Below are 57476 nucleotides of genomic sequence, written 5' to 3'. Positions count from 1 at the left end.
GCTACGAACTCGTTGCGCAGGCGCGCACGATAGTTCCAGTAGCGTTGGATGTTCACCTGAGCCGGAGAGACCCCAGGCAGGAGCAGCTCGGGAGGAATTGTGCTTTGATATGTGAAGCGCGGCTGGACGTATCCGCCAGACGCAGGCGTATCTGCCGCTACGACGCCGGACAGGAGCAGACCGACCGCTAGAGGCAAGGATACGATCAAGAAAATACGAACCTTCACAAAAATTCTCGATGCGAAGCGGATAGTACCATGCGCCAGCAGGGGGAGATCGCACATGGCGGCGCAATTCTATTTTAAGCAGAGATTAAAGTTATGGTATTTTCGATGTCTGTCAGCAGTTTTCCCCGCCGCTGCCGCGAAATATTGATCGGCGAGCCGTGCGGCGCTCGTTAGTTTCCCGACTAAGACTTCAATGCTTAGCCGGGATTCAATGCAAGTTCAGCGGATTCCCTTGAATTGCTGTGCCCGATTTTTCTTGATCGCAAACCGGAGATACTCCGGAAACCTGCTACACCGCTGCGTCTTGCCCTGGCCGCCAACGCCTTGTTTTCGCTCGCTTCCGCTGCCCTGATGCTTTTGCAGCCGGCTTTGCCGGGCGCCTGGCTTGGCATTCAGGCGACGTTGATTTACCGAGTAGTAGGCGCCGGCCCTGCGCTCTTTTCTGTGGAATTGTTCTTTCAGGCTTTGCGTCCGCGAGTTTCTACCTGGCGGGCATTGCTTGCCAGTATTGCGGATTTCCTGTGGGTCGGCGGATCTCTGGCGCTGCTCGTGGCTGTTCCTGAGCTATTTTCAAATCAGGGAAACATCCTCGTTCTGGCGACGGCTGGCGTCGTGCAACTATTTGGTCTCTGGCAACTCTGGGCGGCGGGCCGCGCACATCGCAGCGCTCGTAATGGCGAGTATCGTCATTGCATCGTCGTTGAAACAAATGCGCCAGCAGACCGTATGTGGCGGATCGTTGGCGATTTGGGAAAGATTGAGAACTACATGCCTTCGCTTAAATATTCGACCTTACTCGAAGACAGGGATCCCGGCGTCGGCGCGGTGCGCGCTTGTGAGAATCAGGCCGGGCAACAATGGCAGGAGGAATGCATTGAGTATATTCCTGGCCGCAGTTTTTCAGTGCGTTTCCTGGCGGAAGCCCCGGGCTTTCCCTTTCCGGTAAAATCGATGCGCGGAGGATGGGAAGTGAATCCGACGGACGGCGGATCCCAGGTCATGATCTGGTGGGAGCTCAAGCCAATCGTCTGTTAAAGCGAAAGAAGCTTGCCGGCAACCTTGAGCCTGCCTGCCATCGTTCGAGGTTCGCCACGAAAATCCTGAGCATGCATTCGCCGATTGGATGGCTGGATTCGAGCCGCGCGCGGCTAGCACAAGAGGGCGGTAGTATGCGAATCGATGGGCAGTTGCGGGCTGACGGCGCAACTGCACAGACGCAAGATCGAATGCTCCGATCGCGCCGTTTCCTGGCTTCTCTTCAGGTCTGGCTGGATGGAGAGCCCATAGGCGATGACTTAGCTTTGCTTAAAATCAGCGCGGCGAAAAAGCAAAGTAGCGATAGCAGCAAAAGTCCGTCGGCAAGCAGATGAAAAAACAAGATCGAAATGCTTAGCGCAATCGAAGCGAAGATAGTCGCTGCCCACAATGCCTTCGCGTCGCTGGCGATTGCATTTGCCAGAATGAAACTTTGAGCGCCCAGTGTGAACATCAAGAACCCCATCATAATGCTGAATCCAGTGTGGAATTGAAGCAGATTGTGCTCGCCAAGCAATTGGATACGAAAAGCCCTCATCTCAGCCAGCAGCTGCAAGAGCGCCGCGTCGTCCGGGCGAAGGGCTTCCGCCATTAGGTGCAGCACGCCAAGCAATAAGTAGGCAACTGAAGCCGCCTGAATCAATCGTTTTGCTTTCATCGTTCAGAATCTCCCTGTGACTGCGCAGTCAGTCGCTACGCTTACTCCATTCTCAAATGCGTCTGTGCAGCTGGTTTGATTGGCCTTTGCTGTTCCTGGTCTGGGAGTCGTGCGGCGCAGTCGTCGTCGGTTCCGGCGAATTGTCAGGCGCCACAGACAGATCGCCGCGCGCCAGAGCATACTCAAACCAGGCGCGGCGCCAGGCGAGAGGCGCCAGGGCCAGTTTTTCTTCTTGAGTACGCAGCAATTCTTCCGCTTCAAGCAGCGTCGACAGCGAGGATCGGCCGCTGCGATAGCGCTCCAATTCAATAAGAACGGTTTGCCGTGCGTTGCTTACCGACCGGCGACGACCGGCCACTTCACGTTCCTGTTCGCTTAAGGAAGCGCAGGCCAGCTCCAGCTGAATGCGAACTGCGCGTTCAGCGTCAGCCTGCAGCGCCCGCAATCCGCGCAGTTCGCTTTCCACCGCGCTTCGACGGGATGAGCGCGTAGCGGACTCAAAGATAGGCAGCCGCAGCCCAAGATACAGGGAAAACCAGTTGTTGGTTGTCAACTGTCCGCTATCTTGATAAACCCATTGACCTCGAGCAAAAATCGAGGGCAAGAAGGGAAGCTGCAGAGCCTCGAGCTCGCGTTCGCGAGCGCGAATTTGAAGAGCCAGGGCTTGTAGATCGTAGCGCCGTTCTCGACTTGCGACGATCTCGCCTTCCAGCGGAACACTGGCGCGTTCGGGCAATTCGGCATCAAGGCCTGCCGCGTTCGCTGGCATTTCCAACCCGACGCTGCGACCCAATGCCAGTAACGCAACCGGGCGCTTTTGTTCAAGCGTTTGCAATGCGCGATTTGCTTCATCGACGGCAATCTTCAGGCGCAACAAATCGGACTGCGAAACCATGCCTAGCTCGTAGAGTCGTCTTACCTCGCTGCGTCGTCGATTCAGATTCTCCACAAAACGTTGCAGCGAGCTCCGATGAACGTCAAGCTCCAGCACATCAAGGTAGGCAGTTGCGGCGGAAGCTACAGCTTCCTGGCGTGCACGCTCGGCGCGAAGCGCCGCGGCTTTCGCCTGATATTCGACGGCGTATACCCGGTAGTCCATATTCTCAGGATCGTAGAGCGGCTGAGTAATTTCAATGCCGGCCTGCGGAACGACGCGACGCTGTCCTCCTGAGTCTCCGGTCAAGGGCAGCAAGGGCGTGCGGACTGTCAGGCGACGATCGCGCATTTCTGTTCCGGCCACTACGCCGACCTGTGGCAGATAGATACTGCGACGGAAACTTTGGGCATCGTATTCTCGAGCTTTCGCTTCCGCGGCGGCCTGTACAGCCGCCGGCGCCTGCGCCGCCAGCCGCAGGGTCTCTTCGAGGCCGAGCAATCGGACGGGCGGCTGCGCAGCAAGGGCAAGCGGCGCGGCCAGGGCGGCCATAGTGATCCACGCAAAGAGTCGGCCGCGCAGCCTGCTGCGTAGATACGAAGTTACTGGCGTCGATGGCAGAGTCGTGTCGCCGGACCGATCCGGAAACAGTAGCGAGTAAAGCGCCGGAATTACGACCAGAGTAAGCCCGGTGGACAGCGCCAGTCCGGACATCAATGACCAGGCAAAAGGCGGCCAAAGCGTGGCTGATGTAAAGGCCAGCGGCAGCAGTCCGGCAATGGTCGTGGCCGTGGTCAAAAGAATTGGTCGCATGCGTCGCTGTATTGCGGCAACCATGGCCTTCCGGAGATCCATGCCATCGTCGCGGCGAAAGCGATCAAGAGCATCGAGCAACAATATAGCATTATTAACTACAATTCCAGTCAGTGCCAGCATCCCCAACAAGGCAGTGAAACCAAAAGGCTGCCTGCTGAGCAGCAGCCCGGGGGTTACGCCAACCATGGCCAGCGGAATCGTTGCCAGAATGATCAACAGCTTCTTGATTGAGCGGAATTCAAAAAGCAGCGAAACAAAGAAAAGCGAAAGACCGGCGGGCAGCGCCCTCAGTATCGCCGTGTTAGCCTCGGCGCTGCGCTCCGCCTCGCCGCCGTAGCTGATGCGAGCGCCAGTTGGAAGGGCTTGTGCCTGCAAACGGGCGCGAAATTGCGACAGGGCCTCGGCCGCCGTGGCGCCTGGTCGCAGCTCAGCGAGCACGCTGACCGTTGGCTGGCGATTGCGACGACTCAGTACAGCTGGTTCAAGTTCAACGACAGGCGTCGCCAGATCAGAAAGTCGCAGGTTGGCGTCGCCAGTGCGTGCTATGAACGATTCCTTCAAACGTATTGCCGAAAGGTTTTCGCCTTCCACCGAACCGATTTCTATGGGAATAGATTCATCGTCGCCGCGGAAGTCTCCTGCCGGCAAACCCCGCGTACGTCCAAGAACAGCAGCGGCGATTGCATCGCGACTGAGACCGCGTTGCAGTGCATTAGCGTCGCCTATCTGGAAGCGGAGGCTTAACGAGCCCGGACCCATATCGTGCCGCGCCGCGGTTGCCGCTGGCGTCTGGCGCAGAACGCCAAGAACCAGGTCTACGGCATCGGCCAGATCGCGCCGGCTTTCTCCGGTCAGTCGAATCTCAACTGGCGCCGGCGAGGGCGGGCCCTGTTCCAGAAGGCGAGCGACAACCAGCGCTTCCGGCGCCAGTCGGCGGCCAAGAGTTTGCGCCAGCGCAGCGATGCGCGGCGCATCTTCGGCGCGGCGCAGGCTAACGAGAATTTGAGCGACGTGGGGACTCTGCGGGCTGCGTATCAGATTGTAGTAAAACTGCGGCAGACTGCGCCCGGCAATTCGCGTCGTTGCCGTGACCGCTGTATCGCGGCGCAATTCTCGGTCGATGCGGTCAGCGATATTCATGGCAGCGTCAATGTGCGCTCCCTCAGTCAGGTTGATGGCGACGACCAGTTGATCGCGATCGGCGCCTGGGAAAAAGCGCTTCTTTACCGCTGAGAAACCGACAACCGCAAGCAAGACAACTCCAAATGCAACGACCAGAGTGCGCCAGGGTCGAGAATAGGAAAGCGATCCCAGGCGCAGTCCGACTGGCCCGGTCCAGGCCCACGATCGGGCGCCGCCGGCGCGCAGCGTTCTGGCGGCCAGCGGCGGCGTCGTCACAATCGATATACAATAACTTACTATCAGAGTCAACATGGCGATCAGCGGGATGGCGCGCGTAAAATCGGCCGTCCCTCCGGTGGCGCCCAGCATGGGCAAGAATGCGGCCACCGTTGTGCCTGTGGAGGCGGCCAGCGGCAGAGCGAAACGCTGCACGGCTTCGGCCGCCGACTCCAGCGGCGCCAGTCCGCGATCAAGACCCTCCTGCACCGCCTCCGTAACTACAATGACGCTATCAATCAGGATGCCAAGGGATAGAACAAAAGCGGCTACTGCGATCTGGTGCATCACGCCTCCGCTGCTGGCGTAGAGAAACAATGCAACGAGGGCGATGCCTGGCACCATTGCCGCTGCCAGAGCGCCGGCGCGAAATCCCATACCGACGATGACGACGGCCGCCACGATCAACATGCTCAACCCCAGATTGCCGAGCAATTCGCTAAGCCGGCGGCGTACATAGTCAGGTTGCGCTGCAATTTCCTCGACTGCCAGCCCGCGGTATTCGGGCTGCCGTTTCATTTCCTCGCGAAAGACCGCCAGCTCCTGACGCAATGCGCGGCCCATTGCAATCAAATCGATATTGTTTCGGGCCACGACGCCGACCAGAATGGCGCTATGGTCATTGTATGCGGCGATCGTGCTCGATGGCTTTCGTTCGCCCAAGGCAACATGGGCGAAATTTCCCAGCAATCGCACCTCGCCGTTCGCCAGCGGCACTGGCAACCGAACCAGCTCTTCGGGGCTGGCAAAAGAACTATTGGTGCTCACGCCCACACGCAGATCGCGGATGTGCAGCGCACCTGCGGGCAATGCACGGTTCGAGCCTGAAATTGCGCGCGCCAGCTGGTTGTAGTTTAGGCCCTGAGCAGCCAGTTGACGGTCATCGACGTCCACTCGCAGCAGGCGCTCTGGGTGACCAAAAAAGCGGACATTGGAAATCAGCGGATTGCGCAGCAAACGACGTTGCAATTCGCGGGCGAAGCGATACAGTAGCAATCGGTCTTCACTGCCGCTCAACGAGAGTACTACCGAATCCAGATCCAGCACCGAGCGATTGAGCTCTGGCGCCTGCGCGCCGGAAGGGAAATCGACGCGGGCCTTTTCCAGTGCAGTCTGCACGTCCCGCCACGCCTCATTGATCTCCGACTCCTCGGTTAGCGCATCGCGCAACTCGATTGTGAAGATGGCAGCTTCGCGTCGAATCGTCACGCTCAGATTCTTGATGTCGCTGATGTCGGCAAACTGCTCTTCTACAGGCAGCACGATCAGGCGTTCAATCTCTGCGGGCGAGCCGCCGGGATAGATGACGATCAGGTAGCCGTTGCGTTCCTTGAGCCGAGGATCTTCCTCTTTGGGCATGTTCCGCCAGGCAAGCAGCCCGGACAGCGAAAGGGCGACCGTCAGCGTCAGAAATAGCATGCGCTGATCAACAATCCAGCGTGCGGCGCTCATCGGCGCTCCTCGGCGCGGTCGCCATCAAGCAGCGCATCGATTCGCTCCACGGCAACTTTCTCTCCAGCACGTACGTCGCCAACCAGGAGTACGCGACCGGTCTGAAGCTCCTCGCCAACAGCTTCGACGCCAATGCGGCGCAGTTTACCTTCACGCAATACGAAAATCCACGCGCGCCGACCATCTGGAGCGTAAATGGACTCAATAGGCGCCGCGACGCCCGCTACGCTCAAATGCGGAAAGCTGATCCTGAGCGTCAGGTACTCGATCAGGCGCGCCGGAAACTGGAGGCGAAGCACGGCCTGGCTGCCGGTCGCTGTAAGGACCTGCGCTGGAATACGAGGCCGGCTGAGCAGCGGCGCTGTGGCCGTGGCGCTTTCGCCAGGGCGGATGACGCCGGCCAGCGCCGGCGGCAATGCAAGATGCAGATGGTAGTTTCGCAATCCGTCGCCGGCCGGCGATCCAGGTTCGGCAACTGCCGCAAGGGCGGGAGCGACAGTGACCGCGGCCAGAGTCGCGAAGCGCAATCTCCAGACATCTGTTTCAGCCTTCGCGGCGCTGCCGCCGCAAGAGGCAAACATTGCCAGCAGGGCAGGCGCCCAGACGGGGCGCAGGAAGGCCCAGATTGACCGGCTGCGGTCCAGGGCGCCGCAACCGGCGCGAACGACGTTCTGCATATAAACATAACATATAAAATGAACACCGTTCAGACAGCAACAAAAAACTCAGCGCCTCGATCGGGCGCGGCGGGCCGGCTGCGGCTGGCGGGCGCGCAGCAGCGCTTCGGCCATGTCCAGCGTAAGCTCCACGCTACGACGCAACACGCGCTGACGTTCCTTTTCCGGAAACATTCCCAGCCGATCGCGCAGCGCCAGAGACACTGCTCCGTGCACTTGCGACCAGAAAAACATTGCCCCCACGTTTTCATCGGAAAAGGGCAAGAGCTCTGCGTCGATACACTCGCGAACCGTGGCGCGCAGGAATTCAAAAGAGTTCTCGCCCTGCATCCAACTCTCAGCGGCGCGCATCGGAGCTCGAATGATAAACATCAAATCATAGTGTTCAGGATGCTTGAGAGCAAACTCAAAGTAAGCGTGCGCCAGCTTGCGCAGTCGTTTGAGCGGGTTTTTTTCGGCGCCTGCGACTCGCTGCATAGTTTCAAAGAAGAGGGTAAAGCCCTGATCTTGAATGGCGTACAGAATGTCGTCCTTGTCTTTGAAGTATAAGTAGATGGTTCCGGGGCTGTACTCAATAGCGGCGGCGATGTTGCGAATCGAAACAGATTCGTAGCCCTTTTCCAGAAAGAGCCTGGTGGCCGCGGCGATAATGCTCTGGCGCATTTCCGCCTTCTCGCGCTCCTTTCGCTCCTGGACGCCCATGACCTTCAGTGCTGAACGCAATTCAAACGCTAAACACTGAGCAGGGGTCAAGCTGCTTTTGGGCGCACCCGGGGATCAGGGAAGCAGCCATTTGTAGTACTGGGTTGAGCCGCCCGCTTCAGTCATCCCCGATGCTTTTCCTCTTGCCGCCCTTGCAGCCCGGCCCCAGCTGCAAAGCTTGAAAGAGCCCTTTCAAGTTCAGCTGCCTCGAGGCGCGATTCACGGCGTCACGCTCCATCCGCTGGAATCCCCGGTCGACGATCCCGTGTTGCTGTTTCTCCATGATGCGCTGGGCAGCGTCGAACAGTGGAAGGCCTTTCCGGAGCGGATTTCCACGGCGCTTGGACTGCGCGCGGTGGTTTACGATCGACTTGGTCACGGCAAGTCGGACGCCATGCCCGCAAAACGTGGCATCGATTACCTGCACCTTGAGGCGCGTGTCGTATTGCGCCAGTTAATCCAGAAGCTGGAACTACACAAGGTGATTCTGATTGGCCACAGCGACGGCGCCAGCATTGCTCTGTTATATGCTTCCATGTTCGACGACGTCTGCGCCGTGGCCGCGATGGCGCCGCACGTAATGGTCGAGGAATTGACGCGCGAGGGAATTCGCAATTTCAAGCGCGTCTACGATGAAAAGGGCCTGGCAACCGGCTTGCAGCGCTTTCACGGCGCCAAAACAGCCGCTCTGTTTGATGCGTGGCACGATACCTGGCTTTCGCCGGAATTTGCATCCTGGAATATCGTGCCAGAGATGTCGAGAATCCGGCAAGCGTTGCTGTTGATTCAAGGTCAGTCCGACGAATACGGGAGCGCGGCTCAGATCGAATCAATTGCCCGGAATGTGCAGCAATCGCCGGCTCAGCTGCTGCTTCCCAACTGTGCGCATTTTCCGCATGTGACTGCACGCAGGATCGTAGAAGAAGCGATCTGTCGCTTTGTGAGCGGTCTTTTGTGAGCAGGAACGAAGTCAGCGCTCCAGGATGCGATAGCCCATTTCCGGGCTGAGCTTCATCTTACTTTTCATGAATTTTCCCTGGCCCTGCGCAATCGCTTCGCCAGCGGCGTTGTAGAGGACCGCTTCGGCAGTAAAGATGGAACGCGCTTGCGATACGACCTTGCCCTGGGCGACGACTTCGCCGGACGAAACCGGCTTCATGATACGCACGTCAAAGGTCGCCGTCAAAACAAAGACGTCCTCCACCAGAGAATTGACCGCAAAAAAGGCGGCATTGTCCAGAGCCAGAAAGTAAAGCGAACCATGCATGGCCCCCGCCGCGTGGAATAGCTCTTCACGCACCGCAAGAGTCATTCTGGATTCGCCGCTGGCGATTGAAGCGCGCAGCCCGGTGAGCTTGATCACCGGCGCCGAATGCATCATGTTTTCCAATTTTCGAAAGTGCTCATCGCTCACAGTTCTGCTCCGTCGATCGGCCAATTCAGCGCAACATTCGTTTGAAGCGCAAGGCGCCCAGACCGTAAAATAGAAAGGCAAGTCCGGCAAGGGCGACCAGATTCCATTTGATCTCGGCAAAACCTGCGCCTTTCAGGAAGATCATGCGTTGCGCGGCCATGCAATAACGCATCGGATTGACAATCGTCAGCCAGCGAATGGGCTCCGGCATGTTGGCCAGCGGAAAAAAGAAGTCGGATAGAATCGTTGCCGGCAGCAAAAAAGCGAATACCGTTAGCATGGCCTGCTGTTGCGAAGCGCTGACCGAGGAAATCAAGAGCCCCAGCCCAAGCATCACTACCACGTAGAGCGCATCCAGAGCGCTGAGCGTGGCAAGCGAGCCAACAAAGGGCTGACCGAACAGGAAGACGCTGGCCGCTGTTACCAGTGCGGCTTCAAGCAGACCGATGACGGCAAAGGGCGCGGTCTTGCCCAGCAGCAATTGCCAGGGGCGAATGGGCGAGACGACCAGCTGATCAAAGGAGCCGGTTTCGCGCTCGCGGGTGATGCCCATTGCCGTCAGCAGCATAATCACAGTGGTCAGCACCATTGTGCCAATACCGGGCAACAGGTAGTAGCGCGACTCGCCGCCGGGATTGTACCAGAGTCGATCGCGCAGTTCGACGCCGCCGCGCGAACTCAGGGCAATCGGCGACAGCGAACGCGGGCGAAGCGTCGCAGCGGACTGCACAGCAACAATGCGCTGCATGTATCCCAGGGCGATGCCGGCAGAATTGGAATCGCTGCCGTCCACCAGGGCCTGCACCGTGGCAACTTCGCCGCGATCAAGACGCCGCGCGTAGTCCGGCGGAAAATAGACTGCAATGCGCGCCGCATTGTTGCGCAGCAGCTCCTCGCCGCGCGAAACATCAGGGCCCAGGTAGACGAATCGAAAGTGATCGTTGGCGCGCAAGGCATCGATCAATTCCCTGCTCTGTAGCGTGCGGCTGGAATCGATCACGGCAATGGGCACATTGCGCACTTCATTGGACACTGCAACGCCAAAGATCGTCGTCTGAATCAACGGTATCAGGAAAATGATTACCAGCATGCGTCGGTCGCGCAGCGTCTGTAAGAATTCTTTTTGGATCAATGCCAGCAGCGGACGAAACATAAGCTCAGGCCACCCTCTTCTTCAAACGCCGCGAGGCCATCAACAGCACGGCGCAGGCCAGCAGCGCCAGCATCAGCAGTTCCGCCCAGATCGTGTCAATACCCTCGCCCTTCAGAAAAATGGTTCGAAACACCAGGATCAAATGCCGGGCAGGGACAATGTAGCTGAGGGCGCGCGGCGGCGCCGGCATCGATTCAATGGGAAATACAAAGCCAGAAAGAAAAAGCGCCGGCAATAGCGACGACATCAGCGCCGCCTGCATCGCTGGCAGCTGAGCGCGCAGCGCCGCTGAAAGCATCACGCCAATACCCAGCGTGACAATGGCAAAGGCCGTCGCCGCTACCAGTAGACTCAGCAGGCTGCCGCGAAAAGGAACGTCGAAAAGCCAGGTTGCCAGAGCTGTGGCGGCCAGCGTCTGGACGACGGCGATGACGGCGTAGGGAACGATCTTGCCCAGTACGATCTCATGCGGTCGCACCGGCGTGGCAATCAACTGCTCCATCGATCCGCGCTCCCATTCGCGAGCGATCGTCAGCGAGGAAAGCAGCGCAGCAATGACCGCGAGGGCAATCACAATCAGTCCAGGCAGGGCGAAGTGTCGACTGCGCAGGTCCGGATTGTAAAGGATGCGCGGCGTCAGCTGGATGCCGCCCTGCAGGCGCACGCCAAAGCGATCAAGTCGCTGCAGCGTGACGCGTCGCGAGTAGTCCAGCACAAATAGCTGCAGATAGTTGACGCCGATGGCGGCGGCATTGTTGTCCGATCCGTCGACAAAGGCCCCGATGGCCTGATCCTCGCCTCGTTCCAGACGGCGAGCAAAGCCGGCCGGTATCAGCAGGGCGATCTTGATCTGTCCGTGTTCGATCGCATCGCTGAGTTCCGCCTGGCTCAAATAGTTGTGCGGCAAAAACCAGTCGCCGGCGCCCAATCGCATGGTCAATGCACGGCTGGCCTGCGTGCCATCGAGGTCCAGCACGCCCAGGGCGATGCGGTCTACGTCAAAATTGACAGCATAGCCAAACAGCAGCACCAGCACGGACGGCATGATCAGCGCAATGTAGAGCGTGCGTGCATCGCGGCGGATATGCAGCCACTCCTTCCAGGCCATGGCCAGCAGACGCAACAATGAGGCCTTCAAGACGCGGCTTCTCCGATCGTTTGGTTCTCTCCAATAATATAAACAAATACATCTTCCAGACTGGGGCGGATTGGCTGCGCCACAGTGCGGCCAGCGCCGGCTGCCTCTGCCGCGGCCTGAATGCGGCGACAGAGTCGCGCCGTTTCCGCCGCCTGTCGGGTGCGTGCAATGGCATGCAGATCGCGGCCAAAGGGATCGATGCGCAAGAGCTCGGGAAAGCCCTGCAAGGCCTGGCGGGCGCGCAGCGGGTTCTGGCTCTGGATGGAAAGGGTCGCGCCGATTATGCTGTTGTCCTTCAACTCGGAGGGCGAGCCCAGCGCGGCTATGCGCCCGCGATGCAAGAGGGCGATGCGATCGCACTGCTCGACTTCGTCCATGTAGTGGCTGGTAACAAATACCGTGGCGCCTTCGTCGCGCAGTCGGAAGATAATGTCCCAGAAGGTGCGGCGCGCCTGTGGATCGACGCCGGCGGTCGGCTCATCCAGAAAGATGGCCCGCGGTCGATGCAGGATGGCGCAGCCCAGCGCCAGTCGCTGCTTCCAGCCGCCGGATAGTTCGCGCACCGGCCGCCGCGATTGCTCGCGTAAATCGGCCATTTCCAGAATCTGCTCTTCGCGTCGTCGCAGTTCGCGGCCGCCCAAACGGTAGACGCCGCCGTAGAATCGTATATTTTCAACAACTGAGAGGTCGCTGTAGAGGGAGAATTTCTGCGACATGTAGCCGATGATCGACTTGATCTGGTGCATGTCGCGGCCTACGCGCAGCCCCTCCAGTTCGGCCTCGCCGGAGGTCGGCGGCAATATGCCGCAAAGCATGCGAATGGTGGTGGACTTGCCTGCGCCGTTGGCCCCCAGAAATCCAAAAATGGCGCCGCGCTGCACTTCAAAGCTGATCGAGTCGACAGCAACAAAGTCGCCAAAGGTCTTGCGCAGCAGATGCGCCTTCACTGCCAGCGCGCTCATGTTGCGCCGCCGGACTGCAGATGCATGAAGAGGTCCTCGAAGGATGGCGCGACTGTATCGCGCCGTACGCCGCGCGGCAGCGCGCTGCGCAGGGTTGTAGAATGTCGGCGCTGATCGATGATGAGGTGTGCGCTCTGCCCGGCAATGTAGGCCGCCGTGACCGGCGGGCCCAGCGCTTGCAGTTTCTGCACCAGTTCCGGGAGGCCTGTCCTGTCGTCAGGCTGACAGCGAAAGATGCGGCCTTCCAGTTCTCCAAGCAAATCCGCGGGCCGTCCCTCGCGCAGCAGCTGGCCTTTCCATAGCAGTCCGGTGCGATCACAGCGCTCGGCCTCATCCATGTAGGGCGTGCTGACCAGCGTGGCCACGCCGCGTGTGGAGAGTTCAAAAATCAGCGCCCACAATTCGCGCCGCGACACCGGATCGACGCCGTTGGTAGGCTCATCCAGGATCAACACGGAAGGTTCGTGGATCAGCGCACAGGCGATGGCCAGTTTCTTGTACATGCCGCCAGAAAGAGCGGCGGCGGGGCGATTGCTGAACTCTTCCAGTCGAACAAATTGCAAGAGCTCGGCGGCCCGTTTTTCGCGCAGGGCGCGGGGGATGCCCTGCAACTGTCCGAGGAATCGAATATTTTCGGCAACGCTCAAATCGCCGTAAAGTCCAAAGGCCTGCGGCATGTAGCCAATCCGCGCCCGCGCGCGATCCGCATGGCGACGAAGGTCTTCGCCGCCGACGCGCACATCGCCCTGGTCGGCTTCCAGCGCGCCCACCAGCAGACGCAGCATGGTGGTCTTGCCGGCGCCATCCGGTCCTATCAGGCCGTAGATTTCGCCAGGCGCCACCGTAAAGGAAACGCCATCCACTGCCCGCTGTGCGCCAAAGCTGCGCACGGCATTTTGAACTTCAATGAGCGCTGTCATCTCCAGCCTCCGGCGCGGCTGCGGCGATAAGCACCTGACCATCGGCTGGCATGCCTGGCTTCAGCGCCTCGTCGTTGTTTTCGATGGCCAGGGTGACAGCAAAGACCAGTCGCGCCCGCGCCTCAGCGGTCTGCACGTTGCGCGGCGTGAATTCGGCTTCATTGCCAATGATCGAAACATGTGCGGCGCGCGGTTTGGACAGGCCATCGACGGCGACCAGCGCTGGCTGCTGCGGCCTGATACGCGCCAGATCGCGCTCCGATACAAAAATGCGCAGTCGAGCCGACTTCAGATCGCCAACCACGGCTACCGCCGCTCCTGGCAGGACCACTTCGCCGGGCAGAAAGTTGCGACGCAAGACGCGCCCGTCGACCGGCGCATAGAGATGCGTTTCGCGCAGTCGCGACTCGGCGCGCGATCGCGTGGCGCCGCTCTGCCTGCTTTGCGCCGCCGCGGCATCGCGCTGCGTACGCGCCACATCGCGGCGCAAGCGCGCGCGATCCAGATCCTGCTGGGCAATCACTCCGCTCTGGAAGAGCGTCTGGGCGCGGCTCAATTCTTCGCTGGCATTGGCAAGGTTGGCCTCGGCCTGGGCTACATTTTGTTGCGCGGCGGCCTGCGCGGCGCGCGTGGCGCCTACGTCGGCGGAAGCCTCATCGGCAACCAGCGTTGCAATCAATTGACCGCGACGGACCAGTTGTCCCTCTTCTACGTGAATGGTTTCTACGCGCGCCCCCAGCAGCGAGGCCACCTGGTATTCGTCGATTTCAATGACCCCGGAACCGGCGATGGATTCTTTGCTGCCCTGGCAGGCAAGAACGAATAATAGAGTAACTACAATGGATTGATATTTCCAAAAGTTTCCATTCATGGTTGTGAAGACTCCTGCGCCGACGCCGGCGAAGGCGGCGCGCTCGATTCAAAGATTCCCGATTGCAAAGCGGTGAGCTGTTCCCATTGCGCCATGGCAATCAGCCACTCGCTGATGGCGCGCAACTGGTCGGTGCGCGTTGCAAGCAGGGCCAGTTCGGCATCGGAAAGATCGCGCTCCGAAGCAGCGCCGCTGCGGCGCGCTACATCTGTCGCATCGCGCACGGCCTGAGCCCGTTCTACATTCTGGCGGCGCGCTGGCAGCGAAGCCTGCAGGCTGGCAATGGCGTCAACGGTTCGCGTCCGCAGATTGTCCAGCTCCCGTTCAGCATTTTGCAGCTGCAGTCGGGCATTCTCGGCCTCAACCTCGGCGCGCGAGATTTCGTTCTGAATGCGACCGTGTTCAAAGAGCGGCATGGTTAGCTGCATGGAGACGGAGTAGCCTGTATCATAGCGACTCTGTCCCAGATGCGGTCGATGCAGATCGGCGCCGGCTGCGGCGCTGATCGTCGGCAGCATCTGTCCGCGCGTTGCTGTGACGTTGGCTTCGGCCATCTGCACTTGCAATTGCGCCGCGCGGAGGCGTTCCGAATGTCCCGATTGATCGCGCAAGTACTGCAGATCCGCGGGGCGATCGGCGTAGGATACAAGGTCGCCGCTCAGCGCGGGACCGGACTCTTCGGGCCAATCAAGGGCCAGACGCAGAGCGGCGCGCGCGGCGCGCGTGCGATCACTGCGTTCATTGCGGGCCACGCTGGCGTCGGCCGCTTCGGCGCTGAGTCTCAGCAATTCCAGGCGCGGAATAACGCCGGCGGCCAGTCGTTTCTCGGCATCCAACCGTCGCTGCTCGGCGCGCGCGGCATTCTGCTCGGCCAACGACTCAATGCCTTCAAGGAGCAAAGTCTGGAGGAACAGGGTGCGAACCTGCAGCCGTGTGGCCCCGGCGGCGTCGGCCTGCAGGCGATGGCTGAGTTCTTCGCCAAGACGCGCAATTTCCTGCGCCGCCTCGATGCGGCCGCCGGCATAGAGCGTTTGCCTCAACTGGACGCCGTAGGACGCGACCTCATGGCCGCTGGTCAGATCGAGTTCGACGCCCGGCAGGAGTTCGCGCTTTGCGCCAGGCGGCGGTTGCATCCAGGAATATTGTAGAACGGCGCCAAGCTTTGGCCAGGCGGCGGCGTCGGCAATGCTGCGATTGAGTTCGGCGATTCGCGTCTGGTTTTCCTGAATATGCAGCGCCGTGTTGCGTGATAGCGCGTAGCGTTCGGCTTCGGCCAGACTGAGTGCAACGCCTTGTTCCTGCGCCAGCAGCGAGACGCCGGCGCAAAAAAGCGCGATCGGCAGTTGCAGATAGAACGAATGACGGCGTATCATGGCTTTGCCCTTTTTCGTTTGCGGCCGCCAGCGGCGGCTTTGCGATTCGCGTTTGTGCGCCGTGGCTGTCGTCGGATAGCGGCCAGTCCGCCGCTGAGAATGGAAACGATCGTCTCTCGATAGAGCAGCGGGTCGAGTTCCACAAACTGCTTCCAGCCCAGGGTCTCCTGGAACATGAAGTAGCCCATAAAAGCCCCCTGAATGACGCGAAACAGGGCGTAAGCGTCGATTTCGCGCCGGCGATCGGCGGGCAGCAGCGAATGCAAGCGCTGTGCGGCGGGGTTCCAGGCGTTACGGTGCAGCGCCTCGACGACTCTGCGCTGTTGTTCCAGCGGCAGCTGCGAGGAGCTGAGCAGCAGCGCACGAAACATCTCGCCGCTTTCCGGTCTGGCAAAGATGCGCGCCAGAGACTCAAAGAAAACCTGCAGCGTGGCGTCCAGTTTGCCGCTGCGAGGGGTCTCAATCGACAGCGGCGACAGAATCTGCGGACTGATCTCCTGTATTTTCTGAATCAACGCTGCCGTCACCAGCTCAACCTTGTTGGGGTAGTAGTGATAGAGCAGCGCTTCGGACACGCGCGCCGCCCTGGCGATGTCGCGGATGGAGGCGCCGTGGTAGCCCTTCTGGCAGAGGACGGCAAAGGCCGCCTCGCCAATGGCAAGGCCGGTTTCTTCGGCGCGAGCCTCGGCGCGCGAGGGCCCGGGAACGGCAGGGTCTTCTGGAGTATTCATTTGGTCTCTGATCAATCGATCGTTAAGTGACTGACCGATCGTTCAGTAGCTAAGGCGCCGGCCCTGGCTGCGTCCAGCAAAAAAATTTGACGATCTGTCCGCTAGGGTTCCGTGCGCAGCGTAACCCCAATCGTCAGATAGCTATTGTAAACGCTGCGACTGTTGAATTGATCGGCTTTTAGAGCGCTGAACTGGTAGGAAGTCTCCAGATTGAGAGCAATGTTCCGATGCAAGTAGAAGTTCAGTCCGAGGCCGCCGCCGTAGGAAAAACCGCGTCCGTTCTGAAGCGTGTCGTTTGCCCGCGTCAGATCCGGAGAGTAGCCAGCATGCGCTTTTCCGGAGGCGAAGGCGGGACCGCCGCGCAGGATAAGGTAAGGATCAAACTTCTGCTCAGGAAATGGATGAAGCGAGAATAAGAACTGTAGCGATGCGACCGAAAGGAGGCTCGTATAGGTAGGGACCGGCTCCAGTATCTGGCGAGTAATACTCAATCCGCGAACCACATCCTGGCGGCGCACAAAAATATTAGAGACCGAAATTGTGAGACCCGCGCCTATATGAGAATTCAATCCAAGTTCAAGCTCCGCTGCAAAGAGGCCGCCACTTTCGTAATTGGAATTGAAAACGATTGCGGGGAGGCTGGGAATTGCCGATTCCACCTGACCCAGTTGCCCGCCAAGCCGCAGCGTCCGGTCGTACAATTTTTCATGGCGAACAAATGATCCTCCGGGAGCGGCCAGCGCGGGACCAGAGTATAGCCGCAGCGCCGCCTGATTGGCGGCGAAACCAGGCGGGGCCTGACGCGGCGCTTCCGGTGGCAGCACAGCGGATTCAGCGGGTGACGCAGCCGCTGGTGCAGCTGGCGACGACGATTCAGCGGCGCTCTGATCTGCGCCCTCAGCCTGCAGCGATTGAAGGCCCAGCGCCCAGATCAGGAAGAAAAGGGCCAGGCGGATCGTTCGATCCGTTGGAGCTATTTGCATTTGCATAAATTCTGAGGAAATACTGCGAAATCAATCAATTTAGTTTCGCCCCTGCTCCGTCAGGCTCTGGCCACTTTTTTGATTGCCTTCCGCAATAGAGCAACATGCGCTCCGTTCCCATGACCCGGAACCGACTGGAAGCCTTCAGCGACGGCGTGCTGGCCATAATCATTACGATTCTGGTGCTGGAAATGAAAACGCCGCACGGCGAAAGCTTTGAGGCCTTGCGGCCGCTGATTCCCGTTTTTCTGGCATACGTGCTTAGCTTTTTGTATCTGGGCATTTACTGGAACAACCACCACCACATGTTGCATACGGTGCGCAACGTATCCGGCAGCATCCTCTGGGCCAATCTGCATCTGCTGTTCTGGCTCTCGCTGCTGCCCTTCTTTACCGGTTGGATGGGCGAGAATCATTTTGCGGCGGCGCCTACGGCGCTTTATGGAGTTGCGCTGCTGATGGCTGGCTTTGCCTATTTGCTCCTGCAGCAGCGCATCATTGCCAGCCAGGGCGAGGATTCGCCGCTGAAGCGCGCCGTGGGCAATGATTGGAAGGGAAAGGTTTCACTGGTTGGCTATTTGTTGGCCATCCCAGCTGCATTTCTCTGGCCGCAGGTTTCACAGTCGCTCTAGTTGCTGATTGCACTCTTCTGGCTGATTCCTGATCGGCGCATCGAGCGTGTTCTTAGCAGCGAAACAAAGTAGATTGACCAGTGTAAATATTGCCGTTCGCGCCAGAGATAGTTCAGCGCAGCAGGATGCGCAGCCGCTTGCATTCGCCAGGATCCAGGATGCCATTGTTGTTGGCGTCGATTGCCGCCGCCAGGTACAGCGTGCGTCCGCCAAGAGCGGCAATGGGCGATCCTTCGCCTTGACCTTGCAGAACGACGCTGGCAATCTCCCAGCGCAGAAGCAGTCGGTCGCCTTGCTGTCTAACCAGCGTAGCGCGGCAGTCGCCGCCGGGCGAGGTCTGACAGAAGATATAGTGCATTGCATTCTGGTCGAGGTAGAGCTGCGTGTAGCCGCCGCGCTCTGCAGCCAGTCCGCTGCCTGCAGCAAAGAAGGGGATATCATCGTAGCGAGCGCCATTGCGAATCTGATCAAAAATGCTGGATGTCTCCCAGGCGACAAGACGCAGCGCGTTCCACTGCGACGCTCTGGCGCCGTAAGGCTTCAGCACAAATACCAGCCGCAGCGGCCGCGCGGAAAATTCGTACTCCGCCAGGTCCGGCGCGCTCGATAGATCGACTACGCCGTCTGTCGAAGCTTGTCTTGAATAACGGTAGACCGGTTGCGCGGAGAGCATGCCCGGCAGGAGCAGCAGAAGCAGACCCGCTTGCAGCAATGACCTTCGGCAGCGCGCTTGAGGCCAATTCCAGAACTGGAGGCAGCGGCCGGCAAGGTTGCTCAGCGTTGCCAGGCTCTTGGCTCCCATAGTTCGACCTTGTTGCCCTCAGGATCCTGAATCCACATGAAGCGGCCGTTCTCATGATCCTCCGGACCCTGCACAATAACGACCCCTGCCGACTGCAACTGCTGGCGCATTTCTTCCATATTGTCCACGCGATAGTTGATCATAAAGGAAGACGAGCCAGGCTCGAACCACTTTGTGGACTGTTCGGCGACGTGCCAGACGGTCAGGCCGCCGTCGCTGGCGCGGTCGTCGGACCAGCGCAGAATGGCGCCGCCAAAGTCGGCCAGTTGCAGGCCCAGATGATCGCGATACCAGGCGGCAAGGGCCTGCGGGTCCTTCGCCTTGAAAAATACGCCGCCGACTCCAGTAATCCGGGCCATGAGCCCATCCAGCGCCGGCCCTCGGAGTTCTGTCAAGCCAGGCTGCGGCATCCCGGCGGACTTGCGCCGCGCTTGACAGCGACCAGGGCCTTCGGCCGATTCAGACCATGCAAACAGCAGTAATTGGCTCCGGCGCCTGGGGAACCACCCTCGCCAAGATCCTGGCCGAAAACGGCCACAGCGTAGACCTCTGGTGTCACGACCAGGCCCTCGCCGACGACATAAATCAGAAACATGAAAATGTTCAACTATTTGCAGGAGTAAAGCTTCCTGAAAACATTCGCGCCGTTACCTCCTTTACCGAAGCAGGCGCCGGCAAGCAATTGATCGTCGTGGTCACGGCGTCGAAATTCATTGGTTCTACCGTAAAGGCGCTGGCGCCGGTGCTGCCGCCGGACGCTGTTATTGCGTCGGCCACCAAGGGACTCAATCCCGGCGACAACAAGCGACCCTCCGAACTGCTGCGCGAAAATCTGCCGCCGGAGCGCTGGCGCTACATTGCCGTACTTTCCGGACCGAACATCGCCCGCGAGATTGCGGCGCGCAAGCCGGCGGCTACGGTCTGCAGCGCGGAGAATCTGGAGACGGCGCAATTTGTCCAGAAGGCATTCAGCTCGCCCTATTTCCGCGTCTACACCAACGATGATACGGCCGCGGCGGAGTTTGGCGGCACCTTGAAAAACGTCATCGCTATTGCGGCGGGGATTGTGGACGGCCTGGAACTTGGCGACAATGCCAAATCAGCGCTGATGGTGCGCGGCATGGTGGAAATCATTCGCTTTGGAACGCACTTTGGCGCTCGCCCGGAGAGCTTTTACGGACTGGCTGGCATGGGCGACCTGATCACCACCTGCAGTTCGAAGATGAGCCGCAACCACTACGTAGGCGAAAACCTGGCCGCCGGCAAGACCCTGGATGAAATTCTGAAAGGAATGACCGCCGTGGCTGAAGGCGTGGAAGCGGCGCGCTTGATTTTCGACATCGCCAAACGCGAAAAGATCAGCATGCCGGTAACCGAGCAGGTGCATGCCATACTCTTTGAGAACAAGCCGGTCGATCGCGCCATCCTGGAACTGATGACTCGCGATCTGAAAGGCGAATCGGTGAGCGGCGCATGACAGAAATCATTTGCTATTGCGCAGGCGCCTGTCGCCGTAGCGCAGCTGGAGGGCGTCGATGAGCTTCCTGGATCGAGTGGTGGGCGCTGCCAACGAGCTGCTTAAAAAAGGCGAGGGCCAGCCCGGACTGGCCGAAGGCCTGGTTGGGCTGCTGAAAGAAAAAGGCGTCAGCGGCATCGTTGCCGACTTCAAGAACAAGGGTCTGGGCGAGATTGCCTCCAGCTGGGTGGGCGGCGGTCCGAATTCTATGATCTCCGCCGAGCAAATCAAGGCGGCGCTCGGCAGCGAGCGCGTCCTGGAGCTGGCGCGTCGCGCTGGCGTCTCCGAAACCGTGGCGGTCAGTTTTCTGCGCGACACCTTGCCCGGATTGATCGATCGGCTTACCCCGGAAGGTAAGACGCCGCCCGACGATCCAGGCGCCGGCGCCGGTCCGACCAGCAACGCCAGTTGAAGGCCGCTCAGACGGCGCTCAACTCCTTGGGCGCCGGAATGTGCGCTGTATAGTCCAGCATCGTTGTAAAGTCTACAGGATTACGTTCATAGCCCAGGACGTCGCTCAAAGTACGGAACCGATTCTGGCCGCTACTGATCTCGATATCCTCGCCTTTGAATTGTAGCGGATGTTCATAGCCGCAGGCATGAGCCACGCTGAGTAATTCCTTGCGCAAACCCTTGATGAAGTTGGCGGTGCGCTCCGCCTTGAGCGACACATTGAGGCCCGATTCCAGCCAGCGATTCTGCGTGGCGACGCCCGCCGGACAATGGCCAGTGTGGCAACGCTGCGCCTGGATGCAGCCAATCGACATCATGGCCTCGCGCGCTACATTGATCATGTCGCAGCCCATGGCGAAGGCGACAATGGCCCGATCGGGAAAACCCAGCTTGCCGCTGCCAATCCAGACCACGCGATCGGCGACGCCAGCGCGCTGGAATTCCATGTAGACGCGAGCAAAGCCGACTTTGAAGGGCAGCGAAACGTGATCGGTGAAAGTCAGCGGCGCGGCGCCGGTGCCGCCTTCGCCGCCGTCAATAGTGATGAAATCCGGTCCGCGGCCGCTGTCGCGCATCATGGCCGCCAGTTCTTCCCAGAAGGCATGCTCGCCGACGGCGCTCTTGATGCCCACTGGCAGTCCGCTGGCATCGGCCAGACGCTCGATAAAGTCTATCAGGCCGCGGGTGTCGCGAAACTCGGAATGTGCGTTGGGTGAAATGCAGTCCTTACCCTGTGGAATGCCGCGAATTGCGGCCACTTCCGCCGTGACCTTGGCGCCGGGCAGGATCCCGCCCTTGCCAGGCTTGGCGCCCTGGGAAAGCTTGATCTCGATGGCGCAGACATTTGGATTTTGCTGCAGGCGTTGCAACGCGCGATCCAGCGAAAAGCGTCCCTGTTCGTCGCGAGCGCCAAAGTAGCCGGTGCCAAGTTGCCAGACCACGTCGGCGCCAAACTGGTGGAAGGGCGACAGGCCGCCCTCGCCGGTGTTGTGGTAGCAGCGCGCCATGCGCGCTCCCTGATTCAAAGCGGACACGGCGCGCTTGCCAAGCGAGCCATAGGACATGGCCGAGATGTTCACGATCGATCCTGGACGAAAAGGGCGACGACGATTGCGCCACTCGCCCATCACCTTCAAGCTTGGGACCATCGTTGGATCGCCTTCTACGTATCGCGCCTCGCGCTCTGGAAAGGGGAAGGCGGCGTGCTTGATGATCGGATAGCCCGCATCGTAGAGCAGCTCGGTGGTGCCAAAGCCAAAGTTGTTGTCCTGCTTTTTGGAGGTAGCGTAGACCCAGCGGCGCTCGGCGCGGCTGAAGGGCATTTCCTCCTTGTCGTTGGCCACCCAGTACTGCCGCAATTCTGGGCCGATCGTTTCCAGGAAGTAGCGCAGGTTGCCAACAATCGGAAAGTTATGACGGATTACATGACTGCGCTGCAGAATATCGCGCAGTCCGATTATAAGCAAAAAGATTCCCGCGGCAATTGCGGAGCTGAGCCAGGGATGATGGCGGATCCAGCTCAAATAGGGCAGCAGTTCGTCCAGCGACATGTCCAGACCGAAATGCGCGCCCCGCAAGCTTCAATCAGAAAATGTACGCAGAAAGCGCTCCGATTCCGTCAGGAGCGCATGACATAGGCGCCCTTGTGCGCCATGACCATTTCATGCACCTGAGCAGAGCGGCTTTCGTCGGCTGCCGGTCGCCGCACCATGGCCAGCGCCAGCTTTTGTTGCGCCTCGCTGAGCGAGGACTTCTGGTAGAGGGTTACGGCGTGTTTGCTGAAATCGCGCACCTGGAAATCAAAGATCTCGTCAACCAGGGCCGACGCAGCGCCCTGCAGCGCCGCCTGCTCGAGAACCAGGCCGCCGTAGGCAATGAGCGTAAACAGCTCGCCCACGGTCAGCATCAGATCAAGGTCCTTGCTTTGCTCGGCATTGGGACCCTCGCTGGAAAGAAAGGAACAAAATACTTCGGCCTGCTCCATAAAGCGAGCGACGTTGGCTTCGCTGCGACCGGCAAAGCGCTGCCGCCAATCGCCAAAGCCAACTTTGTCCAGGCCCTTGGTGGTGGCGCCTTGCTGGAACAGGAAGTTCTCCTCGGCGGCAGCGTTGGAGGAGGGCGGGGCCTTGAGCGAACTGCTATCAAACAGATAGCTGCGCATGAATTTGATCACCAGCACCATGTTGACATGGGCGGTGCCTTCCAGTTTAGGCAGCATGCGGATATCGCGTGTGGCGGATTCAAAGTACATATCCTTTTCAAAGCCGCGTGCAGCAATCACGTCCCACAGTAGATCGATTACCTCTTCGCCCTGCATGGTAACCTTCATCTTGACCATCGGATTGTACAATAGATAGCGGCGATCCTCGGCCGAGGCGGCGCGCATGTAGTCTTTGGCGCGGTAGGCAAAAAGTCGCATGGCGCAAAGACGCGCATAGGCCTCGCCCAGTAATTGCTTCACGTGCGGAAAATCGCTAACAAAGGTTCCGTAGAGCTTGCGATTGCCAGCATGATTGATTGCCTCATAGAATGCGTGCGTGCAGATGCCCGTAGCAGCCAGTCCAAGATTGAACTTGGCGTAGGCTACGGTGGCCAGACTCGCATCCCAGGAGGGGCGTCCGCGCAACAGAATATCGTCCTCAGCGATCGGGTAGTCGTGCAGTTCGAATTCGGCCACGTACTTCTGCCCGTGCACCACATTCTTTTTGCATTCATAGCTCTTGTGATCGGGCGCTACTGAAACAAAGGCATACTCCTTGCCATTTTCCATGCGCGCGAATACCGAAAGCAGCGCCGCGCAGTTCCCATTTCCTATGTAATACTTATCTCCCCGGGCGACATACTTGCCTTCGCCCTGGGGGATGAGCAGCATGTCGGTGCCAATCAGATCAGCGCCGTGTTCTTTTTCGGAAAGGCCAAAGCCAAATACGCCGCCGGATTTGAGCGCGGCGGCAGCGCGCTTCTTGGCGGTTTCATTGGGACTCATCCAGAAGGGTCCAAGGCCCAGGATGGATACCTGCCAGGGATACCAGTGCGATAGCGAATAGAAGCCAAGAATCTCGCTGAACTGCGTGTTACGCGCCGAATCGAAGCGACAGCCTGTTTCGCCATAGGCCGAGGGAGTCAGGAACTTGTAGAAGACCTGCTTCTGGGCTAAAAACTCCAGGAAGTCCGCCACCCAGACCGCCTCATGGTCCTCGCGCTTCATGGCAGCATTCCCTTTCTTTTCGAAAAATTCGATGGTCGCCTGAAAGATGGAACGCGTCTCGGCGTCGAAGTCCTTGAAATCGGCTTTTCCGGGGTGCAGCAGCATTCGCGCAGGCTCGGCAGCCATAGTCCACCGTCACCTGTTTTTGCAGTCAGGCGGCTGCGGGCGCAATTGAACTGTAAAAAATCATTTGTGATTTTGCGCCGCCTTTGCAGGCCTATGTCAAATGTATCAACAAACCGACGGAATACTGCGGTCCTCCAAGGACGATTTTGAACTGGCCTACCACCGATGGCTCCCGCAGCAAACCCGGCGAGTGATGGTCGTTCAGCACGGCTTTGGCGAGCACAGCGGCCGTTACGGCCACCTGCGCGAGGCCCTCGACGGAACCGGAACGGCCTTCTACGCGCTGGATTCTCGCGGCCATGGAAAAACCGGCGGCAAGCGCGGCCATGTGGACCAATTTCAGCTTTATGTCGACGACCTGGCGGACCTCGTCCAGCTGGCGCGCAAGGAAAACGGCGAGAACAAGGTCTATCTTCTGGGACATTCGCTGGGCGGCGTAATGGCGCTGCAGTACGCCCTTGAGGGCACCAACCAGCGAAACCTGCACGCCTTGATTGTCAGCGCTCCGGGCTTGATTGTGCAGCTTGATTTTGCCAAGCGCATCAAGAAGTTCCTGGCCCAGGTCTTTGCTCGCGTGGCCCCGGCCACCACCCTCGATGCCAATCTGGACCTGACTTATCTTTCTCACGACCAATCAGAAATTGACGCCTACAAGGCCGACCCTCTTGTTCATGGCAAAGTTTCCTTTCAGATGGCCAGCAACCTTTTCAGTCTGGGCAAGGCGATCTTCAAAAAAGCCAGCCATCTGACCGTACCGGCTTATGTGTTCCAGGGCACTGCCGATGGGATCGTCTCTCCGGAAAGCTCGCGTCGCCTGTACGAGCTCCTGACCACCAAAGACAAGACCTTAAAGATGTACGAAGGATTGTTTCACGAAACGATGAACGAGCTGCCGGCCGATCGCGCGCGCGTGCTGGGCGATTTGAAGGCCTGGCTCGAAAGCCATTGACGCCGGCGCCGGGCGGCGGGGCGCCAGCCGCCTGGATACAGCTTATGACAAACGCTACGTGCGTTTTGATTTCGAACGCGAGGGTCTCTTCCAGTTGCTGGCCCGCAGCTTTCCGATCAGGCGCGCGTTGTATCCGGGCAGTTCGGTTCACCTGACGCCCTCCTTTCACATTCCCTGCGTGGACTACGTTGATCTCAAGCAGGACGCGGCGCGCTTCTTTGAGGACCGCCCGGTCGTTCTGAATTTGATTGAATCGCGCAAGAGTTATCGCCCGGCGTCGGACTTTCATTTTGTACTTCAAGACTACATTGCCGGACCGAGCTTGCCGGGATCCGACTACGACTTGCTGCTGTCGCTCTACGCTCCCAAAGTGGTCGACTCCTGTCTGCCCTGCCTGCGTTCCGGCGGTTTGCTGCTGACCTGTAACCATTTTGGCGATGTAGCAGCGGCGCGAATGATGCCGGAGCTGGAGGCGCTTGCGATATTGAAATGCAGGGAAGGTCGCTACCAATACCGCGAGGCGGAGTCTGCTGAACTTGAGCCGATCATTCGCGCTGGGCGCCGTAACTACAGTACGCGCGTCATCGGCGAGGGCTTCAGTTTTCGCGATGAGGAAAACTACGTGCTCTTTCGTAAGTTTTAATGCTGCCGACGCCCATGCACGATCTTCGACTCTACGCACACCGCGGCGCCAGCCGATTGCTGCCAGAAAACACCATCGCCGCCTTTCAGCAGGCGCTGCAAGACGGGGCCACGCACCTTGAGCTTGATGTGCATCTCAGCCGCGACGGCAAAGTGGTAGTGGCCCACGATCGCGATGGCTTGCGCATGGCCGGTCAAGCCGCACTGATCTGTGAAAGCGCGGCAACCGAGATTGTGCGCTGGAACATGGGCGCCCGCTTTCAGCCGCATGCTCAAGCCAGCGATCGAACGCGCTTTGATCCTGGCCGGAAGTATCCTCCGCCGCTGCTTGACGAAGTCCTCGCGAACTTTCCAGAAGCGCCGCTCAATGTCGACATCAAGCAACATGACGGGGCGGCGACGCGCGCAGTGCTCGAGCTGCTGGAACGCAGCAACGCCGCCGCACGTACTCACTTGACCAGCTTCAGCGGCGAGGTCTTGCAAAGGGTGCGCGCCGCGGGCTTTCAAGGCGGGAGCGGCGTGCGCAATCCTGATCTATTGCGTTTGCTATTTCTGCCGCGCTGGTGGCCGGCCGACTATCGCGGTCGCGGCGACGCTGTGCAACTGCCCCGCCGTCGCGGTCGCTGGGTCTTCGACCGCGCGCGTTTTATCGAGCGCGTCCACCGCGCTGGCCTGCGCATCGACTACTGGGTGGTCAATGAGCCGCAGGAAGCGGAACTCCTATTTGGCCGCGGCGCGGATGGCGTGATGAGCGACGACCCGGCCCGGATGGGTTCAGTCTTTCAAGCGGCGCGGCTGACGCGTAACGCTTCCGGCGCTTCGTCCGCTTGAGTCGACGAAAATCGCTTTGCAAGCGCACTATGGCAACCTGCTCTCGTTTGCGCGGGCAGCGCAAGCGGAGCGATGGATGGCCACCAACAAGCATAGCATTGAAGAACTGGTGCAGCAAATTCAGGATTCTGGCGCGGAGAAGATCAAGGCAGCCATCGTCGACATCGATGGCGTGTTGCGCGGCAAGTACATCCACATCGACAAATTCAAATCTGCAATGCAGAAGGGCTTTGGCTTTTGCAACGTGGTCTTCGGCTGGGACGCGGCGGATGTCTGCTACGACAATGTTGAATATACCGGCTGGCACACTGGCTATCCGGATGCCGAAGTGCGCCTGGATCCTGGCACCTTTCGTCGTATTCCCTGGGATAGCAATACTCCTTTCCTGCTGGGCGACTTTGTCGATGCGCAGGGGCAGCCGTTGCCGATCTGTCCGCGCCAGTTGCTGAAGTGCGTTATCGCCAGGGCGCGCTCGCGCAATTATGAGCCAATGATCGGCGTGGAGTTTGAGTTCTTCAATTTCCGGGAAACGCCGGAGAGTCTGGCCGAAAAGGGATTTCGCAATCTGGCGCCGATTACGCCGGGCATGTTTGGCTATTCCTTGCTGCGCAGTTCCTATGGACAACCTTACTTTTCTACATTGATGGATGAAATGGGGCGCTTTGAGGTGCCGCTGGAGGGACTGCATACCGAGACCGGACCCGGCGTATACGAAGCGGCCATCGGCATCGCCGACGCTCTGGAAGCCGGCGACCGCGCCGTTTTGTTCAAGACCTCCGCCAAGGAAATCGCCTACCGCTTTGGCGTATTGCCAACCTTCATGGCGCGCTGGAATCTCAATCTGCCTGGCTCCAGCGGACACGTGCACCAGAGTCTCTGGGACGTCGCCGGCGAGCGCAACCTCTTCTACGACGAGCAGGACTCTCAAAAAATGAGCCCGCTGTTCAAAAGTTATCTGGCCGGCTTGCTGCACTGCCTGCCGGATATCTTACCGATGTTTGCTCCGACGGTCAACAGCTACAAGCGGTTGGTCGAAGGCTTCTGGGCGCCCACGCGCGTCAGCTGGGGCCTGGACAATCGCACTGCTGCGATGCGCGTCATTCTGGGGCCCAGTTCAAAATCGACGCGCGTTGAGGGGCGTGTCAGCGGCGCGGACATCAACCCATATCTGGCGCTGGCCGCGTACATTGCCGCCGGCCTCTACGGTATCGAGAAAAATCTGCCGCTGAGCGCGCCGCCAGTGGGCGGCAATGCTTACCAGTCGGATGCGCCGCGCCTGCCATCAACGCTCTTCGATGCGGCTACTAAGATGCGCGAATCGAAGGTTGCACGCGAACTTTTTGGCGACGCCTTTGTCGATCACTTCACCGCCACGCGGCTCTGGGAGTGGCGCCAGGCGCAGCTTGCCGTCACCGATTGGGAATTGCAGCGCTACCTCGAAATCATCTGAGCGTAGCGCTGCGGCAACTGCCTCACGGATAGGAAAATTCGATTCAGGTTCCAGATTTGCGAAACAGGCGCGCGCCAAGATAGGCCATTGGTATGTAAGCGCCAATCAAATCAAGCAGCGCAAACCACAAGGGCGATGGGATTGTGACAATCATATAGATTCCGCCCAAGAGAAAGATGGCGCCAACCAGCAGCGCAAGCACCAGCTTTTGTTTTGCTGCGATGCGAGCGGCAAGGAACGCGCCGGCCAGGCTGCCCAGGGCGTGCGCCAGAAAAGGAAAGATAAAGTGGCGCGGCTCGAACAGGCTCATCGCCGCCGCCAATCCCGCTTCCGTGGACAGATCCGCGCCAGGCGGCGGCGCGATGAGGTGCGGGCCAATCATGATCAAGCCCATGTTGACAACGCTGCCCAGGACCAATCCGCCAACTACAGCGAGGATATTGCGCAGAATGACCATATTTACGTAAACCCTCGGGCGGATGCTACCTGCAAGCAAAAGCGCGCAGGCCGGCCGGCGGCCAGTCTTCAAGGCGGCGGCAGGAACATCCGGCGAAGCTCAATCTGGTCCGCGCTTTGCTGCATTCTTTGCCGAAGAAACGCCGGCAATCCGTCGCTTTCGATCAGATTTTCGCTGGAAAGAATGGCGATGACTGTACGGCCGAAGCGACCGGCTACCGCGAATCCGTGCGGCCGACTGGCGTCTTCGTTTTCATCTATGATTACGAAGCTTTCATCGCCGATAGGAAGCAAGGAATCCCGTCGTACCGGTTTCCCGTGGGCTGCGCTCATTCCCAGTGCGATGCCGTCCGGCAAATTCGACATCATTGCTGCTGCGCCGTCGGCATCAATGTCCGCGTCAATCTGACTGAAAAAGCGCGGGCCTATCTGCGGGCGATAGCTGTACTTCAGTTCGGTGATGCCGCCCGGAAGTTCAGTCTTAGTCCAGATCTCATTGTTCTTTGCTTCCACGGCAACTGGAAAACCATAGGGGACAAGCTCGTCAGCCCGGATCAGCAGTTGTCGCTCTTCGGCGCTCAGCGCGACTCGCTGACAGGCTGTTGCCAGCGAAAGAAGCGCGATCAGGCAGGACGCCGTACGATTCAGAAATGTCCTGCCTGATTCAGATTTCAAGTTTGCTTACTGCTCAGCCAGATATTCGCGAATCGCCTGGGCCTGCAACGGTCCAAAGTGACCGGGATAGATCATGTTGATCTGGTCATTCATGATCTTGCCCAGCTGTTCGCGGGCTTGCTGGCGATTCTCATGATAGAAGTGCTCGGTTGGGGTCTCGTTGGCAAAGATGCCGCCGCGAATCAGGTCGCCGGCAAAAAGCGCGTCGCCTGTGCGCACCACAACGGAACCGGGCGTATGACCCGGCAGCGGAATGATATTCCCTTCCAGACCGTAGGGATGAAGGTCCACAACGTCTTTGATGACCACGTCCGGTTGAAAGCCAGGGTAGTCGCCATCAGACATTGGTCGCAGGATGCGAGCCATCAGGCCAATGCTGACAGCTTTGCCAAGATCAGTGTGGCCGCTGGTGAATTTGTCGAGGTCGCCAACTCCGCCAGCCACAGGGACGCCCAGATCATGAAAGTAGCGGCCGCTGCCGGCATGGTCGCCGTGGCCGTGAGTCACAATGACCAGGGCCAGAGATGCAGGTTCCACGCCGGATTGGCGCAGTCCATCGAGTACGACTTCCAGTTTGTCGGGCACGCTGGTATCTATCAGAATCGGGCGCTCCCCGCGCACCAGATAAACATTGGCGACGCCGGTGTTGATGCGTACTACGGCTGGCGGCGTACTGCGTTCCAGCGGCGATACGCTGCTGCACTGCAGCGCTCCCAGCAAGCTTGCTGCGGCAAGCAGCGGTCCAAATAACTTCAATTTCATTGCAACCTTCCCAATGCCGGAATGCCGGCGCCTCAATAGAACAGACTAGCACTTTCTTGCCGCCGATACATCGGCCAGTCGGCCCTGCGGACGGCGTTCTACGTGGGAAAGGAGGCACGATCGCGGAGGGCGCTGCCGTAGATCTGGCCCCATTCCTCCGAGAAGAAATTGCGCGCCGCGGACGGGATGGGAAATCCGGTCGCTTGAATTTCTCGCCGCTCCCTGAAGTGAGGCGGGGTATTGGAATTGGTCCTTAGCGCAATCGTGCCGGAATTCCATCAACAAGGAAGCACTTCTTCGCAAAGAGTCCGCCCGGCCCGACTGCCACTCTGAATCTGGCGTCGGAAAGTCCGCGAGTCCCTTGGGGCGCTGATTGCAGCGCGTTTTCGATCGCCAGCATGAAGTTCGCCTCGCTCCAGCCGCGTCCAAAGATTAAACGTTGACAACTTTCGCCATGCACTGGCGTCGGGCTCAACCTTTCCAATCTGCGATCGGGCAGCCGCGAACTTGCTAGAAAGTCGCCGGCTAGAAAAGTTACTGTGCAATTCGCCAAGAAAATCACCGGGACCAATAGGGCTGTAAACCTTACAAGCTTCATCGTGTGACCTCGCCAAAAAGATCGATGCAGATCTGACTGGTGATTGAGAAATTGCGAAATCCAAGGGCCTCCGGCTGCGCGAGTTCCGCTTTCTCCAGCAGTGGATCAATGAGCCCCCGTCGTTGAATACTTCGAATTTCTGGATCCTGGATTGGATTGGCAGTGACCCCAGTTTGAATGGCATTGAGCGTCTCCGATACGCTGTGACAATATTCGACAACATGCGGAGCATCTTCCATTTGCAAGTTTGCATTGCTTCCAATTTCAACGTATCTGGCCGAGGAAATGTAGAAGGCTTCTGTCGTCTGACAGGCGCCCCCTGAAAGTGTAAAGGATGCCACAAATCCTAGAGACAATAAAAGGGATGTTTTCATAACCATATCTGTCCCTGCCTCGAGATTTTGGATAGCGGTTTTCCTTGAATATTGAACAATATACATTCTGTTAGATGACTGATTCGTTTTTGAGTTGGATGGAGTTATGGACTGACGGATCGGGAGCCATAGGACCGCTGCACTGCCCGCTTGCGGACTTAAAGCACTATACAAGTATTGGGTTAGGAATTGCATGGTCGCCGCGAGTTGCTTGAGGTAATGCAAAGGGCAACCAGAAGAAGCTGACGGAGGGACAGTTCTTGTGCTACGGATTGAGCGAAACCGGATATCTGTGGCAATACTGACAACTATCGACGATCAGACCGTTCAATTCGCTTGAGCGGTCTCAGCCTAGATCAAAATGGCGCCGCAGCGCTGCCAATGCAGGAGCGGCGAAAGGCAAGGAGCTTCAGCCGGTAGCTTCCATCCCATCCAGCGGCCGGATTCAGACCTGCACAAAGTCGCGCGCCAGCGAGCGAATGCTCCGCTTGCCAAAGGCCTCGAGCACCCTGGTCTCGGCCTGTTCGTAAAGCGAAGAGAGGGCCTCGTCCACGCCACGGCCCACCGGACAGTTTGGATTGGGCGTTGGATGCCGGCCGAAAAGCGGCCCTTCGGCGACAGCGCGATAGACCTCAGCGACGCTGATCTGTGCTGCGCTCTTCAGCAAGCGGTAGCCGCCATGGGGGCCGCGGTCGGCGGCCAGAATGCCCGCCGCTACCAGCGAAGGCATCAGACGGCGGACCACGACCGGATTGGTATTCACACTGGCGGCAATCTCTTCCGAGGTAGCGTGCGTCTTTCCGCGGGCGGCGCAGCCTTCCATCAAAAGCAGGGCGTGGACGGCGATGGAAAGTCGACTGTTGCCGCTCATTTCTAATTAGGATTGGACGGCAGAAAGCGGGCGGCAAGCCGGAAAAAAGCGCAGCCAGGCAGCTTTTCGGCGGCAAAAGGCCGGTCGCAGAGTCGAATTTACGATTTGTCTTGCCCCTCAGGGCTGCGCCAGGGCGCGCTGAACCCAGAAACTCACACACCGGAGCAAACCATGAAAGCAGCGGTCCTGGCCCGCTATGGCGATCAACACCTGCAATTGCGCGACGATTTTCCTGAACCGGTCCCGGGTCCCGGCGATCTGTTGGTGCGCATGCGCGCCGCCAGCCTGAACCCAATCGACTGGAAGCTGATGAGCGGACGGGCCAAGGCTCTTTTGCCCTACAAAACGCCTTTTGTGCTGGGCAATGATGGCAGCGGCGTGGTCGAGGCCGTCGGTCCTGGCGTGAACGGCTTTGGCGTCGGCGACGAAATCTTTTTCCGACCAGGAAAATCGCGTATCGGAACTCTGGCCGAGCTGGCGCTGATCCGGGAAGTCGACGCGGCGCGCAAACCAAAGAATTTAAGTTTCAACGAATCGGCCAGTTTACCGCTGACAGCGCTAACCGCCTGGCAGGCCTTCTTCGACATGGCGCAGCTGCAGGCCGGTCAGGATGTATTGATCCATGCTGGCTCTGGCGGCGTTGGCGTCGCCGCCATTCAGATCGCAAAGCATTTTGGCGCTCGCGTGACGACCACCTGCGGTCCGACTGGCGTGGAACTGGTGTGCAGCCTGGGCGCCGATCAAGTTGTCAACTATCGCGAACAGGACTTCTCTAAACTCAATCAGCGATTCGACATCGTGTTTGATACGATTGGCGGCGAAACGCTCAAGCAGTGTTTTCAGGTCTTGAAGCCAGGCGGCACAGTTGTGTCCATCAGCGCGGCAATGCCCACGCCCGACATTGCCAGACGCTATGGGAAGGGATGGCCGCTGCAATTCATCTTGCATCTGGCCAATGGCTCGTTGCGCTCCCTGGCAAAACGCGCCGGCGGCAGCTATCGCTATCTACTGATGGAGGGCAACGGCGAACAGCTGGCCAGGATAGCCAGCCTGGTTGAGCAGGGCAAGTTGCGGCCGGTAATCGACTCGACCTTCCCGCTGACGCAGGTCAACGAGGCCCTGGACCTGCAGCGAGCCGGCCGCGCCAAGGGCAAGATCGTTGTCGAAATCAGCCGCTGATTGCCAGCAGTCGATCTTCAGGCGTCGGCGCGTTTGCGGCGCCGCCAGGCGTCGGCCAGGCGCAGCGCCAGCGCAGCCAGAAGAACGATTTCCGGGCCCGACTTCCATGGCGCCTTGAGGATCGCCTTGGGTCCGTAAGAAACTAGAAAGATTAGAAAAATCAAGTATATGCCGATGCTGTGCAGGATTTTCCAGTTCCGCGAGCCAAGGCTGCGGTAAGCGGCGTTGTTGGAGGTCAGCGCCAGAAGCAAAATGAAAAGATAGGTCAGACCGCCGCCAATGTAGGTGACAAGGGTGTTGGCCTTTAACAGATCCCAGTCGTAGATGCTTGCGGTAATCAGAAGTATGGTACAAAGATGAATGCCGTGCGATACTGCAAAGGAAAGGCCCAGATAGCGTCTCTCTTTTAGCAGCCAGCCATTGAGCGAGTTGGCCTGCCGCCGGCGCCAGGGCCCGGCGATGAAAACCGGCAAGAAAAGCAGCAGCGATATGCGGGCGGTTCCGCGCAGCGCCTGACGCAAGGTCAGCTCGTTCCACTCCGAAAGATAGAGCCACAGCAACAGCGCTCCGCCCTCCAGTACAAGCACAGTGAGCGGAATGACTGCGCCGCTAAACCAGTTTCGATTTTTCATGGCTCCATCCTGTCAGTTTGCCGGGCATTGCGCATCGGCCGGTTGGCCTAAGGCAAGTGGAAAAGCGGCCTCAGACGGCGGGCGGCTGGCGCCGCGCCGGTCGCGGGCAAAGCATTTGACAGCGGACCGGGCGCCAGCCATAGCCAGGCATGTACTCCACGCTACTCTACGATGTGCAGGAGCGCATCGCCAGCATTCGTCTGAACCGTCCCGATCGTCTGAATGCCATCAATGACGAGATGCCGGGCGAGATCGCCGCGGCTGTAGCCGCGGCCAATGCCGATGACCGCGTACACGTCATCGTACTCTCCGGCGAGGGCCGTTCCTTTTGCAGCGGCTATGATCTGCAGCTATACGCTGAGACGCCGAGACCGACTACCGGCAGTCAATCGATGCCCTGGGATCCGATGATCGACTTCCAGATGATGTATCGCAACACCAATCATTTCATGAGCCTCTGGCGCAGCGCCAAACCAACGGTCTGCAAGGTGCACGGCTTTGCCGTGGCTGGCGGCAGCGACATTGCCCTGTGCTGTGATTTCGTGATCATGGGCCGCCACGCGCGAATTGGCTATCCGCCGGCGCGGGTCTGGGGCGTGCCCACCACAGCGATGTGGGTCTATCGCCTGGGGCCGGAACTGGCCAAGCGCATGTTGCTGACTGGCGACGTGATTGGCGGCGAGCAGGCGGCGCGCATCGGGCTGGTCAGCGAGGCGGTCAGCGAGCGCGATCTGGACGCGCATGTGCAAGCTTTTGCCGAGAAGGTGGCGCGCATTCCCAGCAATCAACTGATGATGAACAAATTGTTGGTCAATCAGGCCTACGCCAACATGGGCCAGGAGGGCACGCAGATTCTGGCGACGCTCTTTGACGGCATCGCTCGCCACAGTCCGGAGGGCGTGCGCTTTAAGGACATTGCCGAAAAAAGCGGATTCAAAGCGGCAGTGCAGCACCGCGACGAACTTTAGGCGTCGCGGAAGCGTCCTGCTAAAATGGGTCGTCGTCAAACCCGATTGTAATCCGTCCGCGGGGGCCGTCAAAAGTCAGGCGATTGATGTAACAGGCGCGCAGCGGCAGAGTCTTGCCGCGAATATTCAACTCCTCTTCACGGCTGACTTCAACGCGATCCTGAATCGGTTCGATGGTACTGCGCGAGGCCAGCACAGTTCCTGGCAAGGCCGCATGCTCGAGGCGCGCCGCCACATTGACCGCATCGCCAATGAAAGTGAGTTCGCGAAACTGATCGCTGCCCAGAGTGGCCAGAAGGCAGGCGCCGCTGTGCACGCCGATGCGCAGATTGATCTCATGCTGGCCCTGCTGCACGCGGAATAAGTTAAGGATATTAAACTGTTTTTGGATTTCGATGGCCGCCACCAGGGCGTCCTGGCTGTTGGAAAAGACGGCGAAGATCGAATCGCCCATGATCTTATCGACAAAACCGCCGCTGTGGACGATGGTTGCAGTGGTAGCGCCGATGCTCAGATTGAGCAGATCGACTACTTCCGCTGGACTGCTGCGCTCGGCAATCGAGGTGTAGGATACCAGGTCGGCAAACAGGAAGGTGAAATCGCGCTGTTCATCCGGTATGGCGTCGAGTCCAGCGCGCGCCGCGCTCGTCGCCCGGGTGCGCAGATGACGTGAAATATAGGGCTGCAAGATTCGATTGGCGCGAACGCTTGCTTCGTACTCGCCCACGTCTACCTTCAAACCGGAAGGCAGCGGAATTTCCTGGATCAGCATACGAAAGCGCGGCTCTTCGCGCGCTGATAGTCCGCTGACCTGACAGAGAACGCGTTCGCCGCCGGCGCCGCGCAAAAAGGCGCGATAGTTCTTGAACGGACGTCGCCACAGTGCGCGTCGAACAAAGAGGTCCTGGAAAGCCTCGATCGAAAAAACGCGCGCCGGGCTCTGGTTGCGCACCTGCTCCGGCGCGAGGCCCAGGCGACGTAATAGTTTGGCCGGGATCATGCGCAGGCGCAGATCGGAGCTGACCTGCACCGGGTAGCTGTCCAGAGCGTTGAGCAAGCGCAGCAGCGCGCCGTTATCCATGGCAGTTTCAGGGAAGGTCCAGCAAGCCTGGCCGACCTCAAGCAATTTCTACTGGGAAATCTACTTAAAGAGAGACCGGATTAGCTCAGGGCGGATCCATTTGGACGCGCGGCTGCCCGTTTTGATACGCTTCTATTCTGCCGACGGGTTCGCAGTGAGCATCCAGTCCTTGCTCGCGAAGCAGCGCCTGCATCGACTCCGACGCAGAGGGCTCGATGGCAATCAGCAGGCCGCCAGAAGTTTGCGGGTCAAAGTAGAGTTCCAGGTTCGGGCTTTCCAGCGGCGCCACGCGCTCGGCAAAGCTTTGCTGATTTCGTTTGCAACCGCCAGGAATGGCGCCGGCGGCAAGATACTCAAGGGCGCCAGGCAGCGTGCGCGGCAGCCCGCTGAAGATGGCCGCGGAAACCCCGCTGGCCTCGCAGAGTTGGCAGAGGTGTCCAAACAATCCAAAGCCGGTGACGTCGGTCATCGCATGTACCCAGGGCAGTGCGCCCAGTCGCTCGCCGAAACTGTTCAGTTGCAGCATCACATCGCGCGCCGTATGCTGATGCTCGGGACGCAGCAGCCCCTTTTTTTCGGCAGTGGTCAAAATGCCGATGCCCAGCGGCTTGGTGAGAAAAAGCAGGTCGCCTGCTTTGGCGCCGTCGTTTCCCTTGATATGGCTCAGCGGCGCCAGTCCATTGACGGCCAAACCAAAAATCGGTTCCGGACTGTCGATGCTGTGGCCGCCGGCCAGAACGGCGCCAGCGCTATCGCAAACGGCGCGGGCGCCGCGCAGTACCTCGCCGGCAATCTGTGGCGGCAGTTTGTCGATGGGCCATCCCAGTATGGCCAGCGCCAGCGTTGGCCGACCGCCCATGGCGTAGACATCGCTGATGGCATTGGCCGCGGCAATGCGGCCAAAATCAAAGGGATCGTCAACGATGGGCATGAAAAAGTCAGTAGTACTGATCAATGCCTGTCCGTGACCCAGATCGTAAACTGCAGCGTCGTCGCGGCCGCTGTTGCCCACCAGCAGACGTGCGTTCTCTGATCCGGCGCGTTGCCCGGCCAGGATCGAATCGAGCACGGCCGGAGCGATTTTACAGCCGCAGCCGGCGCCGTGGCTGTAGGCGGTGAGTCGAATGGCCGGCGACGTTGAGGCGCTCATGGTTCCTGCTCCTTGCCGGCAGCTTCGCTTACCGCCGCTCCCGCCCAGGATTCAACCTGCGGCAGCATCTCTGCCAAATTCGAGGACAGACGCAGAGTCGTCCAGTATTGCCTGGCGCGCTGCTGCAGCGAGTAGTCGTAGCTTCGATCGTAGTACTGCAGCGCCACGCGACAGGCGCCCGTCAGATCGCCTGCTTCCAGGCTTTGCAGCGCTTGTTTCAGGGCGAGGCCCCCCAGGCGCTTGCCGATGCGCTGCATGGCCTCGGACAGCTGCGATCGATCAAAAGCGCCGTACTCGGCAAGCAATCGCTCTACGCGTCGTTCCGGATTGCATTCCAGAAGCAGCATTGGCGCCGCACTGATCGCCTGCTGTAGCGAGGCAGGCAGCGCCACGCGTCCAATGGTGCGCCCCTCGTCCTCCACGAATATGGCGCCAGCGCCGCGCTGGCGATCCAGCGCGCGCAAGCGCATGGCCAGCAAATTCTCAAAGGACTCCTGTGACGGCTGCGCCGGCTGGCCCAGTGCGCCAAAGGCCGAGCCGCGATGATTGGCCAGCGCCTCGAGATCGAGACTGGGGCGACCGCGAGCGGCAAGCAAGCCAAGCATCTCGGTCTTTCCGACGCCAGTTGCGCCGCCAATCGCCAGGTAGGGGCGCGGGCGCGGCAGCAGTTCCTCCAGCACATAGCGACGAAAGCTCTTGTAGCCGCCCTCCAGCGTCTGCACCTCCATCTCGCTGAAACGCAACAGCCATGCGACCGCCGCACTGCGCATTCCGCCGCGCCAGCAGTGCAGCAGTGCGCGATGATCCGGACAGAGCGCGCGCGCGGCGGCGACGATTTCGCCCATGCGCGGGCCGACCAGCTGCAGGCCGCGGTCGATGGCCGGCAGTCGACCGGCCTGCTTGTAAAGCGTTCCTATTTCGGCGCGTTCGGCATTGCTGAATAAGGGCAGGTTGTGTGCGCCGGGGATGTGTCCTTGCTGGTATTCCGCCGGAGTGCGCACATCCAGCAGCGGAATCCGATCGGCTTGCTCCAGGAATTGCTCAATGGACAGGTTCGTCACACCGGCCTCGGCGCTCATCGCCGCAGCGGAAAGGGACGGCCCGTCGCTGGCAAGGGAATCCTTTTTTTTGAGCGACAGCCGCCCTGGCTCGCCGCTGCAATCCAGCCATGCAGCGTACCAGGATTCGAATTCTATTGGGCGAGTCGCCGCAGGGGCAAAAGGTGCGTCTGGCCGGCTGGCTGCGCACGCGCCGCGATGCCAGAGACTTTTCGTTTCTGGAAATCAACGACGGCTCTACAATCAAGAACATCCAGGTAATTGCCAGCGCCGAGTTGTCCAACTACGAATCGACGCTGCGCCATCTGGGCGTCGGGGCCAGTCTGGCTGTGGAAGGAGAGCTGGCCGCAAGCGCCGGCAAAGGCCAGAGCAGCGAGGTGCGCGCTTCCAGAGTCGAAGTGCTGGGCGGCGCCGACAGCGAGTTCCCGATCCAGAAGAAGCGTCACAGCTTTGAGTTTTTGCGCGAGATCGCGCACCTGCGTCCGCGCACCAACACGCTCTCGGCGGTGCTGCGGCTGCGCTCGCGCCTCAGCTTTGCCATCCACGATTTTTTTCAGCAGCGCGATTTCCACTACATCCATACGCCAATCATCACCGGCAATGACTGCGAGGGCGCAGGCCAGATGTTTCGCGTGACGGCCTTCGACCCGGATCAGGCGCCGCGCCGTGACGGAAAGATCGACTACGCCCAGGATTTCTTTGGCCTGCCAGTGCATCTCACAGTCTCCGGGCAGCTGGCAGGCGAGGCCTGCGCTCTGGCTCTGGGCGATATCTACACCTTTGGGCCCACCTTTCGCGCCGAGAATTCTAACACCTCGCGGCACCTCGCAGAATTCTGGATGGTAGAACCAGAGATGGCATTTGCCACGCTGGAGGACGATGCGGCTCTCGCCGAGGATTTCTTGCGTCACCTGTTCCGCTTTGCTCTGGAGCAATGCCGCGATGATATGGAGTTCTTCAATAAGTGGATCGATCCCGGCGCCATCCAACGCCTGGAAAGCCTGGCCGCAAGTTCCTTTGCTCGTTTGACTTATACGGAAGCAATTGCGGCGCTGAAGAAGTCAGGTCGCAGCTTCGAATTCCCCGTAGAGTGGGGTCGCGATTTGCAAAGCGAGCATGAGCGCTATCTCACCGAAGAGTATGCCAGACAACCGCTAATCGTCGTCGACTATCCGCGAGAAATCAAGGCTTTCTATATGAAGTTGAATGACGATGGCAAGACCGTTCGCGCCATGGATGTCCTGGCCCCCGGCATTGGCGAGATCATCGGCGGCAGCGAGCGCGAGGATCGAGTCGATGTTTTGACCGATCGAATGCACGAGTTTCAACTCAACACGGCGGAGTACCGCTGGTATCTGGAGCTGCGTCGCTGGGGCTCCACGCCGCACGCTGGATTTGGACTGGGCCTTGAACGTCTGGTTCAATTCATCAGCGGCATGGAAAATATCCGCGATGTAATCCCCTTTCCAAGAACGCCCGGGCACGCTCGCTATTGAGGCCTGGCGGGGTAGGCGGCGCTTCCGGCCTGCGACTCGTTGGCCGTGGGTGACGCGCCATCCCATTGCACGCTGAGCACTGTAATATCGTCGCTTTGACGACCGCCGCGTTGCTGTAAGCAGCGTCGCGCAATTGCCTGACTGACATCCTTTCGATCCTCTGCGTCGAGGGCGGCCGCAACGCGGGCCAGTTCAGTTTGCGGCTCGTCCTGCACTGACTCTGCGTCCTCATAGAGGCCGTCTGTATAGAGAAACAGAATATCTCCGGACTGCAATTGCAGACGCAGATCTCCGTAGTGCGTATCGGCGCTAAGCCCCAGCACAAGCGCGTCCATTCCGTGAAAGGTAATCCGACCGTTTGGTCGCAACAAAAGCGGCGCCGGATGTCCGGCGCAGCTCAGCGAGACGATGCCGGTTTTCGGATCGAACAGTATATAGACGGCGCTAATGAAGCGATACTCAATGTGTGGAGTGAGGATTCGATTCATCCGCGACAGCAGCTCGCCGGGCGAGGCACAGTCTCGATAGCTGGTGCGAAATGCCAATCGAACGCTGGAAGCGTCCAGCGCCGCCGCCAGTCCGTGGCCGGTCACATCGGCCAGCAGTATGCCGACGCGGCCATCGTCGAGCGTCGCCACGTCATAGAAGTCGCCGCCAAGCTGGCTCTGGGGCTGATAATGTACGCCGAGCCGCGGGATTTTCGGCAGCTGACTGCTCTGCGGCAGCAGGCCCTGGTGAATTTCGCAGGCCTGCCACAGGTCCTGTTCGAGGCTGGAGGCGCGCGCATTCGTTGCCGCCTGATCGCGAGCAAGCAATCGCAGTTCGCGTCCAACCTGCAGCGCCAGCACACAGAATCCCAGGAATACGGCGATTTCCAACCGCAGCTCGCGATCGCCGGGGTCAAAGCTGCCGCCAAACCAGTTGTCGAGGACGCCTCCCAGAATGGGTAGCGCCCAGCCAATAGCAAAATAGCGCGCATGGATGGAACGCCGCGCCAGCGGTAAAGCCACAACCAGCGCCGCCGGTCCAGCGATGATCGCAGTGCTATCGGATGCTAGCCTGCAGAGTTCGCGCGAAACAGGCGCCAGCGCGATGGGAATCAGCGTCCCATATTGAACCCAGGTAAGGTAGCGGTCAGCTGCTGGCCACTCCTTCGCCAGGTCCATCACGCTGCGGGCGAATCGAAGACCGCTGCAGAATACCAGGGCAGCGAGGCAATAGTAGCCCTGGTTGGCAAGAAACGGAGGCAGACGGCCGACAATCAGTTCGGGAAAGCCATTGCCAAAGAAAAAGTAAATATTTACAATCAACAAGAAAAAGACGTAGTGTGCGATCCGCGCTGAGGGAAAATGAAAGGCGGCCGCCGCAAATAGGAAGGCCAGCAGCAGTCCGGGTCCAAAGAGCGCCGATTGTAGCAACATCTGGCGGGCGGCAAATTGTTCGAATCTGTCGCGGCGGTATAGGACGCTGGCGGCGGCCAGGTCGACGGCATTCTGTAAGCGAATGACGATGGCCAGCTGCTGCCGGGCCGGGGCCTCAAATTCAAGCAACGGCCGCAACTCTTCGCTATCTTCGGATGCGCTATCGCCGCCTCTGGACTGCGCCCGCAGGCGGCCTTCCTCGTCGAAAACATAGAAATCGACATGATCGATGCGCGCAGTGGGCTGCACCAGGGACAGCGGAAGCTCGCCGGCGCCGTTGTAGAACAAACGGACGCGCAGCCAGACTTCTTTTCGGTCCAGGCCGAACCAGAAGTGCGATGGCGGCGCCGCCCCCTCCGGCATGTGCAGAGCCTGCTCGGGCCGGCTTTCGCCCGCGTTGGTTATTGCGTAATCGGCGGCAGTCGCCAGATCCAGCATTTCAAAGTCATCGGACAGCTCGATGGGTGCAGCGGAAAGCGGCGTAACAGCGATTGCCGCCAGCAGTGCGATAGCGCGCGTCCAGCGCGGCGGCAAGGCGCTCATGCAGCTGCTCCAGAGCCGGCATCGCCGGCCGCCGTTCCGCGGTAAAGTATGGCGGCAATTGTAATGTCGTCGACCGCCGGTCGCTGGTGCAGCTGCTCCAGAGCGACGCTCAAGGCTTGCGATTGCATTAAATCCAGGTCAGCGGCCAGCTGTCGAACCAGCGTGTGGACCCGTTCTTCCGCCTGGTCGACGCTCATTCCTTCCAGCGAGCCAAAAATTCCATCGGAGTACAGCGTCAGCGTATCGCCCGGCGTCAGTTGCAGTTCCTGGTCGTAGTAGGCCGGATCATCCTCAATACCGATCATCGTGGTGCTGGCGTCGATGCGCGACAGCTGCGCTTCCTTTCGCTGAAAATGTAGCGCCGGAGGATGACCGGCCGAAGCAATTCGTGTCAGGCCATCGCTGAGGCGTACGATCGCATAGATGGCGCTGATAAAGCGATAGTCGATCATTGGACACAGATCGCGATTGATGGCCAGTAAGGTTTGCGCCGGCGAGGTCTTGCCGGGGGCGTTCATTCGAAAAGCCAGGCGAACGCTGCTGGCATCGAGCGCCGCAGGCAAACCATGGCCGGTAACGTCGGCCACAAAGACTCCCAGATAACCGGCTTCCGGTTGCAGGATATCATAATAGTCCCCGCCCAGTTCGCGCTGCGACTGATAGTGAATTTGCACGCGCGCCTGGGGCAGTTGATGTACTGACGGCGCCAGTAACTGACCGTGGATGCGTCGCGCAAGACTCAGCTCCTTTTCCATTATTACCAGGCGTTCAGCAGTGCGCGCGCGGCTGGAGACGATGTTGCGCAGTCGAGACCCGATGACCAACGAGAAAATACAAAATTCAAGCAATAGGGCCGGCTGCAAGAGAGCATTGGTTGCAAAGGCGCTGGCCGGCAAGACGCCGTTGCTGCGCAGGTTTTCGGTCATCGCCGCCAGTAGCGGCGGCGACCAGGCCAATACAAACCAGCGCACATTTTCATTTTTGCGCCAGTTAGACAAGGCGTAGATCAATGTCAGCGGTCCAATCGCCAGCGCCAGAACGTTGATCCACTGGATGGAAAGAGGGCGGTAAAATACAGTGAGCAGGGCGGGCGCCACAATCGACCACTGGGCAACGCGAAAGGTCAGGCTGGCGCGTGGATTGAGCTTGTCGAGTTCCAGAAATCGTCGTACAAATCCTAGCGCTGTTGCATACGTTGCACAGATGGCCAGGGCTGTAAGATGATTGGCCAGGACATCGCGCAACTGCGGTGCAGCGAGCGCCGGCCAGCCGCTTTGAAGGTTGAAGTATACGAAGTAAGCCGTCAGGTACAACAAGTAGCTGCGAATCATGCTGTAGCGCAGCGCCAGAAAGAGACTCCCATAGACTACTATTAACATCAGCAGAATTCCGATCTGCAGCCCTGCCAGGATCCAGTAGCGGCCGATTTGCCGCCGAAATTCCCTGGCGCTTTCCAGCGCAAAGGCCGAGCTCAGCCAGACTGGATTTTCGACGCGCACCAGCGCCAGGCGTCCCTGGCCGGCGGGCTGCTCCCATTCCAGCGCCGCCGCCGGATGCCAGCGACCGGCAGGCGACGGAGCCGCAGCATCGCCGGCCGGCAGACTGGCATAGAGCGCCTGACCCATTTCATCAAAGAGATAGAAATCGATGTGGTCCGGCCAGTAGTCCAGTGCGCGCCAGCTCAGCTGACGATCTGCTGCTTCTACTGGCGCAACTGGCATCTTCAGCCAGAGGATCTGACAATGTATGCTGCTACGGCGGAGCTGACCGTCGGCTGGCTGCCAGACTGATGGAGGAAGTCGAAGTACGCGCTCCACCTCTGAAGAATGGCCTGCGGGTTCGCAGTAGAAAACCGTGAGCGCTGACGCTGCCTGCAGGCTTGCATCGCCGCTCGCTTCTCTGTCGGTCGCCCGGCAGGCGCTGGAGCTCAGGATTGCCAGCGCCAGCAGCGATCTGGCAGCATGAGTGCGCATACAAACATTGGGACGAAGAAATACAATAGCAGAGCTTGTCATGACGTATCAAATTGTAAAATTCGATGGCTGGCCGCCTGCTCCATGCCTAATTTCATCGGAATGATTCATCTGGCCAAAAACAGGCGGCTTGCCGGACTGCTGACGCTTGGCGCGGCCATCCTGTTCGCGGGCTGTTCCTTCTCCCTCAGTCGAGGCGATGCCCGCGCCGCTCTGGCCCCGGAGGTCGAGCCGCAGTTTCTGTCCAGCCTGAGCGATGGCCTGGAGCTTCACTATGTTTCCGCCGGACGTCAGGACCTTCCGCCGCTGGTTTTTTTGCATGGTTCGCCGGGTAGCTGGAGCGGCTACCTGGACTATTTGAAAGACCGCCGCCTGCTGGAGCGTTTTCATCTGATAGCAATCGATCGGCCAGGATTTGGCGAATCCACGCCAGGTCATGCTGAACCATCGTTGCAGCGCCAGGCGGCGGCCATTGCTCCAATTCTGCAACGATGGGTGTCGGCTGGCCGCAGCATTGTGCTTGGCCACTCCTTTGGCGGTCCGGTAGCGGTGCGCCTTGCAATGGATCATCCGCAGCTGGTGCGGGCGCTTGTGCTGGTAGCTGGTTCCATCGACCCCGATCAGGAGGAACGGCGCTGGTTCAACATTGCCGCTCGCTATCCTCCGCTGCGCCTTGTGCTGCCGGGAGATTGGGTGGTAAGCAACGATGAAATTTGGCCGCTCAAAGAGGAGCTGCAAAAGATGCTGCCGCTCTGGCCGCGCCTGCAGGTCCCGGTGACGGTCATTCAGGGCGGCGCCGACGATCTGGTTCCTCCGGCCAACGCCGATTTTGCGGCGCGCATGCTTCCGGCTCAACAACTGCATCTGGTACGTCCGGCCGAGGCAACCCATTTTGTGCTCTGGGAAGATCGCGAGCTGGTGGTGCGGCAGATACTTGCGCTGGCGCACTGAACAGCAAGGACTGTTTGCAAGCAAGACTTCACTTCAGGTTGGAACAAACATGAACCAGGTCGCTCCAAGCAGTAACAGGAAGGCCACGCCATGGTTCCAGTGTAATCCTTCGCCCAGATATAAAATCGAGAACACTGCAAAAACAGACAGGCTGATCAATTCCTGGATTGTCTTCAATTGTACCGCGCTGAAGCGTTCATAGCCGAAGCGGTTTGCCGGAACCTGCAGGCAGTATTCGAAAAAGGCCAATCCCCAGCTTCCCAGCACCGCCAGCCAGAGCGGACTGTCACGGTAGCGCAGGTGCCCGTACCAGGCAAAGGTCATGAAGATATTTGATAGAACCAGAAGGACTATGGTCAGCATCAGCCGCCCTCGCCGGGCGGCCCTGCAAACTCAAATGAAAAATAGAAAGGTCAGCAGTAGAAAGGTTGGAATCAGGATGCCGCCCGAGTACAGTAAATAGCCTGCAAAACTTGGCATTTTGACCTTGGCCTCTTCAGCCACCGACTTTACCATAAAATTGGGCGCGTTGCCAATGTAAGTGTTGGCGCCCATGAAGACTGCGCCCACCGAAATCGCTTTCAGCAGAGCCTCAGCTTGTGGATTGGCAAGGATCTCCTGCACGCTGCCAAGGCCGGTATAACCCTGGGCCAGACTGAGAAAGGTCAGATAGGTGGGCGCATTGTCCAGGACCGAGCTGAAGGCGCCCGTCGCCCAGAAAAACTGCCACGGTTCCGTGATGCCCAGTTCCTTGCCGTGGCTTTCCAGCAATACCAGCGCCGGGATCATGCAGATGAAGATTCCGATAAACAGAAAGGCCACTTCCTCAATGGGATGCAGCGTGAATTTGTTTTCCTCGCGCAGCTTTTTGTGCGTGGTAAAGCGTGAAAGTACCACCATGCTGATCAGCGTCAATTCGCGCAGGAATCCAAGGGCGGGAATATCCTTGATTGCCGGGATGAAATTTTGATTCAAGAAGGCGACCGCCAGAACTACGCCCAGCAGCCAGATGAAATTGACCTGGCCCGCCAGCGAGATCGGCTTGATTTGCGTTTCGTCGCGTTTGATGTCGCGCTTGGTTTCCTGACGATGGGCCAGCACATCCCAGATGAAATAGACGGTCAGCAAAATTGCCGCCGCCGCCAGCATATCCGGAAACAAGCTGAAGGTCCAGGTGAAGGGCACTCCGCGCAAGTAGCCAAGAAAGAGCGGCGGATCGCCCAGCGGCGTCAGCGACCCGCCAATATTGGAAACAAGAAAGATGAAGAAGACAACCGTGTGCACCACGTGTTTGCGTTCGCTGTTGGTCTTGAGCAGCGGCCGAATGAGCAGCATCGAAGCGCCAGTTGTTCCAATGAACGAGGCAAGAGCCGCCCCGATGATCAAAAAGAGCAAGTTGTTGACCGGAGTGGCCTCAATATCGCCGCGCAGTACGATGCCGCCGGAGATGTAATAGAGAGATCCCAGCAAAATGATAAACGGAACGTACTCGAAGACCAGAGTGTGGTAAATGTTATGCCAGTAGCCGTAGGCAATGAGAACGGCAAAGGCCACTGCGCCCAGGCTTAGCGCCAGAATCAGCTTGTTCCGATTGGATTCCCACCAGTGGGCGGTGGTTCGCGAGGCGATTGGCAGCACAGCAATGGCCAGCAAGATCAGAACGAAAGGCGTAACCGACCAGTAAGGCAACTCTGCGCCATGATGGCCATGGCCCTCCGTTTCGCCGTAGAGGGCCCCCGAAGCGAGCAGCGCCAGAGTGCTGACAAAGATTGGTTTGATTCTACGCTTCATAAGAGCGCCCTTTTTGGCCGAATTCGCGCCCAGCAAGCAACCATTTTTCGGCGCCGTCTTTTGCATATCTGCGTCGTATAGGAGCTTAGCCGTTGACGAATTTCGCGTGACCCTCGACGCCACGGCTACGATTTGCTTTGTTCTATGCGCAAGATCCTGGCAGCAGGCAAGTTCTGGCGCGCGGCGGCGCTGCTTGCGCCCCTTTTGGTCTCCCTTTCCGCCTGTGGCCGGTCCACAGGTTCGGAATTGCTCAATTTCAGCACGCTTCCCTGGAGCGCCGCCGAGGGCTTATTTGCTGAGAAGTCAGTCTGCCCGCGGCCTGGCGAGGACGGTCGCTGGCTGCTGGTGCAGGCGCCGCCCATCAATCTCTGGTCCGTTTTTCACAAAGAACCGGGCGACGAAATCTACTACTATACGCTTTGCACGCGCGCCATGCTGAGCGCCGAACAGCTGCAGAGTATTGAGTCTCCATCGCTCTTCTTGCCGGGCATTGGCGATAACTGGCGCTTTTACATCAATGGCCGGCTGGTGCGCGATGAGTTTGATCTGGATGCCGCGGGCAAATCCATTGAACGGCACCGCACGCAGATGGGCGCTGTGGTGTCGCCGCCGCGCGATGCCTTTCGGATTGGCGAAAACATTCTGCGTTTCGAATTTGCCGCAGAGGCGCCGCGAGTGTCGTGGGCCAGCGGCGGCACTCCTGGATTTTTTTATGGCAGCGGCTATGTGCTGGCTGAACCAGCGGCCGTTCAATTTCTGCGCTCGGAAGACATCTGGCTGGGCGGGGCCTTCGTTTACTTCGCTTTCGGTATCTACCACATCGCGCTCTTTCTGGGCCGACGCCGTGAACGATATCTGTTGTTCTTTGGCCTCAGCGGCATATCGATCTTTATCTATCTGGCCTCCAGATCCTACTTCGCCTATCAGCTGACGCCGGAAGCCGGCTGGTTGACGCGCATTGAAATTGTAAGCCTGAGCCTGACTGGCCCGCTGTTGATGAGCTTCCTCAGCTGCTACATGTACGGCAGCGAATCTTCGCAGCGTTCGATCCTGGCCTACTACCTTGCCATGGCGCCGCTGGCTGTTGCGGCCTTGCTTGTTCCGCACAATGCACTGGCGATGGTTGTGCAGATCTTTCTGGTCTTTCAGCTGCCGTGGGTTGCGCTCTACGTTCCATACTACCTGCTTCGGGCCACGTTGCAGCGTCGCGTCGATGCCGCGCGTATCGCCATTGCCATGGCCGTCTTTCTGGCGACGGCGCTCTGGGATATCGTCAACGCGCTTTTCAAATGGTTCAGTATCAATCCGCTGTTTCAGTACGGCTTCTTTGCGCTCATTGGCTACCTGACTTTGCTGCAGGTACTGCGGCTGCACCGCGTGCAGCGGGAAATGGATCATCTCAACCAGGAGCTGGACCAGAAGAATACGGCCTTGCTGGCTCTGGATCGATTGAAGGATGAGTTTCTGGCCAATACATCGCACGAGCTGCGCACGCCCTTGCATGGCATCACCGGCATTGCTGATTCTCTGATCGAAGGCGCGGCCGGTCCGCTGACGCCTAGAGTGCAGGACAATCTGCGATTGATTTCTTCCAGCGCCCGACGGCTTGGCAGTTTGATCAATGACATCCTGGACATGTCGCGCTTGCGCGACGGTCGTCTGGAGCTTGAACTCCGTTCGGTGAACCTCGCCTCGGCGCTTCAGTCGACGGTCGATCTTTTGGGTCCGCTGGCGCGCGATTCCGGGCTATACCTGGAAACGCGACTGGAAGCAAACCTGCCGCACGTTCTGGCCGACGAGGATCGACTGCAGCAGGTGCTGAACAACCTGATTGGCAACTCGATCAAGTTCACGACGACCGGCGGCGTACGGCTGACAGCGCAACGACAGGACGAACAGGTTCTTGTCGCAGTTGAGGACAGCGGTCCGGGCATCGAGCCGGGAGAGGCGGCGCGCATCTTCGAACCCTTCTATCAGACTTCGGGCGGGGCGCGCCAGCGGCAAGGCGCCGGTCTGGGCCTGGCGATTGTGCGACAGCTGCTTGAATTGCACCACTCTCAGATTTCGTTGCACAGCAGTCCGGCCGGCGGCGCTCGATTTGAATTTCGCTTACAGGCCATCCAGCCGCTTGCTGCGGAAGGCGACGCGCCTCCGGCAGCGGGCATTTCCGCTTCGAGTGCGGCCTCGGCGACTCGTTTGATGGCTGCTGCTGGCAGCGGCGGCCCGGAGATCCTGATTGCCGATGATGAGCCGGTCAACCTCCAGATTCTTTCTAACATACTTAGCGCAGCGGGCTATCGTTTGCGCGCTGTGTCCGATGGCCAATCGGCCCTCGAACAGCTGCTCGGTGCGACGCCGCCGGATGCCGCCATCCTCGACGTAATGATGCCCGGTCTTTCAGGCTACGACGTACTGCGCCGCCTACGCGAGCTTCGCTCCCAGGTTGAGCTGCCGGTGCTGATCGTTACAGCGCGCGGCGGCGATGAAGCGCCGGAGGCCTTTGACATTGGGGCCAACGACTATCTCAGCAAGCCTTTCCAGAACAAAGAGCTGCTGGCGCGTCTCGGCGCGGCCCTGGCTCTGCGGCAGGCGGCGGAGGAACGCGGCCGACTGCGGGCGCTGACCGAAGACCTGCGCTTGGCGCGTAAAATTCAGAGTTCGATTTTGCCGACTTCCGCTCCTGGAGTGCGCGGCGGCGAGCTTGGAATTTTTTATCGGCCGATGCATGCCGTGGGCGGCGATTTCTACGACTTCCACCAGCTGGATGACCTGCGTCTTGGCGTACTCTCGGCGGATATTTCCGGTCACGGGGCCTCGGCCGCGATGATTGCGGCGATGCTCAAGGTCTCCTTTAGTGCCGAATTAGAATACGCCGAAGAGCCGGCCCGCTTGCTGTCACGTTTGAATCGCAGCATGTACGGAAAGTGCGACAATGGCTTCATTACCGCTTCCTACTGCTTCTTTGACTTCGGCCGTCATCAATTGCGTTTTGCACGCGCCGGTCATACGCCGCTGGCCGTGCTGGCGCCGGCCGCCTCGGCCGCCCTGCCTGTTGGCGGCAGCGGCGCGGCGCTCGGCTGGCGGCCGCGCATTGAATGCCAGACGATTGAGGCGACCATACAAAGCGGAGAACGATACTACCTTTATACCGATGGCTTCAGCGAAGCGCGCAGTCCAGAAGGAGAACCCTTTGGCGAAGAGCGACTCTACGAACTCTTTGGCTATGCCGGGGCCCTGCCGCTGCGGGATAGTTTAAGCTTCATTGAAAATGCGCTGGAGCGCTGGTCCGGTTCTCGCGGTTTTGAGGATGACCTGTCGCTGGTTTGCGTTCAAATCCTTTGAAGTTTGAGGCTCGTTGGAGGCGGCGCGCATGGCGCCGCTCAGCTGCGGCGACGGCCAAAGCGCTTGATCAGCAAGACGCTGTTGCCCTTCTCATTGTAGCGGACGCCATCGAAATGTGATAGCGTCAGAAAAAGTCCGCGACCATGGGCGATGCCTTCGCGGTTTACCTCGTCCGGCGAGCGGCGCAGCATCAGACGATGATTGAATCCCCGTCCCTGGTCCGTAATGCGGAAGGCCGCTCTTCGCGGGCTCATGCGATAGTCGACGGTAATGGTTCGGCCGGCATATTCCGTTCGACGCTGTCGCTCCTGAACGAACTCAATGTAGCGACCCTCTTGCTGCGCCTCCGTTTTCTCGTTGTAGCTGATCTCCAGATTGCCATGTTCAATGGCATTGACGATCATCTCGCGCAGTGACAGTTTGACTCCAAAGGCCTCGTCGGCGTCGCAATAGCGCGCCACGCCGCCGGCCAATCGGTTGCTGATTGTTTCGGCAAGCCTCAGGTAATTGCCAAATACATAGCGTTGAGCTTCCGCCAGACAGAGTCGCGCCAGCTCATCGCCCTCCACGGAACTGAGGCGTGCGGATATGACCGGTCCCGGCGCATCGCCTTCAATGGATTCGAAGCGGAGCTCCATTTCGTGCGGCTCCAGCAGGCGCGTTCGGAAAATCGTTCGAAACTGAACGCTTCCGCCCCTGCTTCGCACGCGTTCAAATTCATCGCGAACCACGCGCTGGCTCAGATGTTCCAGACTGGCGTCGGTCGATTCATAAATCAGCTCAAAGAAATCGTGGCCAATGAGCGACTGGCTCAGGTAACCCAGTCGATCGCGTATACAGGGATTGACGCTCTGGATGCGGCCGGCGGAGTCCAGGCTGAAAATGGGATCGCTGGAGCTATCGATCAGCGTGCGATAGCGCCGTTCTGATACCTCCAGTTCGCGATTGGCGCGGTCCAGGGCGTCGGCGCGGGCGTGCAGTTCTGCGGTGGCCCCTTCCAGCTGACGGTTCACCTGACGAAAGCGCAGAGCAACGGCCGTTTGCATGGTGACCACGAATACCAGAAATGCCTCGTCCAGCACGCGCGGCGTCTGCGTGACATTCATGTACGAGGTCATCTCGTTGATCGCCGCCAGACCAAAGACCAGGAATCCGGCGCTCAAGATGCGTGCGCCGGTGAGACGCATGCGCATAGCGCGAACGGTGAGAAACGCGGAGTAGACCAGCGATGCCAGTACCACGGCCAGCACAGTCGATACCCCGTAGCGGGCGTAGATATCGTACAGCGGGTCTGGAATAAACAGAGTGAGAACAAAGAGCGAACAGGTTCCGACTAAAAGCGCCATCAATAGATATTCGAAAAGGCGAATGCGCGTATCGAAAAAGCGGCGAAAGAAGAGCGTCAGAAAATAGGGAAAAAACAGAATCCCGCCATTGAGCAGAATCAGGTTGAAGTAGAAGCTATCGACCAGCCAGTAGCCAATCGACTGCTGGCCAGCGTGCAGGGCCGCAGCGGTCAGCGAGAAGAATCCGAAATGCAGGTAGTGGCGATCATGGCGGCGCAGGGACCCGGTCAGAATGTGCGACAGGCCGACGAAGACAAAAAGCACGGCCAGCGCCGCGTGCCAGGCGCTCAAGCGCTGGTGGTGGTCCACTCCCGCGTCCGCAGCGGACAGGAAGAAATTTTGAGTGAGCGCTCCGCCCAGAAAGTGAAAGCTGCGAACTCGCAGGGCAAGCACATTGTCGCCATCGGCCTGTACCAGACTGGCTGGAATGTAGAGCAAACGGGCGCGGACATCCGGGCGCTCTAGCTGGCCTTGCGGACCGATGCGTCCCTGAGCGCTGATGCGAACGCCATTGAAGTAAACCTCATTGGCGGCATAGAAGTAGGGAATGGCCAGAGCCAGATCCTGCTGCCTGAGCTGCGCAGAAATCCTGACGTGCAGCCGCATCCAGGCGACGCCGTCATAGTCGTAGCCCTGGCGCAACCACAACGCCCCGCCGCGCATCAAAGGCCATTGCGAATCGTCGAGCGTTGCCAGAGCAAAGTGCGCTTGATCGGCCATCTGAAAGCGCCAGCTGCGATCAAGGGAGTAGATGGATTGCGGATTTTCTATCTGCAGCAGGGCGTCATCCGATTCTGCAGCCAGCGCCGTCGCAGTGAGCAGCGCGAAAACCAACAGCACCGTCCGAATTCGCATCTCTACCGATTCAGGGCGAAGGCATAGTTTTCGTGCAAGCAAAACTCATGTATCCGCCATGTAGTTCTTCCAGACAAGGCGCTGTAGACGCTTGCCTGGCTTCTAGAAAGAAAATCAATTTGGAAAGATTACAACTCCTTGCTCAAAGCGTTCGCGGATCAATTGTACGGCGGAAGCGCTGGCCTCTGAAAAGCGACGTACGTCGGCAAAGGCAGCCTCCGCCAGATCGCGATCGGCGCTCAGGTCTGCCAGTCGAAAGCCGGGCAGACCATGCTGCTTCAGTCCCAGCAGCTCGCCGGGTCCGCGCAGACGCATATCAATTTCTGCCAGAGCAAAGCCATCGTTTGAATCCACCAACGCCTGCATGCGTTCGAGGGACTCCGGGGAGTCCGCCTGCGATACAAGAATGCAAAAGCTCTCTTCGCTGCCGCGACCCACGCGGCCGCGCAACTGATGCAGCTGAGAAATGCCAAAACGCTCGGCATGCTCGATGACCATGACGGTCGCGTTGGCGACATCAACGCCGACCTCGATCACACTGGTAGTTGCCAGAATCTGCACGCGACCGGCGCGAAACTCCTGCATGACCCGTTCGCGATCGGCGGATTTCATGCGGCCGTGCAGCAGCTCGACTTTCAGATCCGGAAAAATGCTCTTGGAAAGCTCTTCAAAGCCAACGGTAGCGGCGCGCAGGTCGGACTTCTCGCTCTCGGCAATCACCGGAAAAACTATGTAACACTGACGACCCTGTTCCACGCGGCGACGGATTGATTTGTACAGGCCGGCGCGTTTGTCCTCGCCAAGCAGCATGGTTTGCACCGGTTTGCGACCGGCTGGCTTCTGGCGCAACGCGACCAGTTCCAGATCGGCGAATTCGGTCAGGCACAGCGTGCGCGGAATGGGCGTGGCGGTCATGGCGATGGCATCCGGATTGAGGCCTCGATTGCGAATTGTTTCGCGCTGGTGGACGCCAAAACGATGCTGTTCGTCAATCACCACCAGACCAAGACTCTGAAACTGCACGCTTTCTTCGATCAGGCTGTGCGTGCCAATCACCAGTCTTGCTATGCCGCTGGCCACGCGCTCCAGCTTCAGTTCGCGGTCCTTCTTGCGGTCGGCGCCGAGCAGCAATTCCAGATCGGCAGCGCGTCCAAGTCCAAGCATGTCCGCCAGGCTGTTGAGATGTTGCCGCGCCAGCGTCTCGGTGGGCGCCATGAAGGCGCACTGCAAGCCCGCATCCAGGTAGTGCAGGGCGATGGCCAGCGCTGTGACCGTCTTGCCGGCGCCCACGTCGCCCTGTAAAAGAAAGGCGCCAGCCTGCGGTCCCTGGCAGGCTTCAACGATATGGCGGATTGCTTTGTTCTGTTCGTCGGTCAGCTGGTAGGGCAGCGTTTTGAGCAGCTCGGCAAAGGAATTCGACTGACCATAGGGCAAGGGCTTTACCTGGCGCGGAATGCGGTTGCGCGCCTGAAGCTTGTGATACATCATCAGATGAAAAAGATAAAGTTCCTCGTATTTCAATGCGCGCCGCGCTTCCTCCAGCTGTTCGGCGGAAGCTGGATAGTGAATTTGACGCAAGGCTGCGCCGCGATCGATCAACGCGCGTTCTGCGAGCAAGGCCGGCGGGACCAGCGGCGGGGCGTCGAAGCGCGGGTCTTCCAGCAGTTGCATCATCAGGCGACGCAAGCCGCGACTGTCCAGCTTGTGTTTGCGCAGGCCCTCGGTGGAGGGATAGAGCGGAATGATTCGGCCGACATGCGCCAGATCGCGTTCCTCTTCGCTGTCGATCTCCTCAAAATCAGGATGCACCATCTGCATCCCGTTGTAGTACTCCAGCTTTCCAGAGACAATCAGCGTTGTTTCGGCGTGAATAGCGCGGTGAAAGTATTGCACGCCGCGAAAGAACACCAGGCTGAGACCCTCGCCGGCCGCTGTGCGGCAATGGACAATCAGGCGGGAGCGTCGTCCATGGGCCAGAAAACTGGACTGCACGCGAACGATCAAAGTCAACGCGGCGCCGGCCTGCAGCAGAGTGGTCTCGGTTACGCTGCGATCAACGTAGCGTCGCGGAAAATAGTAGAGCAGATCCTGACAGTTGCGCAGGCCATTCTGCGCCAGAATCGTCGCGCGCGCCTCGCCGACGCCGCGCAGTCCAGCCAGCGGTCGTTCCAGAAAGTGCTCCGACGAAATCGGCGGCCTGGCAGTGCGTCGAGCCACGGTACAGCCAGGCGAAGCCGACTGTCTTCGGCAACAAAATGCTTTGGCCAGCGCTGGCGTTGCAGCGAAATCAGCCAGGCATTTCCAGCGTGATCTTTCCCGAACTCTGGCCGCTTTGAAAGTAGCGCAGCGCTTGTGGCGCGGCCGCAAAGGGAAAACTGCGTCCGACATAGGGCGCCTGCGGTTTGAGCGCCATCAGCTTGCTATAGAGGTTCTGAAATTGGTCAATGCGTTCCCACATCCAGATCAGATTGAAGGCCAGCAGGCTCTTGTTGGCGCTGATCATCTCGATCGGATCCAGGCGCGGGCGGCGCAGATAGCGCCAGGCCACAGCGGCGTAGTTGGGACGCGCGCCGCGGCCCATCATTGTCGCCCAGCCAAAGAGCGTATGACGACCGCCGGCATTCAGTCGGTCATAGAGCGGCCGGAAGTACTCGCCACCCAGCGAATCCAGGGCCAGATCAAGGCCGGCGGCGTTCATTGATTGCAATGCGCCATCGAGTTGCCTCCCAAAGTTCTTCGCATCACGAATGATGATTTGATGCGACGCAAGTCCGGCGCGCTTCTGCAACAATTCGACTTTGGAGGCGCTGCCAATGGTGGCGATACAGCGCGCGCCCAGTCGCGCTGCGAGATCCAGAGCAATCAGGCCCACGCCGCCGGCGGCGGAATGCACCAGCACGACCTGACCTTTCTGGCAATTGCCGAGGTCCAGCAGGGCATAAGCCGCGGTAAAGCCTTGAGCAAGCAGCGCCGCGCCCTGGGCAAAGCTCCAACCGCGCGGTAGCAGACGCAGATAGCGCACATCGATATTGAGATGCGTAGCATACCCGCCAAAGCGCGTTACGCCCATCACTGCCGCGCCCTTCTTCAAAGGACCGGCGCCGCGTCCCACGGCCCGTACCACTCCGCTGAACTCCAGGCCAGGCGTGAAAGGACCCTGCGGCGTAGCCGAGTAGAGACCTTGCAGGGCAAAGATATCGGCGAAGTTGAGACCGGCCGAGCGCAGCTCGATTTGCGCCTCGCCAGGTCCAGGCGGGGCCAGTTCGTCTTCCTGCAGCTTCAGGCGGTCCAGCGAACCAGCCTGCGGGCATAACCAGATCTGTCGGCGCATGGCAAAGACCAGGTCCTCCCCGGCGCCCGTCAAGCGCAGGTCCTCTTGCACGGCGCCGGGCGGGCGCTAAAAGTAGTAACCAAGTTTAGTAATTTGCTTGCCGAATAGTAACCATGATTACTAACTGGCGACGGAGGATTTTGGACCATGTGGGAACGATCTCATCAAGCAAGCGCGGCGGCATCGCCGGCGGCAATCTTCGAGGCGCTGAGCGATATCGCGCGTTGGCCGGAGTGGCATGACGATATTGAGTGGGTCAAGGCGCCGGCCCGTCTGGCAACCGGCGAGTCCTTTGCGCTCAAGCCAAAAGGCGGACCGAAAGTGTCGCTGAAGATTACCGGATTACGCTCGCCGGAGTTCTACGAAGACGTGACCTTGCTGCCGCTGGCGCGCATGTACTTCCGTCACGAGATCTCGCCAGGCGTTGGCGGATCGCAGATCAAGAGCGTTATTCGCGTAGAGGGACCGCTGGGCTTCCTGTGGCGGCGCATCCTGGCCGAAAAACTGTGGCGTGAATTGCCGCAGCAGACCGAACGAATGGCGGCATTTGCTGGCGCTCGTCGCCGCTAGATTGCAAGCCGGACCATGGCCGCAAAACGCAGCGTCTTTGCTCATGCACAACCTGAGGACAGCGCCGGCTTCTTGCTCTGGCAGGTAAGCAATTCCTGGCAGGCGTCGATTCGGCGCGCGCTGCAAAATATCGGACTGACCCACGTTCAGTTTGTGCTGCTGGCGGTGCTGCGCTTTTCGCAGGAGAATCAGCTCAAGGTTACGCAGCGCGACCTGGCCCGGCGCGCTCGCGTCGACGCCATGGTTGCCTCCAAGGTGCTGCGCCAGCTGGAAGCGCTCGGTCTGGCCAGGCGTCCGCTGGACGCCAGCGACGCCAGGGCGCGCATGCCGCAGATCACGGCCAGCGGACTGCGACTCTTGCGTCGGGCGGTGCCGCTGGTCAATGCCGCCGATGACGCCTTTTTTCGCCCGCTGGGTCGCGACGAAGCGCGTTTTCGCGAACTCTTGAGCCAGCTGAGCGAGCCGGACTGAGCCCGAGCCGCGGCGTCTTTTTTTCTTGCCTCCCGCCATGGGCGCGACTCTATTGTTTAGTAATGACTAAACTAAAAGAGCGCTCGGCGCTGGCAGCCCTTGCCGAACCGCGACGTTGCGCCATCCTGGCGCTGTTGCAGGGCGGGGAGCTTTCCGCCGGCGCCATCCACGCCGCGATGTCGGAGGTAAGCAAGGGCGCCGTTTCCCAGCACTTACGCAAGCTTTACGAGGCTGGCCTGGTACGTCGCCGTAGCGAGGGCCGCCGTCGTTTCTACAAGAGGACTCGCGGCAGCAGCGCACTTCTGCGCAACGAATTGGATTCGATGTGGGCCGGCGCCCTGCAGCGCCTGGCGCTGCTGGCTCAATTGCGGCAGAGAAAGCCACGCGGACCGCGCAAAGGCCGCAGCGCGAGGAGCAGGCGATGAGCGAGGGCGACTTTGTTCTGGAGCGGACGCAGCGCATCGCTGCTGCGCGTCAGACCGTTTTCGAATTCTTTGAGAACTCGGAACTATTTGCCCGCTGGTGGGGCGCAGGCTCCAGCATCGACGCGCGGCCTGGCGGTCGGCTGCGCATTGTCTATCCCAATGGCGTCATTGCCAGCGGCAATGTCCTGGAGATCGCGCCGCCGCAGCGCATCCGCTTCAGCTACGGTTACGAGGCGCCCGGGACCAGGCCTGCAGCCGGAACTTCGATTGTTGAAATATCACTCAGCGAAGACAGCGAAGGGACGCTCCTGCGGCTGCGCCACTTCTTTGACGACGCTGATCTGCGCGATGCACATGGCCAGGGTTGGTCCTACCAGCTGGCGGTGTTTGCCCGTGAATCCTCGGCCTTTGCACACAGCGATTTTGAGCGACGCATTGACCAGTATTTTGCCGCCTGGAGTGCAACGGAGGCGGAAGAGCGTCGACGTCTGCTGGAGGAGGCCGCCGAAGCGCAGCTGCAGTACCACGACGCCTACGCCGCCACCTCGAGCTGTGCGGCGCTTGTGGAGCATATTAATGCGGCGCGCGCGCACCTTGGCAAAAATAGATTGGAGCGCAGCGGTCCGGCAACATTCATGCAGGGCAGCGCACTGTGTCGCTGGCAAGCGTTGAATGCTGCCGGCGATGCGATGTTTTCAGGTACAAACTATTTTCGCTTCGCCGCTTCAGGTCGTATTGCTGCGGTGATTGGCTTTGCCGGCTTCTAGCGCAATCGCAGTCGTTGCAGACGCAGCGCGTTGAGCGTCACCGAAACAGAGCTGAGGGCCATGGCCGCGCCGGCCAGCCAGGGCGCCAGCAAGCCGGCCGCAGCAATCGGTATGCCCAGACTGTTGTAAGCCAGCGCCCAAAACAGATTCTGACGAATATTACTCATCGTCTTGCGCGAGACCTGAATCATGCGCAAGAGCCCGTGCAAATCGGCGCTGATCAATGCCACATCGGCGCTTTCGATGGCAATATCGGCGCCGCCGCCCATTGCGACGCCCAGATCCGCCGCCGCCAGGGCCGGAGCATCGTTGATGCCATCGCCGACCATCGCCACAGTTTTGCCTTTGGCTTTCAGCTCCTGTACAATTTGCGCCTTCTGCTCCGGCTTCACTCCGG

The 57476-nt window shown here is 59.5% G+C and carries 53 protein-coding genes (1 of these 53 running past the window's edge); 18 read left to right on the top strand and 35 right to left on the bottom strand.

Going from position 1 to position 57476, the window contains the following annotated elements:
* Positions 1–227, bottom strand: the beginning of a protein-coding gene (locus tag K1X75_16080) for a hypothetical protein (GenBank protein ID MBX7059583.1). It extends 1339 nt beyond the left edge of the window; the window shows 227 of its 1566 coding nt (coding positions 1–227); it begins with the start codon at positions 225–227; its stop codon lies off the left edge, out of view.
* A 324-nt stretch (positions 228–551) separates the two neighbouring features.
* Between K1X75_16080 and K1X75_16075 the strand changes: the two genes are divergently transcribed.
* Positions 552–1262, top strand: coding sequence for an SRPBCC family protein (locus K1X75_16075; protein MBX7059582.1), 711 nt, complete (start codon positions 552–554; stop codon positions 1260–1262).
* Between the two features lie 223 nt (positions 1263–1485).
* On the opposite strand, the gene K1X75_16070 is transcribed toward K1X75_16075, so the two are convergent.
* From K1X75_16070 to K1X75_16055, 4 genes are all read right to left on the bottom strand, one after another.
* Positions 1486–1920 (bottom strand): hypothetical protein, encoded by a 435-nt coding sequence (locus tag K1X75_16070; GenBank protein ID MBX7059581.1) that lies wholly within the window; start codon positions 1918–1920, stop codon positions 1486–1488.
* A 52-nt stretch (positions 1921–1972) separates the two neighbouring features.
* Positions 1973–6460, bottom strand: coding sequence for an efflux RND transporter permease subunit (locus K1X75_16065; protein MBX7059580.1), 4488 nt, complete (start codon positions 6458–6460; stop codon positions 1973–1975).
* A complete protein-coding gene (locus K1X75_16060) occupies positions 6457–6987 on the bottom strand; it encodes a hypothetical protein (GenBank protein ID MBX7059579.1) in 531 nt (176 codons plus the stop codon). The genes K1X75_16065 and K1X75_16060 overlap by 4 nt, the downstream gene beginning before the upstream one ends.
* A gap of 198 nt (positions 6988–7185) precedes the next feature.
* The gene (locus K1X75_16055) at positions 7186–7860 is read right to left on the bottom strand and encodes a TetR/AcrR family transcriptional regulator (protein ID MBX7059578.1); all 675 of its coding nucleotides are present in this window, start codon (positions 7858–7860) and stop codon (positions 7186–7188) included.
* A gap of 157 nt (positions 7861–8017) precedes the next feature.
* Between K1X75_16055 and K1X75_16050 the strand changes: the two genes are divergently transcribed.
* The gene (locus tag K1X75_16050) at positions 8018–8797 is read left to right on the top strand and encodes an alpha/beta hydrolase (GenBank protein ID MBX7059577.1); all 780 of its coding nucleotides are present in this window, start codon (positions 8018–8020) and stop codon (positions 8795–8797) included.
* A gap of 12 nt (positions 8798–8809) precedes the next feature.
* Here K1X75_16050 and K1X75_16045 read toward each other — a convergent pair whose 3' ends face one another.
* The 9 genes from K1X75_16045 to K1X75_16005 form a co-directional block, all read right to left on the bottom strand.
* Complete coding sequence (locus K1X75_16045) at positions 8810–9253, bottom strand: PaaI family thioesterase (GenBank protein ID MBX7059576.1); 444 nt, start codon at positions 9251–9253, stop codon at positions 8810–8812.
* Between the two features lie 25 nt (positions 9254–9278).
* A complete protein-coding gene (locus tag K1X75_16040) occupies positions 9279–10406 on the bottom strand; it encodes an ABC transporter permease (GenBank protein ID MBX7059575.1) in 1128 nt (375 codons plus the stop codon).
* A 4-nt stretch (positions 10407–10410) separates the two neighbouring features.
* A complete protein-coding gene (locus K1X75_16035; protein MBX7059574.1) occupies positions 10411–11544 on the bottom strand; it encodes an ABC transporter permease in 1134 nt (377 codons plus the stop codon).
* Positions 11541–12506 carry an ABC transporter ATP-binding protein gene (locus K1X75_16030; GenBank protein MBX7059573.1) on the bottom strand — a complete coding sequence of 322 codons (966 nt, stop codon included), beginning with the start codon at positions 12504–12506 and terminating at the stop codon, positions 11541–11543. The genes K1X75_16035 and K1X75_16030 overlap by 4 nt, the downstream gene beginning before the upstream one ends.
* Positions 12503–13426: an ABC transporter ATP-binding protein gene (locus K1X75_16025; GenBank protein ID MBX7059572.1), complete on the bottom strand. Its 924-nt coding sequence runs from the start codon at positions 13424–13426 to the stop codon at positions 12503–12505. The genes K1X75_16030 and K1X75_16025 overlap by 4 nt, the downstream gene beginning before the upstream one ends.
* The gene (locus tag K1X75_16020) at positions 13410–14297 is read right to left on the bottom strand and encodes an efflux RND transporter periplasmic adaptor subunit (GenBank protein MBX7059571.1); all 888 of its coding nucleotides are present in this window, start codon (positions 14295–14297) and stop codon (positions 13410–13412) included. Before K1X75_16020 ends, K1X75_16025 begins: the two co-directional genes overlap by 17 nt.
* Positions 14294–15670, bottom strand: coding sequence for a TolC family protein (locus K1X75_16015; protein MBX7059570.1), 1377 nt, complete (start codon positions 15668–15670; stop codon positions 14294–14296). Before K1X75_16015 ends, K1X75_16020 begins: the two co-directional genes overlap by 4 nt.
* Positions 15667–16401 carry a TetR/AcrR family transcriptional regulator gene (locus K1X75_16010; GenBank protein ID MBX7059569.1) on the bottom strand — a complete coding sequence of 245 codons (735 nt, stop codon included), beginning with the start codon at positions 16399–16401 and terminating at the stop codon, positions 15667–15669. Before K1X75_16010 ends, K1X75_16015 begins: the two co-directional genes overlap by 4 nt.
* 101 nt (positions 16402–16502) lie before the next feature.
* The gene (locus tag K1X75_16005) at positions 16503–17384 is read right to left on the bottom strand and encodes a hypothetical protein (protein MBX7059568.1); all 882 of its coding nucleotides are present in this window, start codon (positions 17382–17384) and stop codon (positions 16503–16505) included.
* A 119-nt stretch (positions 17385–17503) separates the two neighbouring features.
* On the opposite strand from K1X75_16005, the gene K1X75_16000 reads away from it, so the two are divergent.
* On the top strand, positions 17504–18016 hold the full coding sequence (locus tag K1X75_16000; GenBank protein ID MBX7059567.1) for a TMEM175 family protein: 513 nt from the start codon (positions 17504–17506) through the stop codon (positions 18014–18016).
* A 112-nt stretch (positions 18017–18128) separates the two neighbouring features.
* On the opposite strand, the gene K1X75_15995 is transcribed toward K1X75_16000, so the two are convergent.
* Positions 18129–18728: a hypothetical protein gene (locus K1X75_15995; GenBank protein ID MBX7059566.1), complete on the bottom strand. Its 600-nt coding sequence runs from the start codon at positions 18726–18728 to the stop codon at positions 18129–18131.
* A 62-nt stretch (positions 18729–18790) separates the two neighbouring features.
* Positions 18791–19177: a VOC family protein gene (locus tag K1X75_15990; GenBank protein ID MBX7059565.1), complete on the bottom strand. Its 387-nt coding sequence runs from the start codon at positions 19175–19177 to the stop codon at positions 18791–18793.
* A gap of 107 nt (positions 19178–19284) precedes the next feature.
* Between K1X75_15990 and K1X75_15985 the strand changes: the two genes are divergently transcribed.
* Positions 19285–20295 carry an NAD(P)-dependent glycerol-3-phosphate dehydrogenase gene (locus tag K1X75_15985; protein ID MBX7059564.1) on the top strand — a complete coding sequence of 337 codons (1011 nt, stop codon included), beginning with the start codon at positions 19285–19287 and terminating at the stop codon, positions 20293–20295.
* 58 nt (positions 20296–20353) lie between these two features.
* A complete protein-coding gene (locus K1X75_15980; protein ID MBX7059563.1) occupies positions 20354–20746 on the top strand; it encodes a YidB family protein in 393 nt (130 codons plus the stop codon).
* A gap of 7 nt (positions 20747–20753) precedes the next feature.
* Here the strand turns inward: K1X75_15980 and K1X75_15975 are convergent, their stop codons facing one another.
* Both K1X75_15975 and K1X75_15970 read right to left on the bottom strand, forming a co-directional pair.
* Positions 20754–22337, bottom strand: a complete 1584-nt coding sequence (locus tag K1X75_15975; GenBank protein MBX7059562.1) for an FMN-binding glutamate synthase family protein — start codon at positions 22335–22337, stop codon at positions 20754–20756.
* A gap of 68 nt (positions 22338–22405) precedes the next feature.
* On the bottom strand, positions 22406–24100 hold the full coding sequence (locus K1X75_15970; GenBank protein ID MBX7059561.1) for an acyl-CoA dehydrogenase: 1695 nt from the start codon (positions 24098–24100) through the stop codon (positions 22406–22408).
* A 121-nt stretch (positions 24101–24221) separates the two neighbouring features.
* Between K1X75_15970 and K1X75_15965 the strand changes: the two genes are divergently transcribed.
* From K1X75_15965 to K1X75_15950, 4 genes are all read left to right on the top strand, one after another.
* Positions 24222–25070 (top strand): lysophospholipase, encoded by an 849-nt coding sequence (locus K1X75_15965; GenBank protein MBX7059560.1) that lies wholly within the window; start codon positions 24222–24224, stop codon positions 25068–25070.
* A gap of 58 nt (positions 25071–25128) precedes the next feature.
* Positions 25129–25713: a hypothetical protein gene (locus tag K1X75_15960; protein ID MBX7059559.1), complete on the top strand. Its 585-nt coding sequence runs from the start codon at positions 25129–25131 to the stop codon at positions 25711–25713.
* A 14-nt stretch (positions 25714–25727) separates the two neighbouring features.
* Entirely contained in the window at positions 25728–26543 is an 816-nt protein-coding gene (locus K1X75_15955) for a hypothetical protein (protein MBX7059558.1), read from the top strand.
* Positions 26544–26619: 76 nt separating this feature from the next.
* On the top strand, positions 26620–27993 hold the full coding sequence (locus K1X75_15950) for a glutamine synthetase family protein (GenBank protein ID MBX7059557.1): 1374 nt from the start codon (positions 26620–26622) through the stop codon (positions 27991–27993).
* A gap of 43 nt (positions 27994–28036) precedes the next feature.
* Here the strand turns inward: K1X75_15950 and K1X75_15945 are convergent, their stop codons facing one another.
* From K1X75_15945 to K1X75_15925, 5 genes are all read right to left on the bottom strand, one after another.
* Entirely contained in the window at positions 28037–28450 is a 414-nt protein-coding gene (locus K1X75_15945) for a hypothetical protein (GenBank protein MBX7059556.1), read from the bottom strand.
* Positions 28451–28518: 68 nt separating this feature from the next.
* A complete protein-coding gene (locus tag K1X75_15940) occupies positions 28519–29124 on the bottom strand; it encodes a hypothetical protein (protein ID MBX7059555.1) in 606 nt (201 codons plus the stop codon).
* A gap of 6 nt (positions 29125–29130) precedes the next feature.
* Positions 29131–29886 carry an MBL fold metallo-hydrolase gene (locus K1X75_15935; GenBank protein ID MBX7059554.1) on the bottom strand — a complete coding sequence of 252 codons (756 nt, stop codon included), beginning with the start codon at positions 29884–29886 and terminating at the stop codon, positions 29131–29133.
* A 594-nt stretch (positions 29887–30480) separates the two neighbouring features.
* Positions 30481–30858 carry a hypothetical protein gene (locus K1X75_15930; protein MBX7059553.1) on the bottom strand — a complete coding sequence of 126 codons (378 nt, stop codon included), beginning with the start codon at positions 30856–30858 and terminating at the stop codon, positions 30481–30483.
* A 445-nt stretch (positions 30859–31303) separates the two neighbouring features.
* On the bottom strand, positions 31304–31729 hold the full coding sequence (locus K1X75_15925) for an Rrf2 family transcriptional regulator (GenBank protein MBX7059552.1): 426 nt from the start codon (positions 31727–31729) through the stop codon (positions 31304–31306).
* Positions 31730–31900: 171 nt separating this feature from the next.
* Here K1X75_15925 and K1X75_15920 point away from each other — a divergent pair, with 171 nt between their 5' ends.
* On the top strand, positions 31901–32908 hold the full coding sequence (locus tag K1X75_15920) for an NADP-dependent oxidoreductase (GenBank protein MBX7059551.1): 1008 nt from the start codon (positions 31901–31903) through the stop codon (positions 32906–32908).
* Positions 32909–32925: 17 nt separating this feature from the next.
* Here the strand turns inward: K1X75_15920 and K1X75_15915 are convergent, their stop codons facing one another.
* On the bottom strand, positions 32926–33540 hold the full coding sequence (locus tag K1X75_15915; protein ID MBX7059550.1) for a hypothetical protein: 615 nt from the start codon (positions 33538–33540) through the stop codon (positions 32926–32928).
* 149 nt (positions 33541–33689) lie between these two features.
* Between K1X75_15915 and K1X75_15910 the strand changes: the two genes are divergently transcribed.
* Positions 33690–34508, top strand: a complete 819-nt coding sequence (locus K1X75_15910; GenBank protein MBX7059549.1) for a crotonase/enoyl-CoA hydratase family protein — start codon at positions 33690–33692, stop codon at positions 34506–34508.
* A gap of 19 nt (positions 34509–34527) precedes the next feature.
* On the opposite strand, the gene K1X75_15905 is transcribed toward K1X75_15910, so the two are convergent.
* The 3 genes from K1X75_15905 to mnmH all read right to left on the bottom strand — a co-directional run bounded on the left by K1X75_15905 (position 34528) and on the right by mnmH (position 37818).
* Positions 34528–35589 (bottom strand): adenylate/guanylate cyclase domain-containing protein, encoded by a 1062-nt coding sequence (locus K1X75_15905; protein ID MBX7059548.1) that lies wholly within the window; start codon positions 35587–35589, stop codon positions 34528–34530.
* Positions 35590–35674: 85 nt separating this feature from the next.
* Positions 35675–36739, bottom strand: a complete 1065-nt coding sequence (gene selD, locus K1X75_15900) for a selenide, water dikinase SelD (protein ID MBX7059547.1) — start codon at positions 36737–36739, stop codon at positions 35675–35677.
* The gene (gene mnmH / locus K1X75_15895) at positions 36736–37818 is read right to left on the bottom strand and encodes a tRNA 2-selenouridine(34) synthase MnmH (protein MBX7059546.1); all 1083 of its coding nucleotides are present in this window, start codon (positions 37816–37818) and stop codon (positions 36736–36738) included. The genes selD and mnmH overlap by 4 nt, the downstream gene beginning before the upstream one ends.
* Positions 37819–37907: 89 nt before the next feature.
* Here mnmH and asnS point away from each other — a divergent pair, with 89 nt between their 5' ends.
* A complete protein-coding gene (asnS, locus tag K1X75_15890; protein MBX7059545.1) occupies positions 37908–39293 on the top strand; it encodes an asparagine--tRNA ligase in 1386 nt (461 codons plus the stop codon).
* Here asnS and K1X75_15885 read toward each other — a convergent pair.
* Complete coding sequence (locus K1X75_15885) at positions 39287–41257, bottom strand: SpoIIE family protein phosphatase (protein MBX7059544.1); 1971 nt, start codon at positions 41255–41257, stop codon at positions 39287–39289. The two genes, asnS and K1X75_15885, sit on opposite strands and share 7 nt — an antisense overlap.
* Complete coding sequence (locus tag K1X75_15880) at positions 41254–43272, bottom strand: SpoIIE family protein phosphatase (protein ID MBX7059543.1); 2019 nt, start codon at positions 43270–43272, stop codon at positions 41254–41256. The genes K1X75_15885 and K1X75_15880 overlap by 4 nt, the downstream gene beginning before the upstream one ends.
* 42 nt (positions 43273–43314) lie before the next feature.
* Here K1X75_15880 and K1X75_15875 point away from each other — a divergent pair, with 42 nt between their 5' ends.
* Complete coding sequence (locus K1X75_15875; GenBank protein MBX7059542.1) at positions 43315–44181, top strand: alpha/beta hydrolase; 867 nt, start codon at positions 43315–43317, stop codon at positions 44179–44181.
* Between the two features lie 33 nt (positions 44182–44214).
* Here the strand turns inward: K1X75_15875 and K1X75_15870 are convergent, their stop codons facing one another.
* Positions 44215–44544 (bottom strand): DMT family protein, encoded by a 330-nt coding sequence (locus K1X75_15870; GenBank protein MBX7059541.1) that lies wholly within the window; start codon positions 44542–44544, stop codon positions 44215–44217.
* A 30-nt stretch (positions 44545–44574) separates the two neighbouring features.
* Positions 44575–45972: a sodium:proton antiporter gene (locus tag K1X75_15865; protein MBX7059540.1), complete on the bottom strand. Its 1398-nt coding sequence runs from the start codon at positions 45970–45972 to the stop codon at positions 44575–44577.
* Positions 45973–46116: 144 nt separating this feature from the next.
* Here K1X75_15865 and K1X75_15860 point away from each other — a divergent pair, with 144 nt between their 5' ends.
* Positions 46117–49314 (top strand): SpoIIE family protein phosphatase, encoded by a 3198-nt coding sequence (locus tag K1X75_15860; GenBank protein MBX7059539.1) that lies wholly within the window; start codon positions 46117–46119, stop codon positions 49312–49314.
* A 38-nt stretch (positions 49315–49352) separates the two neighbouring features.
* Here the strand turns inward: K1X75_15860 and K1X75_15855 are convergent, their stop codons facing one another.
* From K1X75_15855 to K1X75_15845, 3 genes are all read right to left on the bottom strand, one after another.
* Positions 49353–51515: an ATP-binding protein gene (locus K1X75_15855; GenBank protein MBX7059538.1), complete on the bottom strand. Its 2163-nt coding sequence runs from the start codon at positions 51513–51515 to the stop codon at positions 49353–49355.
* 114 nt (positions 51516–51629) lie between these two features.
* A complete protein-coding gene (gene recG, locus K1X75_15850; GenBank protein ID MBX7059537.1) occupies positions 51630–53903 on the bottom strand; it encodes an ATP-dependent DNA helicase RecG in 2274 nt (757 codons plus the stop codon).
* Positions 53803–54897 (bottom strand): zinc-binding dehydrogenase, encoded by a 1095-nt coding sequence (locus K1X75_15845; protein ID MBX7059536.1) that lies wholly within the window; start codon positions 54895–54897, stop codon positions 53803–53805. Before K1X75_15845 ends, recG begins: the two co-directional genes overlap by 101 nt.
* Before the next feature lie 96 nt (positions 54898–54993).
* Here K1X75_15845 and K1X75_15840 point away from each other — a divergent pair, with 96 nt between their 5' ends.
* The 4 genes from K1X75_15840 (at position 54994) to K1X75_15825 (ending at position 57079) form a co-directional block, all read left to right on the top strand.
* Entirely contained in the window at positions 54994–55416 is a 423-nt protein-coding gene (locus K1X75_15840) for a hypothetical protein (protein ID MBX7059535.1), read from the top strand.
* A gap of 15 nt (positions 55417–55431) precedes the next feature.
* Positions 55432–55887, top strand: a complete 456-nt coding sequence (locus tag K1X75_15835; protein ID MBX7059534.1) for a MarR family transcriptional regulator — start codon at positions 55432–55434, stop codon at positions 55885–55887.
* 62 nt (positions 55888–55949) lie between these two features.
* Complete coding sequence (locus tag K1X75_15830) at positions 55950–56312, top strand: metalloregulator ArsR/SmtB family transcription factor (protein ID MBX7059533.1); 363 nt, start codon at positions 55950–55952, stop codon at positions 56310–56312.
* Positions 56309–57079, top strand: coding sequence for an SRPBCC domain-containing protein (locus K1X75_15825; protein ID MBX7059532.1), 771 nt, complete (start codon positions 56309–56311; stop codon positions 57077–57079). Before K1X75_15830 ends, K1X75_15825 begins: the two co-directional genes overlap by 4 nt.
* Here K1X75_15825 and K1X75_15820 read toward each other — a convergent pair.
* Positions 57076–57476: HAD-IC family P-type ATPase (locus K1X75_15820; GenBank protein MBX7059531.1), on the bottom strand; the 401-nt coding region annotated here is incomplete at its 5' end. The genes K1X75_15825 and K1X75_15820 overlap by 4 nt on opposite strands.

It is taken from the genome of Leptospirales bacterium (assembly GCA_019694655.1).
In the GTDB taxonomy this organism is placed as follows: Bacteria; Spirochaetota; Leptospiria; order Leptospirales; family Leptonemataceae; genus SSF53.
The sequence above is the reverse complement of the archived record's forward strand: the minus strand, read 5'-3'. Positions and strand labels throughout refer to the sequence as shown.

Bases quoted from the DNA above. Each gene is read 5' to 3' on its own strand.
- K1X75_15915 (MBX7059550.1), bottom strand. From the start codon at position 33,540: ATGAAAAATCGAAACTGGTTTAGCGGCGCAGTCATTCCGCTCACTGTG.
- K1X75_15945 (MBX7059556.1), bottom strand. From the start codon at position 28,450: ATGGTCATTCTGCGCAATATCCTCGCTGTAGTTGGCGGATTGGTCCTG.
- K1X75_16015 (MBX7059570.1), bottom strand. From the start codon at position 15,670: ATGATACGCCGTCATTCGTTCTATCTGCAACTGCCGATCGCGCTTTTT.
- K1X75_15975 (MBX7059562.1), bottom strand. From the start codon at position 22,337: ATGTCGCTGGACGAACTGCTGCCCTATTTGAGCTGGATCCGCCATCAT.
- recG (MBX7059537.1), bottom strand. From the start codon at position 53,903: ATGTCGGACGCAGTTTTCCCTTTGCGGCCGCGCCACAAGCGCTGCGCT.
- K1X75_15825 (MBX7059532.1), top strand. From the start codon at position 56,309: ATGAGCGAGGGCGACTTTGTTCTGGAGCGGACGCAGCGCATCGCTGCT.
- K1X75_15865 (MBX7059540.1), bottom strand. From the start codon at position 45,972: ATGAAGCGTAGAATCAAACCAATCTTTGTCAGCACTCTGGCGCTGCTC.
- K1X75_15875 (MBX7059542.1), top strand. From the start codon at position 43,315: ATGCCTAATTTCATCGGAATGATTCATCTGGCCAAAAACAGGCGGCTT.
- K1X75_15985 (MBX7059564.1), top strand. From the start codon at position 19,285: ATGCAAACAGCAGTAATTGGCTCCGGCGCCTGGGGAACCACCCTCGCC.
- K1X75_15980 (MBX7059563.1), top strand. From the start codon at position 20,354: ATGAGCTTCCTGGATCGAGTGGTGGGCGCTGCCAACGAGCTGCTTAAA.
- K1X75_15840 (MBX7059535.1), top strand. From the start codon at position 54,994: ATGTGGGAACGATCTCATCAAGCAAGCGCGGCGGCATCGCCGGCGGCA.
- K1X75_16020 (MBX7059571.1), bottom strand. From the start codon at position 14,297: ATGAATGGAAACTTTTGGAAATATCAATCCATTGTAGTTACTCTATTA.
- K1X75_15880 (MBX7059543.1), bottom strand. From the start codon at position 43,272: ATGACAAGCTCTGCTATTGTATTTCTTCGTCCCAATGTTTGTATGCGC.
- K1X75_15830 (MBX7059533.1), top strand. From the start codon at position 55,950: ATGACTAAACTAAAAGAGCGCTCGGCGCTGGCAGCCCTTGCCGAACCG.
- K1X75_15965 (MBX7059560.1), top strand. From the start codon at position 24,222: ATGTATCAACAAACCGACGGAATACTGCGGTCCTCCAAGGACGATTTT.
- K1X75_16010 (MBX7059569.1), bottom strand. From the start codon at position 16,401: ATGAATACTCCAGAAGACCCTGCCGTTCCCGGGCCCTCGCGCGCCGAG.
- K1X75_16005 (MBX7059568.1), bottom strand. From the start codon at position 17,384: ATGCAAATAGCTCCAACGGATCGAACGATCCGCCTGGCCCTTTTCTTC.
- K1X75_15925 (MBX7059552.1), bottom strand. From the start codon at position 31,729: ATGAGCGGCAACAGTCGACTTTCCATCGCCGTCCACGCCCTGCTTTTG.
- K1X75_16025 (MBX7059572.1), bottom strand. From the start codon at position 13,426: ATGACAGCGCTCATTGAAGTTCAAAATGCCGTGCGCAGCTTTGGCGCA.
- K1X75_15950 (MBX7059557.1), top strand. From the start codon at position 26,620: ATGGCCACCAACAAGCATAGCATTGAAGAACTGGTGCAGCAAATTCAG.
- K1X75_16000 (MBX7059567.1), top strand. From the start codon at position 17,504: ATGACCCGGAACCGACTGGAAGCCTTCAGCGACGGCGTGCTGGCCATA.
- K1X75_16065 (MBX7059580.1), bottom strand. From the start codon at position 6,460: ATGAGCGCCGCACGCTGGATTGTTGATCAGCGCATGCTATTTCTGACG.
- selD (MBX7059547.1), bottom strand. From the start codon at position 36,739: ATGAGCGCCTCAACGTCGCCGGCCATTCGACTCACCGCCTACAGCCAC.
- K1X75_16040 (MBX7059575.1), bottom strand. From the start codon at position 10,406: ATGTTTCGTCCGCTGCTGGCATTGATCCAAAAAGAATTCTTACAGACG.
- K1X75_15990 (MBX7059565.1), bottom strand. From the start codon at position 19,177: ATGGCCCGGATTACTGGAGTCGGCGGCGTATTTTTCAAGGCGAAGGAC.
- K1X75_15835 (MBX7059534.1), top strand. From the start codon at position 55,432: ATGGCCGCAAAACGCAGCGTCTTTGCTCATGCACAACCTGAGGACAGC.
- K1X75_15910 (MBX7059549.1), top strand. From the start codon at position 33,690: ATGTACTCCACGCTACTCTACGATGTGCAGGAGCGCATCGCCAGCATT.
- K1X75_15970 (MBX7059561.1), bottom strand. From the start codon at position 24,100: ATGCTGCTGCACCCCGGAAAAGCCGATTTCAAGGACTTCGACGCCGAG.
- K1X75_15905 (MBX7059548.1), bottom strand. From the start codon at position 35,589: ATGGATAACGGCGCGCTGCTGCGCTTGCTCAACGCTCTGGACAGCTAC.
- mnmH (MBX7059546.1), bottom strand. From the start codon at position 37,818: ATGAGCGCCGAGGCCGGTGTGACGAACCTGTCCATTGAGCAATTCCTG.
- K1X75_16030 (MBX7059573.1), bottom strand. From the start codon at position 12,506: ATGAGCGCGCTGGCAGTGAAGGCGCATCTGCTGCGCAAGACCTTTGGC.
- K1X75_15955 (MBX7059558.1), top strand. From the start codon at position 25,728: ATGCACGATCTTCGACTCTACGCACACCGCGGCGCCAGCCGATTGCTG.
- K1X75_15930 (MBX7059553.1), bottom strand. From the start codon at position 30,858: ATGAAAACATCCCTTTTATTGTCTCTAGGATTTGTGGCATCCTTTACA.
- K1X75_15920 (MBX7059551.1), top strand. From the start codon at position 31,901: ATGAAAGCAGCGGTCCTGGCCCGCTATGGCGATCAACACCTGCAATTG.
- K1X75_15870 (MBX7059541.1), bottom strand. From the start codon at position 44,544: ATGCTGACCATAGTCCTTCTGGTTCTATCAAATATCTTCATGACCTTT.
- K1X75_15885 (MBX7059544.1), bottom strand. From the start codon at position 41,257: ATGAGCGCCTTGCCGCCGCGCTGGACGCGCGCTATCGCACTGCTGGCG.
- asnS (MBX7059545.1), top strand. From the start codon at position 37,908: ATGCAGCGTACCAGGATTCGAATTCTATTGGGCGAGTCGCCGCAGGGG.
- K1X75_15935 (MBX7059554.1), bottom strand. From the start codon at position 29,886: ATGAAATTGAAGTTATTTGGACCGCTGCTTGCCGCAGCAAGCTTGCTG.
- K1X75_16070 (MBX7059581.1), bottom strand. From the start codon at position 1,920: ATGAAAGCAAAACGATTGATTCAGGCGGCTTCAGTTGCCTACTTATTG.
- K1X75_15860 (MBX7059539.1), top strand. From the start codon at position 46,117: ATGCGCAAGATCCTGGCAGCAGGCAAGTTCTGGCGCGCGGCGGCGCTG.
- K1X75_15855 (MBX7059538.1), bottom strand. From the start codon at position 51,515: ATGCGAATTCGGACGGTGCTGTTGGTTTTCGCGCTGCTCACTGCGACG.